The 57,671-nt window shown below is 38.8% G+C and carries 56 protein-coding genes and 1 tRNA gene (1 of these 57 cut by a window edge); 49 read left to right on the top strand and 8 right to left on the bottom strand.

The features are described from left to right. Positions 1-81 precede the first annotated feature (81 nt). The gene (locus I5435_RS18925; protein ID WP_025220510.1) at positions 82-495 is read right to left on the bottom strand and encodes an HIT family protein; all 414 of its coding nucleotides are present in this window, start codon (positions 493-495) and stop codon (positions 82-84) included. A gap of 104 nt (positions 496-599) precedes the next feature. Between I5435_RS18925 and I5435_RS18920 the strand changes: the two genes are divergently transcribed. Both I5435_RS18920 and I5435_RS18915 read left to right on the top strand, forming a co-directional pair. Continuing rightward, on the top strand, positions 600-1,349 hold the full coding sequence (locus I5435_RS18920) for an ABC transporter ATP-binding protein (RefSeq protein ID WP_229387674.1): 750 nt from the start codon (positions 600-602) through the stop codon (positions 1,347-1,349). After that, positions 1,333-2,517, top strand: a complete 1,185-nt coding sequence (locus tag I5435_RS18915; protein WP_024362288.1) for an ABC transporter permease — start codon at positions 1,333-1,335, stop codon at positions 2,515-2,517. The genes I5435_RS18920 and I5435_RS18915 overlap by 17 nt, the downstream gene beginning before the upstream one ends. A gap of 73 nt (positions 2,518-2,590) precedes the next feature. Here the strand turns inward: I5435_RS18915 and I5435_RS18910 are convergent, their stop codons facing one another. Together I5435_RS18910 and I5435_RS18905 are read right to left on the bottom strand one after the other, a co-directional pair. Next, complete coding sequence (locus I5435_RS18910) at positions 2,591-3,751, bottom strand: amidohydrolase (RefSeq protein ID WP_337982775.1); 1,161 nt, start codon at positions 3,749-3,751, stop codon at positions 2,591-2,593. A 22-nt stretch (positions 3,752-3,773) separates the two neighbouring features. After that, positions 3,774-4,292, bottom strand: coding sequence for an antibiotic biosynthesis monooxygenase family protein (locus I5435_RS18905; protein ID WP_108031271.1), 519 nt, complete (start codon positions 4,290-4,292; stop codon positions 3,774-3,776). A gap of 233 nt (positions 4,293-4,525) precedes the next feature. Between I5435_RS18905 and hemE the strand changes: the two genes are divergently transcribed. From hemE to hemY, 3 genes are all read left to right on the top strand, one after another. Beyond that, a complete protein-coding gene (gene hemE / locus I5435_RS18900) occupies positions 4,526-5,578 on the top strand; it encodes a uroporphyrinogen decarboxylase (RefSeq protein WP_337982774.1) in 1,053 nt (350 codons plus the stop codon). A 127-nt stretch (positions 5,579-5,705) separates the two neighbouring features. Further along, the gene (gene hemH, locus I5435_RS18895; RefSeq protein ID WP_024362284.1) at positions 5,706-6,626 is read left to right on the top strand and encodes a ferrochelatase; all 921 of its coding nucleotides are present in this window, start codon (positions 5,706-5,708) and stop codon (positions 6,624-6,626) included. A gap of 14 nt (positions 6,627-6,640) precedes the next feature. Next, on the top strand, positions 6,641-8,065 hold the full coding sequence (gene hemY / locus I5435_RS18890; RefSeq protein ID WP_258843138.1) for a protoporphyrinogen oxidase: 1,425 nt from the start codon (positions 6,641-6,643) through the stop codon (positions 8,063-8,065). Between the two features lie 308 nt (positions 8,066-8,373). Here the strand turns inward: hemY and I5435_RS18885 are convergent, their stop codons facing one another. Further along, positions 8,374-10,464, bottom strand: a complete 2,091-nt coding sequence (locus tag I5435_RS18885) for a collagen-like domain-containing protein (RefSeq protein ID WP_337982773.1) — start codon at positions 10,462-10,464, stop codon at positions 8,374-8,376. A 201-nt stretch (positions 10,465-10,665) separates the two neighbouring features. Continuing rightward, positions 10,666-11,751, bottom strand: a complete 1,086-nt coding sequence (locus tag I5435_RS18880) for a glycosyltransferase (RefSeq protein WP_024363865.1) — start codon at positions 11,749-11,751, stop codon at positions 10,666-10,668. Positions 11,752-11,934: 183 nt separating this feature from the next. Here I5435_RS18880 and I5435_RS18875 point away from each other — a divergent pair, with 183 nt between their 5' ends. The 6 genes from I5435_RS18875 (at position 11,935) to I5435_RS18850 (ending at position 18,463) form a co-directional block, all read left to right on the top strand. Beyond that, entirely contained in the window at positions 11,935-12,903 is a 969-nt protein-coding gene (locus I5435_RS18875; protein ID WP_337982772.1) for a YncE family protein, read from the top strand. Continuing rightward, positions 12,900-13,583, top strand: a complete 684-nt coding sequence (locus I5435_RS18870) for a response regulator transcription factor (protein WP_024363867.1) — start codon at positions 12,900-12,902, stop codon at positions 13,581-13,583. Before I5435_RS18875 ends, I5435_RS18870 begins: the two co-directional genes overlap by 4 nt. Further along, on the top strand, positions 13,580-14,968 hold the full coding sequence (locus I5435_RS18865) for a sensor histidine kinase (RefSeq protein WP_024363868.1): 1,389 nt from the start codon (positions 13,580-13,582) through the stop codon (positions 14,966-14,968). The genes I5435_RS18870 and I5435_RS18865 overlap by 4 nt, the downstream gene beginning before the upstream one ends. A gap of 3 nt (positions 14,969-14,971) precedes the next feature. Beyond that, positions 14,972-15,481, top strand: coding sequence for a FixH family protein (locus I5435_RS18860; RefSeq protein ID WP_337982771.1), 510 nt, complete (start codon positions 14,972-14,974; stop codon positions 15,479-15,481). 123 nt (positions 15,482-15,604) lie between these two features. Next, the gene (locus I5435_RS18855) at positions 15,605-16,174 is read left to right on the top strand and encodes a TetR/AcrR family transcriptional regulator (protein ID WP_024363870.1); all 570 of its coding nucleotides are present in this window, start codon (positions 15,605-15,607) and stop codon (positions 16,172-16,174) included. A gap of 102 nt (positions 16,175-16,276) precedes the next feature. Continuing rightward, complete coding sequence (locus I5435_RS18850) at positions 16,277-18,463, top strand: YhgE/Pip domain-containing protein (protein ID WP_025220502.1); 2,187 nt, start codon at positions 16,277-16,279, stop codon at positions 18,461-18,463. Between the two features lie 234 nt (positions 18,464-18,697). On the opposite strand, the gene yhfH is transcribed toward I5435_RS18850, so the two are convergent. After that, the gene (gene yhfH / locus I5435_RS18845; protein ID WP_069514604.1) at positions 18,698-18,823 is read right to left on the bottom strand and encodes a protein YhfH; all 126 of its coding nucleotides are present in this window, start codon (positions 18,821-18,823) and stop codon (positions 18,698-18,700) included. A 142-nt stretch (positions 18,824-18,965) separates the two neighbouring features. Here yhfH and I5435_RS18840 point away from each other — a divergent pair, with 142 nt between their 5' ends. The 30 genes from I5435_RS18840 (at position 18,966) to I5435_RS18695 (ending at position 48,751) form a co-directional block, all read left to right on the top strand. Then, positions 18,966-19,958: a lipoate--protein ligase gene (locus tag I5435_RS18840; protein ID WP_024363872.1), complete on the top strand. Its 993-nt coding sequence runs from the start codon at positions 18,966-18,968 to the stop codon at positions 19,956-19,958. A 220-nt stretch (positions 19,959-20,178) separates the two neighbouring features. Further along, complete coding sequence (locus I5435_RS18835) at positions 20,179-20,883, top strand: response regulator transcription factor (protein WP_024363873.1); 705 nt, start codon at positions 20,179-20,181, stop codon at positions 20,881-20,883. Continuing rightward, the gene (locus I5435_RS18830; RefSeq protein ID WP_024363874.1) at positions 20,883-21,866 is read left to right on the top strand and encodes a sensor histidine kinase; all 984 of its coding nucleotides are present in this window, start codon (positions 20,883-20,885) and stop codon (positions 21,864-21,866) included. The genes I5435_RS18835 and I5435_RS18830 overlap by 1 nt, the downstream gene beginning before the upstream one ends. Positions 21,867-21,877: 11 nt before the next feature. Further along, positions 21,878-22,309 (top strand): hypothetical protein, encoded by a 432-nt coding sequence (locus tag I5435_RS18825; RefSeq protein ID WP_108031050.1) that lies wholly within the window; start codon positions 21,878-21,880, stop codon positions 22,307-22,309. A 12-nt stretch (positions 22,310-22,321) separates the two neighbouring features. Beyond that, positions 22,322-23,098, top strand: coding sequence for an ABC transporter ATP-binding protein (locus I5435_RS18820; protein WP_024363876.1), 777 nt, complete (start codon positions 22,322-22,324; stop codon positions 23,096-23,098). Then, the gene (locus tag I5435_RS18815) at positions 23,070-25,010 is read left to right on the top strand and encodes an FtsX-like permease family protein (RefSeq protein WP_024363877.1); all 1,941 of its coding nucleotides are present in this window, start codon (positions 23,070-23,072) and stop codon (positions 25,008-25,010) included. Before I5435_RS18820 ends, I5435_RS18815 begins: the two co-directional genes overlap by 29 nt. Before the next feature lie 141 nt (positions 25,011-25,151). Next, positions 25,152-26,699 carry a fatty acid--CoA ligase family protein gene (locus tag I5435_RS18810; protein WP_337982770.1) on the top strand — a complete coding sequence of 516 codons (1,548 nt, stop codon included), beginning with the start codon at positions 25,152-25,154 and terminating at the stop codon, positions 26,697-26,699. A gap of 308 nt (positions 26,700-27,007) precedes the next feature. Then, complete coding sequence (locus I5435_RS18805) at positions 27,008-27,655, top strand: VTT domain-containing protein (protein ID WP_370510660.1); 648 nt, start codon at positions 27,008-27,010, stop codon at positions 27,653-27,655. 498 nt (positions 27,656-28,153) lie between these two features. Continuing rightward, the gene (locus I5435_RS18800; RefSeq protein ID WP_337982769.1) at positions 28,154-29,383 is read left to right on the top strand and encodes an EAL and HDOD domain-containing protein; all 1,230 of its coding nucleotides are present in this window, start codon (positions 28,154-28,156) and stop codon (positions 29,381-29,383) included. A 287-nt stretch (positions 29,384-29,670) separates the two neighbouring features. After that, a complete protein-coding gene (locus I5435_RS18795; RefSeq protein WP_025220496.1) occupies positions 29,671-30,519 on the top strand; it encodes a YitT family protein in 849 nt (282 codons plus the stop codon). 50 nt (positions 30,520-30,569) lie between these two features. Next, on the top strand, positions 30,570-30,896 hold the full coding sequence (gene cccB / locus I5435_RS18790) for a cytochrome c551 (RefSeq protein WP_024363882.1): 327 nt from the start codon (positions 30,570-30,572) through the stop codon (positions 30,894-30,896). 227 nt (positions 30,897-31,123) lie between these two features. Continuing rightward, positions 31,124-32,059: an HPr(Ser) kinase/phosphatase gene (gene hprK, locus I5435_RS18785; protein WP_024363883.1), complete on the top strand. Its 936-nt coding sequence runs from the start codon at positions 31,124-31,126 to the stop codon at positions 32,057-32,059. 37 nt (positions 32,060-32,096) lie between these two features. Further along, positions 32,097-32,918 (top strand): prolipoprotein diacylglyceryl transferase, encoded by an 822-nt coding sequence (lgt, locus tag I5435_RS18780; RefSeq protein WP_025220495.1) that lies wholly within the window; start codon positions 32,097-32,099, stop codon positions 32,916-32,918. A gap of 12 nt (positions 32,919-32,930) precedes the next feature. Further along, positions 32,931-33,572 carry a pyrophosphatase PpaX gene (ppaX, locus tag I5435_RS18775; RefSeq protein ID WP_231785054.1) on the top strand — a complete coding sequence of 214 codons (642 nt, stop codon included), beginning with the start codon at positions 32,931-32,933 and terminating at the stop codon, positions 33,570-33,572. Positions 33,573-33,576: 4 nt separating this feature from the next. Further along, positions 33,577-34,119: an acyltransferase gene (locus I5435_RS18770; protein WP_024363886.1), complete on the top strand. Its 543-nt coding sequence runs from the start codon at positions 33,577-33,579 to the stop codon at positions 34,117-34,119. A gap of 125 nt (positions 34,120-34,244) precedes the next feature. Beyond that, a protein-coding gene (locus I5435_RS18765) for an IS3 family transposase (RefSeq protein ID WP_337982768.1) occupies positions 34,245-35,395 on the top strand; the annotation gives its coding sequence in 2 pieces (ribosomal slippage) (positions 34,245-34,518 and positions 34,518-35,395; 1,152 coding nt in all). Between the two features lie 659 nt (positions 35,396-36,054). Next, positions 36,055-37,227 carry an ATP phosphoribosyltransferase regulatory subunit gene (locus I5435_RS18760; RefSeq protein WP_337982767.1) on the top strand — a complete coding sequence of 391 codons (1,173 nt, stop codon included), beginning with the start codon at positions 36,055-36,057 and terminating at the stop codon, positions 37,225-37,227. Further along, a complete protein-coding gene (gene hisG / locus I5435_RS18755; protein WP_024363888.1) occupies positions 37,220-37,843 on the top strand; it encodes an ATP phosphoribosyltransferase in 624 nt (207 codons plus the stop codon). The genes I5435_RS18760 and hisG overlap by 8 nt, the downstream gene beginning before the upstream one ends. A gap of 89 nt (positions 37,844-37,932) precedes the next feature. Continuing rightward, positions 37,933-39,207 carry a histidinol dehydrogenase gene (hisD, locus tag I5435_RS18750; RefSeq protein WP_024363889.1) on the top strand — a complete coding sequence of 425 codons (1,275 nt, stop codon included), beginning with the start codon at positions 37,933-37,935 and terminating at the stop codon, positions 39,205-39,207. A 4-nt stretch (positions 39,208-39,211) separates the two neighbouring features. Further along, positions 39,212-39,811, top strand: coding sequence for an imidazoleglycerol-phosphate dehydratase HisB (gene hisB / locus I5435_RS18745; RefSeq protein ID WP_024363890.1), 600 nt, complete (start codon positions 39,212-39,214; stop codon positions 39,809-39,811). After that, the gene (hisH, locus tag I5435_RS18740) at positions 39,808-40,440 is read left to right on the top strand and encodes an imidazole glycerol phosphate synthase subunit HisH (protein WP_025220493.1); all 633 of its coding nucleotides are present in this window, start codon (positions 39,808-39,810) and stop codon (positions 40,438-40,440) included. The genes hisB and hisH overlap by 4 nt, the downstream gene beginning before the upstream one ends. Beyond that, the gene (gene hisF, locus I5435_RS18735) at positions 40,434-41,195 is read left to right on the top strand and encodes an imidazole glycerol phosphate synthase subunit HisF (RefSeq protein WP_024363892.1); all 762 of its coding nucleotides are present in this window, start codon (positions 40,434-40,436) and stop codon (positions 41,193-41,195) included. Before hisH ends, hisF begins: the two co-directional genes overlap by 7 nt. Next, the gene (gene hisIE, locus I5435_RS18730; RefSeq protein WP_024363893.1) at positions 41,192-41,809 is read left to right on the top strand and encodes a bifunctional phosphoribosyl-AMP cyclohydrolase/phosphoribosyl-ATP diphosphatase HisIE; all 618 of its coding nucleotides are present in this window, start codon (positions 41,192-41,194) and stop codon (positions 41,807-41,809) included. Before hisF ends, hisIE begins: the two co-directional genes overlap by 4 nt. A 90-nt stretch (positions 41,810-41,899) precedes the next feature. Further along, on the top strand, positions 41,900-43,417 hold the full coding sequence (locus I5435_RS18725) for a tetratricopeptide repeat protein (protein WP_024363894.1): 1,518 nt from the start codon (positions 41,900-41,902) through the stop codon (positions 43,415-43,417). A gap of 105 nt (positions 43,418-43,522) precedes the next feature. Further along, on the top strand, positions 43,523-44,467 hold the full coding sequence (gene trxB / locus I5435_RS18720; protein WP_024363895.1) for a thioredoxin-disulfide reductase: 945 nt from the start codon (positions 43,523-43,525) through the stop codon (positions 44,465-44,467). A gap of 535 nt (positions 44,468-45,002) precedes the next feature. Continuing rightward, entirely contained in the window at positions 45,003-45,470 is a 468-nt protein-coding gene (locus I5435_RS18715) for an NUDIX hydrolase (RefSeq protein ID WP_024363896.1), read from the top strand. A gap of 9 nt (positions 45,471-45,479) precedes the next feature. Then, positions 45,480-46,367 carry an RNase adapter RapZ gene (gene rapZ / locus I5435_RS18710; protein ID WP_029747357.1) on the top strand — a complete coding sequence of 296 codons (888 nt, stop codon included), beginning with the start codon at positions 45,480-45,482 and terminating at the stop codon, positions 46,365-46,367. Between the two features lie 4 nt (positions 46,368-46,371). Then, the gene (locus tag I5435_RS18705) at positions 46,372-47,343 is read left to right on the top strand and encodes a gluconeogenesis factor YvcK family protein (RefSeq protein ID WP_024363898.1); all 972 of its coding nucleotides are present in this window, start codon (positions 46,372-46,374) and stop codon (positions 47,341-47,343) included. Between the two features lie 90 nt (positions 47,344-47,433). Next, positions 47,434-48,381 (top strand): DNA-binding protein WhiA, encoded by a 948-nt coding sequence (gene whiA / locus I5435_RS18700; RefSeq protein WP_024363899.1) that lies wholly within the window; start codon positions 47,434-47,436, stop codon positions 48,379-48,381. Positions 48,382-48,493: 112 nt separating this feature from the next. After that, positions 48,494-48,751 (top strand): HPr family phosphocarrier protein, encoded by a 258-nt coding sequence (locus I5435_RS18695; protein WP_024363900.1) that lies wholly within the window; start codon positions 48,494-48,496, stop codon positions 48,749-48,751. Between the two features lie 168 nt (positions 48,752-48,919). On the opposite strand, the gene clpP is transcribed toward I5435_RS18695, so the two are convergent. Next, positions 48,920-49,507 carry an ATP-dependent Clp endopeptidase proteolytic subunit ClpP gene (gene clpP / locus I5435_RS18690; protein WP_024363901.1) on the bottom strand — a complete coding sequence of 196 codons (588 nt, stop codon included), beginning with the start codon at positions 49,505-49,507 and terminating at the stop codon, positions 48,920-48,922. Between the two features lie 307 nt (positions 49,508-49,814). On the opposite strand from clpP, the gene I5435_RS18685 reads away from it, so the two are divergent. The 4 genes from I5435_RS18685 to I5435_RS18670 all read left to right on the top strand — a co-directional run bounded on the left by I5435_RS18685 (position 49,815) and on the right by I5435_RS18670 (position 52,706). Then, positions 49,815-49,889: transfer RNA gene (locus tag I5435_RS18685), tRNA-Arg, on the top strand. A gap of 504 nt (positions 49,890-50,393) precedes the next feature. Continuing rightward, on the top strand, positions 50,394-51,188 hold the full coding sequence (locus tag I5435_RS18680) for a basic amino acid ABC transporter substrate-binding protein (protein ID WP_024363902.1): 795 nt from the start codon (positions 50,394-50,396) through the stop codon (positions 51,186-51,188). Positions 51,189-51,282: 94 nt separating this feature from the next. Next, entirely contained in the window at positions 51,283-51,987 is a 705-nt protein-coding gene (locus I5435_RS18675; protein ID WP_024363903.1) for an amino acid ABC transporter permease, read from the top strand. Continuing rightward, the gene (locus I5435_RS18670) at positions 51,984-52,706 is read left to right on the top strand and encodes an amino acid ABC transporter ATP-binding protein (RefSeq protein ID WP_024363904.1); all 723 of its coding nucleotides are present in this window, start codon (positions 51,984-51,986) and stop codon (positions 52,704-52,706) included. Before I5435_RS18675 ends, I5435_RS18670 begins: the two co-directional genes overlap by 4 nt. Before the next feature lie 56 nt (positions 52,707-52,762). Here the strand turns inward: I5435_RS18670 and I5435_RS18665 are convergent, their stop codons facing one another. Next, positions 52,763-53,377 (bottom strand): spore coat protein, encoded by a 615-nt coding sequence (locus tag I5435_RS18665; protein ID WP_024363905.1) that lies wholly within the window; start codon positions 53,375-53,377, stop codon positions 52,763-52,765. A gap of 157 nt (positions 53,378-53,534) precedes the next feature. Between I5435_RS18665 and I5435_RS18660 the strand changes: the two genes are divergently transcribed. The 4 genes from I5435_RS18660 to I5435_RS18645 all read left to right on the top strand — a co-directional run. After that, positions 53,535-54,116 carry a LemA family protein gene (locus tag I5435_RS18660; RefSeq protein WP_229387655.1) on the top strand — a complete coding sequence of 194 codons (582 nt, stop codon included), beginning with the start codon at positions 53,535-53,537 and terminating at the stop codon, positions 54,114-54,116. Then, entirely contained in the window at positions 54,116-54,874 is a 759-nt protein-coding gene (locus tag I5435_RS18655; RefSeq protein WP_337982766.1) for a TPM domain-containing protein, read from the top strand. Before I5435_RS18660 ends, I5435_RS18655 begins: the two co-directional genes overlap by 1 nt. 241 nt (positions 54,875-55,115) lie before the next feature. After that, positions 55,116-57,392, top strand: coding sequence for a S9 family peptidase (locus I5435_RS18650; protein ID WP_229387651.1), 2,277 nt, complete (start codon positions 55,116-55,118; stop codon positions 57,390-57,392). Between the two features lie 145 nt (positions 57,393-57,537). Then, a protein-coding gene (locus I5435_RS18645; RefSeq protein WP_337982765.1) for a glutaredoxin family protein crosses the window boundary here: on the top strand, positions 57,538-57,671 show its 5' portion. It continues 94 nt past the right edge of the window; the window shows 134 of its 228 coding nt (coding positions 1-134); its start codon is at positions 57,538-57,540; its stop codon lies beyond the right edge, outside the window.

The following is a 57,671-nucleotide window of genomic DNA, read 5'->3' as shown; positions in this document are numbered from 1 at the left end:
TTTGACAATAGCGTTCCATGTCCAATTGTAACCAGCATTCATGTATGCAAATTGTTTGCGTGCCTGGCACCAAAGAATGCACTAAAGATTCGCTTTAATGTTGTCGGCTACTTCTGTCAATTGCTCTGGCGTATATTTTTGTGTTTGCCAAATTAAGCCTAAGCCTTCTTTTTCGTCATAACGCGGAATAAAATGTAAGTGGTAGTGGAAAACAGTTTGTCCAGCTGCTGCACCATTGTTATTAATAGTATTCATGCCAATTGGGTTAAATGCTGCTTTAATGGCATTGGCTAGCTTAGGTGCGACCGCATATAAATTACGCGCTACATCTTCAGGCATTTCAAATAGGTCTTGGCAGTGCTGTTTAGGTATTAATAAAGTATGACCTTTTGCAACAGGTGCAATGTCCGTGAATGCATAGACATGTTCATCTTCATATACTTTTGTGCTTGGAATTGTTCCATCAATGATTTTGCAAAATAGGCAATCGCTCATTCGTAAAATCCCCCTTATTTAATATGTAAGTTTATTCTATCATACTCATAACTGAATCATTTGCTAATTTTTGATAAAATAATAACTAGAAGAGGAGTGAGGGTATGTCGGTATTAGAAGTGCAACATGTGACAGGTGGTTATACGAAAAAGCCTGTGATTAGAGATTTGTCATTTACAATAGGTAAAGGAGAACTTGTCGGGCTAATAGGTTTAAATGGTGCAGGTAAAAGTACGACCATTAAACATATCATAGGTACAATGCTCCCAAAGGAAGGCGACATTCGTCTAAATGGCGTAACGTTAAAAGAAAACACGGACAAGTATCGAACAGCATTTTCATATATTCCTGAAACACCAGTTTTATATGATGAGTTAACATTGCGTGAACATTTGGCATTAACCGCGATGGCCTATGGTTTAGATGAGGCTACACTCGCGGCCCGTTCTGAACTATTGTTAAAAGAATTTCGAATGGAAAAGCGTTTAAACTGGTTTCCATCGCATTTCTCTAAAGGGATGCGACAAAAAGTAATGATTATGTGTGCGTTTTTAGTTAATCCAAGCCTCTATATTATAGATGAGCCGTTTGTTGGGCTCGACCCGCTTGGTATTCAATCATTGCTAAATCAAATGGATACAAAGAAAAAAGAGGGGGCATCGATTTTAATGTCCACGCACATTTTATCGACGGCCGAAAAACATTGTGACCGCATTATCTTATTGCATGAAGGAAGAGTGCGAGCGCAAGGAACGATGGCTGATTTACGTAAAGCATTTGCAATGCCTCATGCAACGTTAGATGACCTCTATATTGCTATGACGAAGGAGCGGGACCATGAAGAACATGCGTGATGTATGGTCCTCGCGCTTCATGCACTATATCAGTGAAGTACAAAAATATATGCAGTTTATTTTCACTGGACATATAGCGATTGTACTTGTATTTCTTGTTGGCGCTGGGGGCTATCAATATAGTGAATGGTTGAAAATCGTTGAAACAGATTTTCCGGCGGAAGGGCTCATTGCTTTAATAATCGGTATACTATTAGCATTTAGCCGCCCAACAACATTATTGCGCGAGCCTGACCAAGTATATTTATTGCCATTAGAATCAAAAATGTCACAGTATTTTAAAAAGGCGCTAGCGTGGACATTTTGGTCACAAGTTTGGATTGTGGCAATTGTTTATATCATTAGTATTCCGTTAATAAAAGCTGTCACAGAATTAACAACCTTTAATATTTGGTCAATATTTTTCATTGTCATCGCCTTGAAATTTGTAAGTGTGCAGGGAGAATTTAGTTATCGTTATAGTGAACGTGGTCACTACATATGGGTCGATCGATTAGTACGCGCTATCGTATGTGGTGTAACCGTCTATATGGGGCTTCAAATGCAGCTTCTTTTAGCACTCCTTGTGGCGGTCATCGGATATGTCTATGTATGGGTGTTTCGTAAAAAATGTGCGAATGAGCCTGTACCATATGAACATTTTGTAAAACTAGAACAAAATCGCATGATGAGTTTCTACCGTTTTGCAAATTATTTCACAGATGTACCCCATCTGCATGGAAGTATTCGACGGAGAGCGTGGCTTGACTGGTTTTACAATTTTATTCCCTACCAAAAGGGCAATGCTCAAAAGTATTTAGTGTTCCGTACGTTTATTCGTACAGACGATCATTTTTATTTATGGCTTCGCTTAACGGTTATCTCAGCCGTAATTGCAGCCTTTGTCAATATCCCAGTGGTAACATGGATTGTGGCGGGTGCACTTAGCTTTGCGACGACGGTTCAGCTAAAGCAAGCTTTAATAGCTAGCGGAGAATTCCGTATGGACATGCTGTATCCATTGCCAGAAAATGCACGTAAAGTTGCCGTTCAGCAACTAGTGCGCCTGACTATGATTGCCCAAGCTGTCATTGTTGGTCTTTGTGGCGTGACACAGCCGATGTTTTATGTGACACCAATCATTATCTTTGTAATAAGTGAATTGACTGCCAAGATGTCTAAGTCTTAAAAAAGGATGTTTGTTTGTGGCAATGTTAAAAAGCTCATTTTCCTATTTTTCGTAGGTAAAATGAGCTTTTTGTTTATTTTACATATTGATATTCGAGCGCAGCGTTTAACATAACTTTTGCTGCGACAAGCATACCTTTTTCATCAATATCAAATTTTGGATGATGATGTGGTGCATATTCAGTTGGAGCCGCTCCTGTGAAGAAAAATGTCCCTGGCTTTTCCTCTAAGTAGTAAGCGAAATCTTCACCGCCCATTGTAGCTGGTATTTCAACAACATCGCAAATATCTTGCGCGATATCTCGAACAAAATATGTTTCTTTTTCATGATTGACAATTGCTGGATAGCCTCGACGGTAATCAAGTTCTATCGTGCAATCTTGAGCAATTTCAGTGCCATGTACAACCCGTTTAAATTCACGTTCCATCGTTTCACGTACCTCTTTGTCAAAAGTACGGATTGTTCCATTTAAATAGGCTGTATCTGCAATAATGTTATCAGCATTCGAAGCAACGAATGAGCCAACTGTAAGAACTGCTGACTCAGTTGGCGCTACACGGCGTGCCACAAGTTGTTGCAAGTTCATAACAAGTTGGGAGCCAATCACAATAGCGTCTTTTGTTTGATGAGGGTGTGCGCCATGGCCACCTTTACCTTGAATTTTCAGTTCAAAACTATCAACTGCCGCCATTAATGGACCAACCCGGTAGCCAATCATACCTGTTGGATGATTGGATGATAGGTGTGTTCCAAATATAGCATCAACCCCGTTCAGTGCACCTGCTTGTACCATACCGATAGCACCACCTGGATCGGCTTCTTCAGCATGTTGATGAATCAGCACATATTCTCCTGCTAAGTCATCGCGCATTTCCCATAAAAGTTTTCCTATGATTAATAATGTAGCGGTATGCCCATCATGACCACAAGCATGCATAACACCAGCTACTGTCGATTTGTAAGGGACGTCCTTTTCATCTTGGATAGGAAGTGCATCAAAATCTGCACGTAAGGCAATTCTTTTACCAGGTTTGTTCCCTTTAATGCGCGCGATAAGTCCGTAGCCGCTAACATTTGGTTCAACAGGGACACCAAGCTTTTGATAATATTGAATAATATAATTGGCTGTTTCTTGTTCTTGGAAGCTTAGCTCTGGATGCATATGTAGATGGCGGCGAATCGCCACCATTTCTTCAAAATGAGCATCAATTTTTTCAAGTAATTGTTGATTCATAAATAAGTGCTCCTTTTAAAAATTAAGCCTCTTCTTCTTCTTGAGGGGCAACGCTATATGTTGAAACATAGGAAGCGGCAGAAAAAATATTTTGTTGTCGCACGCCAGTCGGCTCTTCACGTTGGGCATGAGCTGTTTTATAGGCTTGTGAGCTTTTCCATGCTTCAAATGAGTGTGGTCCATTCCATTGTGTCATGACAATATACGTGTCACCATTCAATGGACGTAGTAGTCGGAACGCCACAAAACCAGGCTCGTCCTCAATTGCCCGTGCGCGATTTAAAAAACGATGTTCAAATACAGGACGACCTTCATCAGTAACGGGAATATTGTTGAAGACAAAGAAGCCGCGTTCTTCTAATTCGTTTACAGAATCCAATACTTCGAATTTACGTGGGGTTGCAAAAACAGATTTTCCTTCCGTTTCATGTATAAGCACAGAATTTCCTTCTCCATGCAATAAAATCATATGCTCATCAGGGTACTTATTTTTCACCTGTTCCATAAATTCTCCTGTGCCAGAAGTTAAATAAATATACATTATTTTGCCCTCCTTATGAATAGCTAAAATTGCGTGATTAACTCCATTTAAGTGCAAGTCGAACGCTTTGTCAAAAAAGAAGGCGCGTAGAAAGAACAATTTTATGACATTTCATGAGGAAAACTATACAATAGCAGAGGAAGCGTTTACTATTGAAAACGGATATCAATAATAATGGAATAAACAAGTGATTTTTTAAGATTTGAATTTCATCGAGGGGAAGGAAATAATCAATGACAACACTTTTTAATGATACACTTCTACGTGCTGCACGAGGAGAAAGGACTGAACATACACCAGTCTGGTATATGCGACAGGCAGGTCGTTCTCAGCCAGAATATCGTGCAATTAAAGAAAAATATTCATTAGAGGAAATTACACATCAACCTGAGCTTTGTGCGTATGTAACACGTTTACCGGTAGAAAACTACAATGTGGACGCTGCAATTTTATATAAAGATATCGTAACGCCACTACCAGGTATCGGGATAGATGTAAAAATTAAAGCGGGTGTAGGCCCAGTTATTTCTAATCCAATTCGCTCAGTAGCAGATGTAGAAAAATTAGGTGAGTTCAATGCAAAGGAACATACACCTTTCGTATTAGAGACAATAAAATTACTAACAGAAGAACAGCTTAATGTACCATTAATTGGATTTGCAGGAGCGCCATTTACATTAGCGAGCTATATGATTGAAGGTGGACCTTCTAAAAACTATAATAAAACAAAATCATTTATGGTTTCAGAACCACAAGCATGGTTTGCGTTAATGGATAAATTAGCAGATATGATTATTGCGGACGTTTCTGCACAAGTAGAAGCAGGTGCTAAAGCGATTCAAGTATTTGACTCATGGGTAGGTGCTTTAAGTGTTGAAGATTATCATGTCTTTATTAAACCAGTTATGACACGTATTTTCGGCGAGTTAAAAAAAGAAAATGTACCACTTATTCAATTCGGTGTAGGTGCAAGCCATTTAGTAAAAGAGTGGAATGATTTACCAATCGACGTAGTAGGCTTAGATTGGCGCTTACCGATTAAAGAAGCGCGTGCAAAAGGTATAACAAAACCAGTACAAGGAAACTTAGATCCTTCATTATTACTTGCTGATTGGTCAGTAATTGAAAAACGTACAAAAGATATTATCGATCAAGGCTTAGAGGTGCCAGGTCATATCTTTAATTTAGGCCATGGAGTATTCCCAGAGGTTGATCCAGCCGTATTAAAACGTTTAACAACACTTATTCATGAATATAGTGCCCAACAAATTCAAGCACGTTCATAAATATCAATAGTGAAAAAGAGCACATTTTAAATCACACAATTACACTTTATTATGGTGTAGTTGGTGCTAGCGTATAGAAATCAGACAAAAAATATAGTTTAACTATTATTTAGAGGTGAAAAGGACTATGAAAAAAGTTAAAGGTTTATTAGTGATGGCATATGGTACACCCTATAAAGAAGAAGATATTGAACCGTACTACACACATATTCGTCATGGACGTAAACCGTCTGACGAGCATTTAGAAGATTTACGCAGTCGCTATGAGGCAATTGGTGGTTTATCACCACTGGCTGCTGCAACAGAAGCACAGGCTGAAGCTTTGTGTGCACGTTTAAATGAAGTGCAAGATGAAGTAGAATACAAGTTATTTATTGGTTTAAAGCATATTCATCCGTTTATTGAGGATGCAGTGGAGGAAATGGTCGCTGCGGGCATTAAAGAAGCCGTATCAATCGTCTTAGCACCACATTTTTCAACATTCTCTATTAAATCATACAATGGCCGCGCAGCGGAAACAGCAGGTGACCGCCTAACAATTACGTCTGTTGAGTCTTGGTATGATGAGCCTAAGTTTATTGAATATTGGAAGGGGAAAGTGAACGAAACATTTGATGCTATGTCTGCTGAAGAACGCGAGAAGGCTTGCTTAATCGTATCAGCGCATTCACTTCCAGTAAAAATTAAAGAACTAGGCGATCCTTACGAAGACCAATTAATTGAAACAGCTCGCCTAATTCAAGAAGCGACGGGTGTGAAAAATGTAGAAGTCGGCTGGCAATCAGCAGGACAAACACCAGAGCCATGGTTTGGTCCAGATGTGCAAGATTTAACACGTGATCTTTATGAGCAAAAGGGGTACCGTTCATTTGTTTACACACCAGTAGGATTTGTAACAGAACATTTAGAGGTACTTTATGATAACGATTATGAATGTAAAGTGGTTTGCGATGAGTTAGGTGCTAACTATTATCGTCCTGCAATGCCAAATACACATCCATTATTTATTGATGCGATGGTAGATGCCATTCATAAAAAATTAAGCTAAGCGAAAAGAAAGTGATGATGTTGGTGACTCAAAAAAGACGAAAGGTAGTTGTTGTTGGCGGTGGTATTACAGGCCTTACAGCTGCGTTCTATATGCAAAAACAAGCGCGTACAAAAGAATTGCCGGTAGATATCGTACTTGTCGAGTCGTCATTACGTCTTGGCGGAAAAATCCAAACGCTTAGAAAAGACGGCTTTATTATCGAGCGTGGACCAGAATCCTTTTTCGATCGTGAAAATCATGTACAAGCACTGGCAAAAGAGCTTAGTATTGAACATGAGATGATTACCGGAGATTCAGGACCGACTTATGTAGCTGTAGGAAGTAAATTGTACCCTATTCCGAGCAGTCTGATGTCAGGAGCAACGCCACATATCTCGTCATTCATTACATCTGGTTTGTTTTCACTTAGTGGGAAAATTCGTGCAGCGGGAGATTTTATTCTCCCGCGTTCTGCACGGGATGACGACCAGCCATTAGGGGAGTTTTTTCGAAGAAGATTTGGCGCAGAGGTTGTAGAAAACCTAGTGGAACCTTTACTTGCAGGAACATTTGCAGGGGATATTGAACAGCTAAGTATGCGCTCTATTTTTCCACAGCTTTACGAATTGGAGCAAAAATATCGTAGTTTACTTTTCGGGATGAAGAAATCAGGGACAAATTTTCTAAGTTACAATCAGATAACGAAGGATAAGGGAATTTTTCAAACCTTTGAAAATGGGCTTGAGACACTTATCGAAAAGTTAGAAGAATCTCTACTTCCAGGGACAGTCATGAAAGGTGCGAAAGTAGAACAAATTGATCATGGTAAAGATGGTGCTGTGCAAGTCGTACTAAATAATTTTTCACATATAACAGCAGATGCAATTATTATCGCAACGCCATTTAATGTGGCACAAAAAATGTTTAGTAAGCATCAGCTCTTGACTGAGTTAAATACGATGAAAGCCGCAACTATTGCTACAGTGACGATGGCATTTAAAAAAGAGCAACTTGGAGACTTAGATGCACTTTCGTTTTTTGTCTCTAGAAATAGTGATTTTTCAATAACATCTTGTACGTGGATTAATCGAAAATGGCCGAATACTACCCCTGAAGGCTATGTATTATTACGTAGTTATATTGGTCGTGTCGGTGATGAAACAATAGTTGCCTTATCTGATTCAGAGATTGAAAAGACAGTATTACAAGACTTAAAGAATACAATAGGGCTAGACGGTGAACCCGTGACAACCGTTGTCTCTCGTTGGAAAAACGCTATGCCACAATATACTGTTGGACATGAAGCGAAAATTGCTCGTGTAAAGGAAGAACTTTATCAACACTTTCCAACAGTAAAACTTGCAGGTAGCTCTTTTGAGGGGATTTCAATTCCAGAGTGTGTAGAGCAAGGCTGTAAAGTGGCAAATGAAGTTTTAAGTGATATGTTTAAACAGTAAAAGAGTAGTGCAAATTTACATTTGTACTACTTTTTTTGATAGGATTTTTTTAAGTATTTGTTTAAGTAATGATAGTAGCAATCATTGAAAGCACTTTTTTGTTCTTCACAGTGTTGGATTACTTAAATGTTGAAATAAAGAAAGGGCGCTTTAAAATTAGCATGGCAATTTTAAGGCGCCAAATAATTAGTGTTTATTGAAAAGAAACTGCAATGTTAATCAGGATGGGAGCACAATGGATTAGTAGATTTCCATCTTTCTTAAAAGTAATAGGAGTTGTTGAACATAGAATAGACTATGTCTAGCGATTAAGAAATTCTGTGGCATGACCAAACAATACCACCGGAGTTAGCGCCCCCTAAGGTCAATGCAATGCTTAAGCCATTTGCATCATAAAATAAATCAATCAAATCGCCTGCATTCAAATTGACTTCTCCTGCTAATGTTACAGTACCATTACCGAGAACTGCTCTAATAGTTAATAGGGTAACAGCTAAATTTAATACTGGGAATAAACCGTTTATTAAATTAGTTGTAGTATTTCTACGAATTGTAAATGAGGGGTTAACACCTGCACCAATGCCAAGACTGATGGCAGCTACTGTTGAGTAGTTGATAGTTGCTTCAAAGCAATATCTTCCAGTTGTTGGGACTGTGAATATACCAGTTGTTGGGTTAAATGCTGGTGTTGTGAAATAAGGTGAAGCTACACTCCAGTTAGTTAAAGTAGTAGAGTTACTAACCGCTAGAGTATTTAAAAATGCAGAGAAGCCTTCTGTAAAAGCTGGCCCAGTAGGTCCTGTTGGCCCTGTTGCACCAGTAGGTCCCATCGGTCCGATAGCACCTGTCGCGCCGGTTGCACCAGTAGGTCCTGTTGGTCCAATAGCGCCGGTAGCGCCAGTGATACCCGTCGCACCAGTAGGACCGGTAGCTCCACGGTCTCCTTCTTCACCAGTAGGTCCCGTCGGTCCACGAGCCCCAGTGATGCCCGTCGCGCCCGTAGGTCCTGTTGGTCCGATAGCGCCAGTGATGCCAGTGGCCCCAGTATGTCCGGTAGCGCCAGTGATGCCCGTCGCACCAGTAGGTCCGATTGGCCCAATATCGCCTGTAGCGCCAGTGATGCCCGTTGCGCCCGTAGGTCCGATTGGCCCGATGTCGCCTGTAGCACCAGTGATGCCCGTCACGCCCGTAGGTCCGATTGGCCCGATGTCGCCTGTAGCACCAGTGATGCCCGTCACGCCCGTAGGTCCGATTGGCCCAATATCGCCTGTAGCGCCCGTGATGCCCGTAGCGCCCGTAGGTCCGGTCGGCCCGATATCGCCTGTAGTGCCCGTGATGCCCGTCGCACCCGTAGGTCCGGTCGGCCCAATATCGCCTGTAGCACCAGTGATGCCCGTCGCACCAGTAGATCCGGTCGGCCCAATATCGCCCGTCGCGCCCGTGATGCCCGTCGCACCAGTAGATCCGGTCGGCCCAATATCGCCAGTCGCGCCAGTGATGCCCATCGCGCCCGTAGGTCCGATTGGCCCAATATCGCCAGTCGCGCCCGTGATGCCCGTCGCACCAGTAGGTCCGATTGGCCCAATATCGCCTGTAGCGCCCGTGATGCCCGTCGCGCCCGTAGGTCCTGTTGGTCCGATAGCGCCCGTGATGCCAGTGGCCCCAGTAGGTCCGGTAGCGCCCGTGATGCCCGTCGCACCAGTAGGTCCGATTGGCCCAATATCGCCAGTCGCGCCCGTGATGCCCGTCGCACCAGTAGATCCGGTCGGCCCAATATCGCCAGTCGCGCCAGTGATGCCCGTCGCACCAGTAGATCCGGTCGGCCCAATATCGCCAGTCGCGCCCGTGATGCCCATCGCGCCCGTAGGTCCGATTGGCCCAATATCGCCTGTAGCGCCCGTGATGCCCGTCGCACCCGTAGGTCCGATTGGCCCAATATCGCCAGTCGCGCCCGTAGGTCCTGTTGGTCCGATAGCGCCCGTGATGCCCGTCGCACCCGTAGGTCCGATTGGCCCAATATCGCCTGTAGCGCCCGTGATGCCCGTCGCACCCGTAGGTCCGATTGGCCCAATATCGCCTGTAGCGCCAGTGATGCCCGTCGCGCCCGTAGGTCCGGTCGGCCCGATATCGCCTGTAGCGCCCGTGATGCCCATCGCGCCCGTCGCGCCAGTTGGCCCAATATCGCCCGTAGCACCAGTGATGCCCGTAGCGCCAGTAGCCCCAGTAGCGCCAGTAGCCCCAGTAGCGCCCGTAGGTCCGGTTGGTCCAGTCGTCCCTGTTGTACCAGTAGGTTTAACAGGCCAAATAGAACAGTTTTGCTCTGGTCTATTAATGCAACGGCATGGATAACTATTACATCTCTTGCAAATGTTATTTAAAATAAAATCGTGGAAATTCATTTATTCACCTCCTCTCTCAAATATCCTATTCATAAAAATGATAGAGGAAGTGGACGGTTAACTACTTTGCTTATTCATATAAGCATTATAAATTGTGTACTAGCTAATCACTATGATCTTATAGGGGAAGCACCTTAGGAGAGAAAGAAGACTTTCTTATAAGAATTGCATTTCCTGATTTTCATAAAGTTTAATAGTAATCTAAGCGTTGTCATTCATCTTTTTTAACAATTGCTCAAAGTAAGTTTTGTTGTGTAAGATTTTTTCATCGTTCGGTAAGTAGCCTCGTGCCAATTCATTATGGGTATTGGCTAATTCGTATTGTTGTAAACGGTCATAGAGGACGCAAAGTTGTATATGAGGTAACCACGTGGTAAAAGTTGTATTTAGAAATGGAGCGTTTGGTTTTGTTTTTATTGTCAATGCTTGTTCATACCAAAAGATTGCCTCCTGATTTTTCCCTTGCTCCATAAAATGATGGCCAAGCCTACAGCATGCCTCTGGACGTGGGATGTCATATTCAAAGCTTCTTAAAATAGAACTTACATTATTTTCTTTATCATTTAAAGTCGAGTAACAATCTGCTAGTTTAAAACAGGATTGAATATTATCTTCTACCCAACCACGTTTTGATGTTAAAAAAAGTTCATAGTAAAAGATTGCATCCTCAATTTCATTATGATCTAGTAATTCATTGGCATAATAAAATGTGTCACGTGGAGTTAATGCTTCACCTGATTGAAGGAGTTTTCTATAAATGGTAATATTCCGCTGGTGGTCATGATGAAGTGGTAAGTGGCTAATAGCGACATCACTTTCGTAAAGATGTCCACTAACCTCTAAATATTCATGAACTGCACCAATCCATTGAAATTGCTTATCTCTTTTAACTAATCGATATCTTCTTAAAAGAGAGTTCACTTTTCCTTCAGCATCAAAGCTTAAATAATAATTCATCGAGACAGCATCAATTTCAGGGGCTAAAGATTCCTTTAAGGCTTTAAATTTCTCCTGATCTTCCGCCAATAACACATCATCAGCGTCTAACCAAAGAATATAGTCCTGTGTAGCTTGTTGGAATGAAAAATTTCGCGCTTGGGCAAAATGATGCACCCACTCAAATTCAAAAATACGATCAGTAAACTGTTTTACAATTTTCTTTGTATTGTCGCTGGAGCCAGTATCAACTATATTTATTTCATCCACTAAATCTTTTACTGATTCAAGACATCTGGCAATAACATCTTCTTCATTTTTCACAATCATACATAAACTAATGGTTACCATAATGTGATTCCTCCTTACGATAATCTTTGTAGTATATGTGTTAATAGGCATTTTTGCGATGCTTAAGTCTTTTGCTATTGATAGTAAAGACGCGCTGTTATCGGCTGGGAATGTGTCATAAATTTACCTTTCAAGTTTCACGCAGATTTCACAAATGTGAAGTATAGTTAGAGGGCAGAGGTGATGATTTTGAAAAAATGGGCATTCTTCATTTTTTCTTTTATACAAATTATTTGGTTAGCAGGGTGTACAGAGAAATCTTTTGAGCCAATTGAACGTAATCAGCATTTTATAGCGTCTCTCAATATTCAAGAACCATCGCTTGATTTTATTGATGATCAGGGTGGAGTTTTTGCATCTTGGACATTTGACAAAGCGTATACAGGCGCAATACTCCTCGATAAGGACCAAATTTTACTATATGGTCATCAATTAGATGAAATAGATGTTTTTGCACTTTCAACAGGTAAAAAGCTCTATTCAAAAAAAGTAGATATTGGCACGACCAATGTGTATTATGCGCCGAAGTTCAAACAATTTTTTGTTACGAATAGTAAGATGAATACAGTGACAAGCTTTGATGTGGAAGGAAATGAACTTGCTTCACAGCGGCTTGGCAATTATCCGATGTCGATGGCAACGTATAAAGATAAGCTTTATGTGGTGAACTATAAAGACACGAAACTATCAGTGTTATCCATTAAAGATTTAACGATAGAACAACAGTGGCCAATAGAAAAATCGTCACATGGTATTGTCATTATTGAAGAGACAAATGAGTTATGGATTGGTGGACACGGTGAAGGAAGCAAACCGAATAGTTCGGTGAAACGTTATGATCTTACAACAGGTGCTGTTCATGGTGAAATAGAAATGCCTTTAATGCCAGTAGGTTTAACAAAGACGAAAGATAATGTGTTAGTGGTCAGCCATGGTCATAATGAATTATATGTCGTTGATTTTAATGGTACAGTGAAATGGCATAAAGAGGTAGGGGCCAACCCATTTGTTGTAAATCAGTTTAAGAATAATATTGTTGTAGCTGGCTATGACGACCACACATTATATTTTATAAAAGACGGTCAGGTACAAAAAACAGTTGATGTTGGTAAAGGTGCATTTCAACTGTTAGTAAGGGAGGAAGAAAAGTGACAACAGTATTAATTGTTGATGATGAGCAAGATATGCGTAATTTAATCGAGATGATGCTCAATAATTCCAAGTTCGAGACCTTTACAGCTGCAAATGGAACGGAGGCGTACGATATTATTGTGCGGGAAAAAATCGACTTAGTTCTATTAGATGTAATGATGCCACATGAAGATGGTTTTACAGTTTGTCAAAGTATTCGTGCGATGTCGAATGTTCCTGTAATTTTCTTAACGGCACGAGATGCGAATGAGGATAAAGTAAAGGGGCTGACACTCGGTGGAGATGATTATATCGTAAAGCCGTTTACAAATGATGAACTAGTGGCACGAATGCATGCTGTATTAAGAAGAAGCGGTTCCAATATAACCGATTTGCAGCAAAAAATTGTTGTCTTTGGGTCCATTAAATTAGATGAGATTTCTCGGAAAGTTTCAGTTGAAGGGAAAGTAATCCCGTTAACTTTAAAGGAATTTGAATTATTACATTTATTTATGAAAAATCCAGGCAATGCCTATTCACGTGAACAATTGTTAGAGCGTATTTGGGATATAGATTATTTAGGGGGAACAAGAACGGTTGATACCCATATAAAAACATTACGCTTGAAGCTTGGAAAGGAAGCGGCAGGGTATATTCAAACCGTTTGGGGAGTAGGCTACCGCTTTGACCCTGGCGAATGAAAAAGATTTCCACACGTATTTGGCTACTAATATTTGCATTTTTGATTATTACAGTTGTTTTTATGTACGTACTGACTGATTTTTTATATGAACAGCTTTATGTGGAAGATACAGAAAGCATGATGATCGAGGTCGGTACAAAGTTACAAACAATGTATACGAGTGGCAAAGTGACAGATGAATTTATTGCTGATATTGAACATTATAATAATTATTCTAATTTAAATATTTTTGCTGTTAGAAATCCACGTGAGCTTAGTGCATGTGTTCCGTTTGATATTGATTATGAAACATTGATAGGTGCAGAAGAACGAGAACAATTGCTAGAAGGTAATTATGTGCAAAAGATTGGCTATGAGCCTCGGTTCGATCGACAACTTATTTCAGTTGTACTGCCTTTAGTAGATCAAAACAGGTTAGAGGGCATTATTTATATTTACTTCCCATTAGCAAAAATCAGTGAGTTAGCAAGTCAAGAAGTCATTTTCTTATTTTTGAGCGCATTTGTCTTTTTGATTGTGATGAGCTTCTTTGTATATAAAGGTATTCAACGTATTATGCGTCCATTAAATAACTTACAAATAGCGGTGGAGCAAATGTCGTATGGTCATTATGAAACACGAGTGCCGGTTAAATCTAGTGATGAAATAGGTAAACTATCCAGCACTTTTAACGGTATGGCGGAGGCTATACAACGTGAAGATGAAGTACAAAAAACATTTTTAGCAACTGTTTCTCATGAATTACGAACACCTATTAGCTATGTAAAAGGGTATAGTGAAGCAATGCAAAATGGTATTATTGCAGAAGAGCAAAAACAAGAGACTATTCAGTTGATCGTGCGAGAAGCAAATCGTATGGAACGTTTAACAAATGAGCTTCTTCAACTTGCTCGGATGGAAAACGAACAGAAGGATATTGCCCTTTATCCGATTCCACTTGCAGAAACATTACGAGAAGTACGAAAAATTTTAATGCATCAAGCTCAAAAAAAGAATATTACGTTGCATCTTAATGTAGATGATGAACTAATTGTCAAAGCGGATGAAGTGAAGCTTAAGCAAATATTTATTAACATTATCGAAAATGCTATTAATTACTCTTATGAACAGTCAAAAGTGGACATTGTGGCAGTTGAAAATAATGGAAATGCACTTATTACGATAAAGGATGATGGCATTGGTATACCGCTGGAAGATTTATCGCATGTGACAGAGCGTTTCTATCGTGTTAATAAAGCGCGTAGTCGTGCAGATGGTGGCAGTGGCTTAGGTCTATCTATAGTGGAACAATTATTAAAGCAGTTACATGGTAAAATTGAAATTGAAAGTGAATTAGATAAAGGTACAAAAGTAAAGATTACGATGCCGTTAATGGAGGAATAGAACATGAAGAAATGGATTTTGACATTGTTAGCTGTACCCGCATTATTAGTTGGGTGTGGGGAAAAGAAAGAACCAGCTACAACTTCCACATTAGAGGAGCCTCAAATGTTGGAAGTAGAAATTTTAACGTCAAAAGAAGTAGCAATAAATGCTCCGATAGAGCTAGCTGCTCACGTTACCCAAGGTAAAGAAAATATTGATGATGCAATCGTAGAATTCGAAGTGTGGGAATCAGGTAAACGCGATGAAGGTCAAATGTTAGAAGGTAAATTAGAGAAAGATGGCGTCTATAAAGCTCAGACAACATTCGATCATGACGGCGTATATTATATGTTTGCTCATACTACAGCTAATGGCATTCATAATATGCCGAAACAGCAAATTACTGCTGGTACACCTGATATGACAAAAGTAATTCAAGAAGATGAAAAAGCCAATATGAGCATGCCAAATCAGGATACAGATTCATCAGAGGACACAGAGCAACAAGAAAATGAAAAAAATCATCATTAAAAGCTTGCATTATTTTTAAAATAGGAATATTATAATGACCAGATGACCGAAATGGTTTTCTGGTCATTATTTAATTTCAGTGTACAAAAGGTGTACATAACTTAACAGGAAAGGATGTCACAAATGGATCGTAGGCAGGAAATTATTGAAGCAGCTGCAAAATCATTTACGTTGTTTGGCTACAAGGCAACGACGATGGAACAAGTGGCGAAAATTGCGAATGTCGGTAAAGGAACGATTTATACATTCTTTGCAAATAAAGAAATTTTATTTCAAGAGATTGCGATGTCACTTGTACGTGAGATGAAGGCGGAAGCGGATGCAGTGTTGGATGTATCAGCAAGCTTTATGGATAATGCGCATCATGCTTTGATGAAAATGCTACAGTTCCGTGAGAAGCATCTTTTATTTGCGAAGTTAATAGAAGAAGAAAAAGAATTACGTACGCCAGCGGTCAAACAAGTTCTAATTCGCATTGAGTCTGAAATATTATCTTATATGGCAACATTAATTCAACGACGAATTGATAAAGGTGAAATTCGAGATTGTGATGCGGAGTTAGTAAGCTACCTGTTATTAAAAGCGTATTTAGCGTTCGTAGTAGATTGGCATGAGCTACATGGCGACATGATTCCAGAAGAGAAGATACTAAATCTTTTTAAGGAGACAATCTTTCGAGGGCTCGTTCTTTAAGAAAAAATCTACAAATTTTACACATGATGAAGTTTGCGATTTTTTTGCAGTAAAATGACCAAATGACGTTTTCGGTCAATTAGTATAGGAGTGAGAAAAAATATGATTAAAGCTGAATGGCTGAAAATCCTTAAAACAAGAAAAATGCTTGTTTCAATAATCGCTGTTCTATTTATTCCGGTCATGTATGCAGGCATGTTTTTATGGGCGTTTTGGGATCCATATGCAGGCATGTCTAATTTACCGGTAGCGATTGTTAATGATGATAAGGGTGCAGAAATGGATGGAGTGAAGTTAGACTTAGGAGATACCTTAGTCGATAAACTCGTCGATAGTAAGCAATTTGACTTTATAGAAGTGTCAAAAGAAGAGGCGGAAAAAGGATTAAATGGTCGAGACTATTACATGATTTTAGAAATCCCAACAAATTTCTCAGAGCATGCTACGACTTTACTTGATGACAAACCTTCTAAATTAGTCATGAATTATATTCCGAATGAAGGCTTGAACTTCTTAGGAGCACAAATTGGCGAAACAGCAATGGATCGCATTCGTGCGGAAGTAAATACGCAAGTTTCTGCTACATATGCAGAGAAATTATTTGATTCTATTGCCACATTAGGAGATGGCTTTACAGAAGCAGCTGATGGTTCTGTTAAGTTAGACGAAGGCGCTAAAAAAGTAGCAAATGGAGCGAAAGATTTAAAAGGATATTTAGAACAGTTAGCTTCTAGCACAATTGAACTTTCTGATGGTACAGATAAAATTACCAAAGGTGCAGCGCAAGCAGCTAATGGTGCTAACGACTTATCAACTGGTCTTGTGAAATTAGAAAATGGTACAGTGCAGTTACAGCAAGGTGCACAGCAGGCAGCTGCAGGTGCAACAAGTCTTCAACAAGGTCTATCTCAATACACACAAGGTGTAGCGAAAGTAGAAGCAGGCCTTACAACAATAACTGAAAAACAACAGCAAATTATTGCTGGTGCAACATCTGTTGCTGAAAATGCTGGTAAGCTAAACAGTTCAGCAAATCAGTTATCTAATGGTTCTGCACAAGTAGAAGCGGGTATTGCGGCTCTAACAGCACAGTTAAAAAGTACAATTGATGCAATGCCAGCAGAGCAAGCCGCTGCTTTAAAGCAAACGTTAGCTGAGCTACAAGCTGGTAGTACCAATGTGCACAATGGTTTAAATGCATTAGCAGCAGGTACTGAAAAATTACAAGCTGGTGCTAACCAAGTTAGCGGTGGTGCATCACAAATTGCTGCAGGTCAAAAAGATGTTTTAGCTGGTGCAAATGCATTAGCAGCAAAAAGCAATGAACTAGTTCAAGGTGCACAAAGCCTTCAAGCTGGTAACGCCACTCTTGCTAGTAAACTAGGTGAATTACATGCAGGTGTAAACACAGCTGTTGCTGGTTCACAAACATTAGCTTCAGGATTAAATGACTTAGCGAGTGGTACAACAACATTGAATAAAGGTACTTCAACACTTGCTTCAAAATCTGGCGAGTTAGCAGAAGGCTCTGCAACACTTGCTGATGGGTCAACTGAACTTGCCGATGGTACAGCGACACTATCTAGCAAATTAGGGGAAGCTAGTGAAAAAGCAAACGAAGTACATGCAAATAATGACACATATGATATGGTCGGTAGTCCGGTTGAAGTAGAAAAAGAATCAATCAACCATGTTCCAAACTATGGTACAGGTTTCGCACCTTACTTTATTTCACTTGGATTATTTGTTGGAGCACTGCTAATTTCAATCGTATTCCCACTTGTAGAACCTGCAATTCGTCCGAAAAATGGCGCATCATGGTTTACAAGTAAAGTGACAGTCCTTGCATTCGTAGGTTTAGTGCAAACATTATTAACAGTAGCCATTGTAAAATGGGGCTTAGGTCTTGAAGTACAAAATTTAGGTTACTTTGTACTAACGGCGTTACTAACAAGTTATGTGTTCCTAGCTTTAATTCAAATGTTAGTTTCTATTTTCGGTGATCCAGGTCGTTTCATTGCCATTGTTGTACTGATTTTACAACTTACAACAAGCGCGGGTACATTCCCACTTGAACTGATTCCGTCACCATTGCAAGTATTCAATAAATTATTGCCAATGACATATACTGTTCAAGCATTTAAAGCAAGCATCTCAACAGGCGATATGACGTATTTATGGCAAAACTATGGTATGTTATTTGGCTACCTAATTGTGTTCTTAGTCATTACTTTTGGTTATTTCATGTTATTACACACAAAACGTTACTCAAAAGTAGCGGAAGATTAAAAACACTTTGCACCCATCATTTACTTGGTGGGTGTTTTTTAGTGCCTGTTTTTTAGTGCCAGTCACTCAAACAATTTCATTTTAAATGTAAAACAGCAGCTGATATGAGCGTATCAGCTGCTGTTTTGTGTAAGTGTAAGAGATTTAATTAATGGTTCATCATAAATGTATGATGAGTGGTGTCATTATTAGTTCGTGTGGGGCACGAAATGACGTTACAGCATAGGCAAATGCTTATAGGCAGTTACATTTTTCACAAGTGTTGCTGTAGCATTCGCTTTGTTCTTCGATCTTTTCACCGCATTCTGTGCATTGTTTTGCAGGTAAGTTCTTGAAAAATTCAACTACGTTTTCTAACATTGTGGACTCCTCCTTTAAGTTCATCTGTACTATTACTGTTTTATTATTTTCTAGTGTATTATAACAGATGCGTTTCGTCAACACAAAATGCCTAATTTACGTTAAAATAAAATATGGATATTTTGTGAAGGAGGAAACGACTATGATTTTCGTTGATAATAAAGGGATTCATGATCCACGCATTAACCTTGCCATTGAGGAGTATTTACTAAAGACAATGGATGTAGAGAAGGAACCGGTGCTGTTATTTTACATAAATCAGCCATCTATTATTATTGGTAAGAACCAAAATACGATTGAAGAGATTAATACAGATTATGTTGAAGATAATGGTATCATTGTTGTGCGCCGCCTTTCTGGTGGGGGTGCGGTGTATCATGACCTTGGAAACTTGAACTTTAGCTTTATTACGAAGGACGATGGCGATAGCTTTATGAATTATAAAAAATTCACACAGCCAGTTGTCGATGCGCTTGCAAAAATGGGCGTAAATGCGGAGTTATCGGGTCGTAATGATATTTTAGCTGAAGGGCGTAAAGTATCTGGTAACGCGCAGTTTTCTACTAAAGGTCGCATGTTTAGTCATGGGACATTACTGTTTGATACAGAAATAGATGCAGTTGTATCTGCATTGAAAGTAAAGAAAGATAAAATTGAATCAAAGGGTATTAAATCCATTCGTTCACGTGTAGCAAATATTTCTGAGTTTTTAAAGGATAAAATGACCGTTGAAGCATTCCGCTTAGAAATTTTAAAATCTATTTTCGGTGGAGAAGAAAACATTCGCTATCATGAGCTTTCAGAAGAAGACTGGGCAAATATTCATCAATTATCTGCTGAACGCTATCAAACTTGGGAATGGAACTACGGGAAATCCCCTCGCTTTAATATTCAAAAAACACATCGTTTCCCTTCAGGCGGGATTGACATTCGCTTAGAAGTGAATCATGGTGTGATTGAAGAAGCACATATATTTGGTGATTTCTTCGGTGTAGGCGATATTGCAGATGTTGAGCAACGCTTAGTTGGTACAAACTATGATCGTGCTGCGATTGCGATGTCATTAGCGGATATCAATATCCCAACATACTTTGGCGGCATTTCTACAGAAGAGTTTTTACAATTAATTTATTAACAGTAGACAAAAAATAGTTGGCTAATGCCTTTTCCTAAAAAAGATATTTTAGCCTAACTTGGCGTATAATGTAGGCGGCTATGCTGTGGAAAAATTAAAGTCTAAACATGATGGAACCGTTGAACTTGAAGTTACCAATATATTCACAATAAATAGGGCACGCGCAATTAGGGCGCGTAGCCTTTTTTTGGTACAATATATGATAGAAAGGAGTGTCATTATGGAGAAGCATCGAATATTTATTGTCGAGGATGATGTGAAAATTGCATCATTGCTTGCAGAAACACTGAGAAAATATCAATACGAAGTGGAAACGATTCAAGAATTTGAACACTTAATAGAAGAATTTACAGCCTTTAATCCACATATGGTATTGCTTGATATAAATTTACCTGCGTATGACGGCTATTACTGGTGTCGTCAGCTACGTCAACATACAACATGTCCTATCATTTTCATTTCAGCGCGCTCTGGCGAAATGGATCAAATTTTTGCGCTTGAAAATGGGGGTGACGATTTTATTACTAAGCCATTTAATTACGAAATCGTTCTCGCTAAAATCCGTAGTCACTTGCGTCGTACATATGGAGAATATGCCGCTAGACAAGAAGAACGGACGATTAAACAAGGACAGCTTGTACTGCATTTAGAGCGTATGGAGCTGCACAAAAATGATTTAGAAATTCCATTACAGAAAAAAGAATGTATTATTTTAGAATTGTTAATGGGCCATGCACCCAAAGTAGTAACACGTGAGCAACTGCTAGAGGAGCTATGGGACGATCAAGCATTTGTCGATGAAAATACGTTAAATGTGAACATGACACGTGTTCGCAAGAAGCTAGCCGATTATCATATTGCCTCAACAATTGAGACGGTTCGTGGAGCAGGCTATCGTTTTATATTAAGTGCGGGTGAGTTGTAATGGGCTGGAAATTATTTTTACGTGATTATGCAACATTTTTTATTTTTCAACTGATTTTAGTCGGTTTTATTATGGTGTTGTACTGGCTCGATGGCTTTCGTAACGTCGATACGGCTATTTATTCTGTAAGTATTAGCTTAGTATTACTATGCTCTTTTTTACTTATTCGTTATTTAATGCGCCAAAGTTATTTGGGTAAAATATTACATCTTCCAAAATCAATGGAAGATGTGTTACAAAAAAATGCCAAGACACCAGAAGCGGTGCAAGTAGAAAAATATATGCATGAACTGTACCGACTGTATCAGCATGAGCTTCATTCCTTGTATGCTAGCCAAAAGCGCCACGATCAATTTATGAATCAATGGGTACATCAAATGAAAACGCCTATTTCTGTCATTGAGATGCTATTGCAGGATGAACGCCCTCTTGATAAAAAGAATGTGCAAGAAGAAATAGATCGTTTACGTAGAGGATTGGATATGGTGCTTGTTAACGCGCGTCTAGAAAACTTTGAAGAGGATATGCAAGTCGAACAAATTCCGTTAAAAACAATTGTTACTGCAACTGTTAATGAAAATAAACGTTTATTTATTACGAATCGTGTTTTTCCAGAAATCCATATTGAGGACGATATTATCGTAGCAAGTGATTCAAAGTGGCTTCGATTTATCATCGGGCAATTTGTAACAAACGCAGTTAAATATACATTTGAAGAGAATAAAAAGATCGTGATGTCTGCTATTAAACAAGATGATCATATTCAGTTAGCGATTTGTGATGAAGGAATTGGTATTCCCGCTTCTGACCTTTCACGTGTGACCAAAGCCTTTTTTACGGGTGAAAATGGGCGTAAAACTGGAGAATCCACAGGTATGGGCTTGTATTTAGCAAAGGAAATCTGCGGAAAACTAGGGCATCAATTGGACATTACATCAGAAGTAGGCAAAGGGACGATTGTCACCGTGACATTTACAAATTAGGGGGAGCAGAAATGGGAGAAGTACGGATTGAAGACTGGGTATTAAATATTGAATTAGATAAAACGAAGGAGTTGTACGCGTCACACACAGAACTATGTGATTGTTTGTTTTGTGAAAATTTCCGTCAGGCAAGCTTATTCCTACAAGATGAAGTTGTGCATTTTTGTGATGCACTTGGGCTAAACTTACATAAACCAAGTCTCCTAAATGCTTTCCCAGTTGAAGGCGAGCAAGTGATGTATAGTGGGCACTATGCAGTTTATGGTGAAATAATTGAAGGTGAGTTAGATGCATGGGATGTCATAGTTGGAGAGCATTGCTTTAGTCTAGTGCAAGAAGAAGCGAAGAATGCTTCAGCCGAAATAGAACCACACTTTCAAATTGGCTTTGAGGTGGTATTCAATTGGCTTTTACCAAAATCTATGGAATTAATCGAGAAATAAGGTGAACAAAGTATGCCTATTTTAGAAATAAAGGATGTTACGAAAGTATATGAGGGCAAGGTGACGCATCGTGCACTCAATCAATTAAGCTTTGAGGTTGAACAAGGCGAGTTTTTAGCAGTAATGGGTCCATCAGGAAGCGGCAAGACGACGTTATTAAATATTATTTCTACGATTGATGAACCAACGAGTGGGGAAATCATTTTAGATGGCATGAACCCGCATAAGCTAAATGCTACTGAGCTTGCTTATTTTAGAAGAAGACAACTCGGCTTTGTATTTCAGGATTTTAATTTATTGCATATGCTTACGGTTGAAGAAAATATTGTATTGCCGTTAACGCTCGATCAGCAGCCGTTAGAAGTAATGGAGGAGCGTCTTGCAGGTATTGTAGAAAAGCTTGATTTAACGTCCTTTTTGCATAAACGTCCCAATGAAATTTCAGGTGGACAAGCACAGAGAACCGCCATTGGACGGGCGCTGATTCACAATCCGAGCCTTATTTTAGCTGATGAACCAACAGGGAATTTAGATTCGAATTCCTCGCGTGATGTCCTTGAACTATTAACAAAAATTAATAAAGAAAAACAAACGACAATCGTGATGGTGACACATGATCCAATCGCCGCAAGTTATTGTGATCGTGTGCTCTTTATTAAGGATGGGGAATTTTTCAATGAGATTTATCGTGATGATCGACGTCAAATGTTTTTCCAACGAATTTTAAATGTATTGAGCTTACTAGGAGGAGGGCAAGTAGGTGACCTTTCGACAATTCGCTTACCGTAATGTCGTACGGAACAGCCGTATTTACGGTGCCTTTTTTATGGCAAGCTTTTTTTCTGTGGCTGTATTTTTTATCTATTCAATGCTGATGTTTCATCCAGATATTGAACGAGGTATTTTAGGAGAAGTATCGTTAGTCGGCATGATTGGTGCAGAAATCGTACTTGTCCTCTTTACTTTGTTCTTTTTATATTATTCCATGAGTGCCTTTTTAGAGGCGAGATCCCATGAGTTCGCTATATTATTGCATCTTGGGATGGAAAAGCGCCAAATGAACAAACTTGTCTTTTTAGAAACGATGATTATTGGCTCTGGTTCGATTATTGTGGGCATTATTTTTGGCTTCTCATTTTCAAAGTTTTTCTTTATGATTGTTCGAGAAATTTTACATTTAGAGAATTTACCGCTCTATGTATCTTGGCAACCTTTTTTACTTACGATAGGCGTCTTCACAAGTGCTTTTGTGGTTATTTCGTTTATTAGCGTATATTTTACACGTGAGAGAAAATTGCGAGATTTAATCAAAGGGAATGATTATTTAACTAGTGTGGCTAGTTATTCAAAGATTCGCGCAACATATGGTGTTATTTTGATTTTAGCAACGTATGCATTGGCAGTGATTGTTTCCCATACGACGATGATAGGTTTAACTTTATTGATTCCTTTCTCGGCAACATTTGGAACGTATTATTTTTTTAGTGATTCAGTACCGTTCTTTTTAGAAATTGCTCGTGGGAAACGTAAATTTCATTGGCGACGTTATCGCTTATTATCTTTAGCCGAGCAGACACATATTATGATGGATAATGTGAAAATGTTCTTCGTTGTTACAATGGTTTCGACACTGGCGTTTTTATCAGTCGGTGTTTTAGCTACAATGTCTTCTTATACGACGCAATATGACCGATTAAATCCATTAGGGCTTATTTATAAAGGAGATATTAATAATCCGTTTGAGGCTGAGCATATCAATTCTTTGCGTATGCAGTTAGAAGACAAGGGTTTATCCTATCATTTATCCCGTTTTCTTGTTGTCAAGCAAACATCCTCCTTTACACACAATGAGGTGGAAGTATTCCGCGAATCTGATATGAATGTTTTGTTGTCTTCTTTTAACTATCCGTTAATTGATTTGGCGTCTGGTGAAGCAGTGTTTATACCATATTCCGAAGAGTCTTTGAAGAAACTTAAAAATATAGTAGTCCATACAATTTTAGAAGAAAACGAAATTCCAATTACCATTGATAGTGTATATCCTAAAATCGTATTCCCAGGTTCCATTGTTAGTGTAAACTCGATTGTGATCAGTGATGAAGACTTTGGGAAGCTTGTAAAGCCGATTACTAGTAAGGACGCTTTGCAACCCGTCTATCATTTATTTACATTCGATATTCCACAGTGGATGGAGACGAAGGAAATTGGCAAGGACATAGTGGATGATGCCTCAACGGAATATTTTTATAGTATAAAAAAGGGCAAGCATAGCCCATTTTATTTTGAAAATGCAGGATTAAATTATTCTTATATATTAGCTACCTACTCATTATTTACATTAGTTGGTGTTTTAGTGGCCACTGTATTTTTACTAGCTGCTGGTAGTTTTATTTACTTTAAATTGCATACCTCACTTGAACGAGAAAAGCGGAAATTTGATGTGTTAAAACGCATGGGCTTAACAGATATTGAGTTGAAAAAGCTAGTCAACCGTCATTTATTCCCACAATTTTTCTTACCGTGGGGCGTTGCTATGATGCACAGTGGCTTTGCTTTCTTTATGGTACAAGGCATTTTAAAGGACATTGCTAATATTTCAATTGTTAAAGAAGTGTTCTTTGCATTTGGCTTTTTTGTCCTAATACAGGTTATCTATTTTTACTTAATTCGTTGGCGTTACATCTCCCATATCCGTTCTTAAAAATACGTACAAAAGAGAAAAAAGTGAATTTTTTAAAGGTAATATTGACACGAAATAAAAAGTTTCATTGTTTTTTAGATATATTTCTTATATAATATTACTGAATAACGATTCATTTTATACGATAAGGGGATGGTGTAATTGAATTTAGTTTCATGTGTTCGTCAACAAGCAGCAGAGCTGCCGGAAAAAATTGCGTATCATTTTATGGGGAAAGATACTTCATATGGGGAATTTGAGCACACAGTTGGCCGCTTTGCACAGGGGTTACAAGATTTAGGGGTACAAAAAGGGGACCATGTGGCGTTTTTACTCGGCAACACGCCACATTATTTAATCGCTTTATATGCAACGATGCGTCTAGGAGCAACAGCAATTCCTGTGAATCCAATCTATACGCCAGATGAGATATCTTATATTTTACGAAATGGCGATGTTAAAGCGGTTATTGCACTTGATGCATTGCTTCCATTAGTAGAAGTAGGTGTACAGGCATTCCCAGAAGTAGTGACATTTGTCGTTTGTGAAACAACAGCAGATATAGCTGAAAAAATAGCGGCTTTATCGGAAGAGGCAAAAGCGAAAACACATTTATTTTCGCATATTGTTGCAAGTGCCACTAGATCGTTAGAACCGGTAGACATCGCACAAGATGATACGGCTATTATATTATACACTTCGGGAACAACAGGCAATCCAAAAGGTGCCATGCTGACACACGGAAATGTTTATTCAAATGCACGTGATGTCTCAACGTATTTAGGGTATCGAGCAAATGATCGGATTATTGCAACATTACCAGTTTTCCACGTGTTTGCATTAACAGTCGTAGTCAATGCACCATTGATTAGTGGAGCAACCGTTTTACTTACACCTCGCTTTAGCCCAAGTGAAATTTTCACATTGGCGAGAGAGCAACAGGCTACTGTCTTTGCGGGTGTGCCTACGATGTATAACTTTTTGTATTTATTACCAGAAGGCAAACCGGAAGATTTTTCAACAATTCGTTTAGCCATTTCAGGGGGCGCATCATTACCTGTTGCACTATTACATAATTTCGAGAAGAAATTTAATGTACGTGTATCAGAGGGCTATGGTTTATCAGAAGCTTCACCTGTAACATGTTTCAATCCATTAGACCGTGAGCGAAAAGCTGGCTCTATCGGTACATCGATTAATAACGTTGAAAATAGAGTGGTCGATGTTAATGGTATAGATGTTCCTGTCGGTGAAGTTGGTGAGTTAGTTGTTCGTGGTCCAAATGTCATGAAAGGCTATTATAAAATGCCTGAAGAAACGGCGATGGCCATTCGTGATGGTTGGCTTTACACAGGGGATCTTGCAAAAGTTGATGACGAAGGTTATTTCTATATCGTCGACCGCAAAAAGGATATGATTATTGTTGGCGGTTATAATGTTTATCCGAGAGAAGTAGAGGAAGTTCTATTTGCTCATGATAATATCGTAGAGGCGGCAGTTGTTGGCTACCCAGATCCTAATTTTGGTGAAGCAGTACATGCATATATCGTACTCAAGGAAGTAGCGGCTACGACAACAGATGATATTTTGGCCTATTGTGCAAAGCATATGGTGAAATATAAAGTGCCAAAAGTTGTGGAAATATTAGATGAGCTTCCCAAAAATACAACAGGTAAAATTTTGCGTCGTACGTTAAAAGAAAAAGTATAAACGAATTGATAAGTCAGGCCCACCACAAAAAAATTTGTGGTGGGCTTGTTGGTTTTGGAACAGCTACCTATTAAATTATCAGAATTGTTTGGGTGTCTGGCACTTACGGTGAAATAAGTTGAGTGCATTGAGCTGGAGTGATAAAATCAGTCATGTGTAATCCTTCTACATACTTTAAAAGGGCTTGTCATATAGTAGGGGAGTAGTAACTTGTATACTTTGTTGTATTGTTTTGGAACCCTTTTGTGCGCAACAACGTCCAAGCTATTAAGAAAAATTAAATTGAAAGAGAGCATACAAAACCAATGATAGGACTCATCCAAGAGTTAATAAGTTTTATAATGCATATTGATGTGCATTTGGAAGAAATCATTCGTGATTTTGGTAATTGGAGTTATCTTATTCTATTTGCCATTGTCTTTGTTGAAACAGGTGTCGTGATTTTCCCATTTTTACCGGGTGACTCATTACTTTTCGCAAGTGGTACATTAACAGCTGCAATGGGCGCCTTTGACTTATGGATACTAATTCCTGTATTTTTGGCAGCAGCAATTTTAGGGGATACAATGAATTACCATATCGGTCATAAAGTTGGGACATCGATTCCTCCGAAAAGTTTTTTAGGTCGGATTGTTAAAAAAGAACGTATGGAAGCAGCGGAGAAATTTTTTAACACGCATGGTGGCAAAACAATTGTAATTGCTCGTTTCATGCCTTTCATTCGTACGTTTATTCCGTTTGTTGCAGGGGCAAGTAAGATGCATTATAGCTACTTTTTACTGTACAACATCGTAGGCGCTGTTTTATGGGTATTCAGCTGTACACTCCTTGGATATTTCTTTGGTAATATTCCAATTATTAAAGATAACTTCTCAGTAGTGCTTATTTTAATCATAGTTATCTCAGTTATTCCGGCTGTTATTGGCGCTTTTAAATCTAAATTTGGTGGGAAATAAAAAGATGCCTCAGATAACATTTGCAGGCTGACACTAAAAGAAAATTATGTTAAGCATCATTTACACAGGCTAGCCCTACCACTATTTTTGGTGGTAGGGCTTTTTGTTATTTCCATGGTAGGAGGAAAATCTATGTTAACTTTAAAAAATCTCAACTATAGTGTCCGGCATCAATATGAAATATAAAATCTTAAAAATTTACTATCACAATGCAAAACTGTAGGATGCTATTGTCCAACCTGTTACTTTTGAAAAATCAGTATAACACCCTTTTTAGTAAATGTTGCGCAAGGTAAGCAAGTAAAAAGTAAAAGCAAATTTTTAATATAGATGAATAAAGTAGTAATGCTTTATCTTTTTTAGTAATAAAATGTAAATTATATAGGTAAATGCTAGTTTCTCAATAAGAAAAATTTATTATAGTGTTGAAAAAATAAGCGTAAGGTAATGAAAAGTGCTATAATAATTACTAGAAAATGGTGAATTGGAGGCAACGAAATGGAAGTATTCATCGGAAGACAGCCAATCTTTAATCTTCATGAACAGGTCGTTGCATATGAGTTGTTATATCGAAACAAAAATGTAAATTCATTTCCTGATGTCGATTCAGATGCTGCAACAGTGGATGTGTTAGTGAACTCATTTTTATCAATTGGTATTGAAGAGGTAACGAAAGGTAAGCCTTGTTTTGTTAATTTTACGGAAAACTTGCTTATGAGTTCAATCGATGAATTTTTAGATCCTTCGCAAGTAGTAATCGAGATTTTAGAAGATGTACCACTAACACCAAATCTAGTTAAGCGTGTCATTGAGCTGAAGTCGCATGGGTTTAAAATAGCGTTAGATGATTTTATTTTAAAAGGAAATGTACCAATATATGATACGCTTTTCCCGCATATTGATTTAATTAAAGTGGATTTCTTAATATCTTCTTTAGTTGAAAGAATGGAAATAGAAAATATGGTAAAGGAAAATTTCCCCCATATTAAATTGCTTGCGGAAAAAGTGGAAACACAAGAGCAATATAGAGTCGCCAAGCATTCAGGCTATGAGTTTTTTCAAGGTTACTTTTTTGAGCAACCTCAAATCATTAAAGCGATGGATATTCCCGCAAATGCCATCCAATATTTTCATATAATTTCGCTCTTAAAGGAAGAAGAACCGAACGTTCATCTGTTAGCAGAAAATATTGAACGGGACATATCGTTGACGTATAAATTATTACAAATGATTAATAATTCTAGTAAACGTTCAAAATCGAAAATACGCTCCATTAAGCAAGCCATTTTATTACTTGGCTTAGCAAATCTTCGCAAGTGGATTTATTTACTAGCTCTGCGTGAATTCGATGGTAGGGCAGATACAGATCTTTTTCAAGAGTTGATGCAAACATCTTTGTTCAGAGCAAAGGTTTGTGAAAAATTAGCCAAACGCAATTATAAGCAAAACTTTTCTGAATACTTTTTAGTTGGGATGTTTTCGTTAATTGATGCGATCTTACAAAGACCGATGAATGTTATTTTGCAACAATTACCTTTTTCAGAGGCGATTACAGAAACAATATTAGGTGGTCAAACAGAGATGACACCTTATCTTGAATTTAGTATTGCGCTTGGAAAATTAGATTGGCAACGATTAGAAGAATTAGCATCACAAATTAATATTGAAATGGCAAGTATTGATCTTTTATATAATGAAGCACTAGAATGGGCAGAAACATCATTATAATTAGGGAAAACGACAGTTATAGGAGTTGTAGCAAGAGGTGACTCCTAGCGAAAGGTATTCCGCACGCAAAAAAGAGGGATGTGTCCTTATGGTGCGGAAAGTGCACCTGTAGCGGACATCAATGGCTGAGAAAAAGTGTTAGATTGATTGGGATCAATCTAGCACTTTTTCTCATTTATTCCAACTACTTTCTCTTTATCAAGATGAAGTTCTCAACGTGAAAACTATTTGCTATAATCATGTCGTCATCTTTAGAAAAATCTGATAGTTGAAGTGGGCGTGAGGAAATGAATCAAACACAAGATGTAAGGGCAAGTATTGTGGAATATGTTTATGTGATTGTTGGTGCCGCAGTTGTGGCAATAGGTTTTAATGTCTTTTTACTACCAAATCAAGTAGCGTCAGGTGGAGTTAGTGGCATAAGTACCATTTTACATGGTTTATTTGGCTGGAATCCTGGCCTTGTACAATATGCATTTAATATCCCATTGTTTCTAGCAGGAGTAATAATACTTGGTAAAAAGTTTGGCGTCAAATCTTTTATTGGGACAATAACATTACCGTTGATTGTGTTATTGACAAATCACTGGGAGCCGTGGACAGATAATCCTTTACTTGGTGCGCTTTTTGGGGGAATTGTTGTAGGCTTAGGAATAGGACTTGTCTTTAAGGGGAATGCTTCTACTGGTGGCACTGATTTACTAGCCCAAATTATTACAAAGTATACCGGATTATCGCTTGGTACAAGTGTACTATTAATTGATGGAATTATCGCAATTAGTGCGGCAATTGTTTTTGACTTAGAAAAAGGGCTCTATGCGTTAATTGGACTGTACGTCACAACGAAAACGATTGATATTATCCAGTTAGGTTTTAGTCAATCAAAAATGGTTTATATTATTACGTTAAAACAAGATGAAGTGCGTGATGCGATATATGCTGAAATTGATCGTGGTGTGACAAAGTTACCTGCAATTGGCGGTTATACAGGAGAAGCACGACCCGTTTTAATGGTCGTTGTCTATCAAACAGAGTTCACAAAGCTGAAACAACTCATTAAAAACGTTGATCCATCAGCGTTTGTCATCGTTTCTGATGCTTATGAGGTGTTAGGTGAAGGTTTCAAACGTGCATAATTTTGGTATAATAGCTTGGAAAGATATTCATTTACTTAGGAGGGGTACTAATGAAAAAAGCAATGTTAACATTAGTGTTCGGTTCAGCGATTTTCTTAGCAGCATGTGGTGGTGGCGGAGATAAAGCAGCTACAGATAACAAAGATACTGCTGCTGAACCAGACGGTAAAGCAATCGCAATGAAATCATGTGTTTCTTGTCACGGTGGCGAGCTACAAGGTATGGGGAATACACCTGCACTAAACAATGTAGGTTCTCGTTTATCTGAGCAAGAAATTTTAGACGTAATTAACAATGGTCGTGGGGCTATGCCAGCTGGACTTATTAAAGGTGCAGATGCTGAAGCCGTTGCAAAATGGTTGGCTACACAAAAATAATACAATGAAAAAAAACTAGCGGTTCTGGAGACCGCTAGTTTTTCTATTTTTATCATGTGCATAAGCTTTCTGAGATAGTTTTACATTTGTTATGTACAACCTTTAACTAGAAGTAAGTATAATAGTGTTACTAATCATCATGCACACAAGTGTAAATTCATTTCTTTTATACATAGGCATGCTAAAATAAAACAATATTCAATTCGTTTGAATGGAGGCTGCAAATATTGGTCGTAGTATTGACAAGAGATGTAATGGAAAAATTTAAGCTAGAGTTATTAGGCGGCGAGGAAGGTATAGGAAGAACAATTACCACAAGTGATATATCTAGACCGGGGCTTGAAATGGCTGGTTATTTTACGCATTATCCTGCTAATCGAGTACAGCTACTAGGGAAAACAGAGCTTTCCTTTTTTGAAATGTTACCAGCGAATGTTAAACTTGAGCGTATGCGATTGCTATGTTCACAGGATACGCCTGCTATTATTATTTCGCGTGATTTAGAAGTACCAGATGAGCTTATTCAAGCTTCAAACGAAAAGCATGTACCTGTATTTAAAACTCACATGACAACAACGAAATTTTCGAGTAGGTTAACCAATTATTTAGAGGGACGTTTAGCACCTATGACAGCGGCACATGGTGTGTTAGTCGATGTATATGGCATCGGTGTGCTTATTATCGGAAAAAGCGGGGTTGGGAAAAGTGAAACAGCTCTTGAACTAGTAAAAAAAGGGCATCGATTAGTTGCAGATGATTGTGTGGAGATCCGTCAAGAGTCGGAGAACTTTTTAATAGGGAGTCCGCCACCGCTGTTAGAGCATTTATTGGAAATACGAGGTATTGGTATTATCGATATCATGACACTGTTTGGGGCAAGTGCTGTACGACCATATAAACGTATTACCTTAATTATTGAGCTAGAAATATGGGATCCAGACAAGGTTTATGATCGTTTAGGTTTAGAAGAAGAAAAAATGAAAATCATTGATACGGAACTAACAAAACTCACAATTCCAGTACGACCTGGACGAAATGTATCTGTAATCATCGAAGTAGCGGCGATGAATTACCGTTTGAAGAAAATGGGTGTCAATGCAGCGGAAGAGTTTTCAAGACGCTTAGATGAAGTCATTGCTTCATCAGATGAGTTAGATGATTAATGGAAAACGGATTGTAACATATTGAGAGGAGCATAAGATGGATTTATTACTATTAGACATTAACCCGGTCGCCTTTCATTTAGGGCCAATACCTGTACGATGGTACGGACTTTTAATTGTGTCGGGGATAATATTAGCATATTTTGTTGGACAACGAGAGGCGGTAAAACGCGGATTACCTGAGGATTTTCTAGCTGACTTATTATTATGGGCAGTGCCGATTTCCATCGTTTGTGCGCGCATCTATTATGTTTCTATGCGTTGGGATTATTATAGTGAAAATCCAGGCAATATTATTGAAATTTGGAATGGTGGTATTGCGATTCATGGTGCGTTATTAGGTGCATTTGCGACGGCTTACATATTTACGCGGATAAAAGGGGTAAGCTTTTTACGAGTAGCTGATATTGCAGCACCAAGTATTTTGATTGGTCAAATTATTGGTCGTTGGGGCAACTTTATGAATCAAGAAGCATTTGGCGGCCCAGTGTCACGTTCATTTTTAGAAAACCTGATGCTACCGGATTGGATTATTAATCAAATGTACATTGAAGAACTAGGCACATATGTCCATCCTACATTTTTATATGAGTCTGTTTGGAACTTCATCGGTTTATTAATATTACTGGCATTACGTAAAGTGAATCTAAATCGCGGTGAAATTTTCTTTAGCTATTTAATATGGTATTCAATTGGTCGCTTCTATATAGAAGGTTTACGTACGGATAGTCTTTATTTAGTAGGAGACTTGCGTTCGGCTCAGGTTGTTTCCATTATCGGCATTGTGATAGGTCTTGCGGCAATTATTTACCGCAGATTGAAGGTAAAGCCTGCTGTGAAATATTTGGACAATAAGTAAGGAGTGGAAAGTATGGCTGTAAAGGCATTGCTTTTTGATTTTGATGGTACACTATTAAATACAAATGACTTAATCATACAATCATTTATGCACGTGTTAGAAGAGAGATTTCCCGGGCAATATTCGCCAAAAGATTGCTTGAAATTCATGGGTCCGTCATTAAAACAGACATTTAGTGTTTTAACGCCAGGAGAAGAAGATGAAATGATAGCAAAATACCGCGCTTGGAATGAACCGCATCATGATGAGCTTGTCACAGAGTTTCCTGATGTTGTGTCAACTTTAGAGCAATTAAAGTCAATGGGGATTAAATTAGCCATCGTCTCAACAAAGCGCAATGCGATGATTGACCGAGGGTTGAAGATCCTAGGTGCTAGTCATCTATTTGAGGTGATCGTGGGAACTGATGATGTCCAACATGTGAAGCCTGATCCAGAGCCAGTTTTACTTGCTCTTACACGTCTTGGTGTCGCAAAGGAAGATGCCATTATGATTGGTGATAATTCACATGATATTGAAGCTGGACACAATGCGGGTGTAAGAGCTGCGGGTGTCGCATGGTCAATTAAAGGGGAGCAATATTTACAGCAGTTTAATCCAGAATATCTATTGCACCATATGAAAGATTTACTTGCTATTGTGAAAGAGGGGTAAAGGCATGGCGCGTAAAACGGAAAGATATCGTGTCGAAGGAGCAAATTCGCTATGGAATGTATATGATACGGTGTCCTTTTGGAAGGTGATGAAGTGCTTCATTGTCATTCAAATTGGACGCTTCACACCTTTTTTACGCGTGAAGAACTGGCTGTATCGCACTTTTTTAAAAATGAAGATTGGTGACCAAACGTCTTTCGCTTTAATGGTCATGCCAGATACGATGTTCCCAGAACGTATTCATGTCGGCAATAATACAGTGATTGGCTTTAATACGACAATTTTAGCGCATGAATATTTAATTGAAGAGTATCGTTTAGGAGATGTCCATATTGGCAATGAAGTAATGGTTGGTGCCAATTCAACCATTTTACCAGGAGTGACAATAGGGGACGGTGCTATTGTGTCTGCGGCAACACTCGTACATAAGGATGTACCAGCAGGTTGTCTAGCAGGTGGCAATCCGATGCAAATTATTTACACTGCGGAACAGATGGCGGAGCGTAAACGAAGTGAAGTTGTCCAATGGTGCACGCCGAAAAAGTAAAGAAGATGAAAAGTGTTAGATTGACTGCAGGAACTGACCCCATTAGGTATAGACAAATAAAAAAAGCATCTTCGATTGAAATTCGGGTATAGATACTTAAATTTCAATTTGGAGGTGTTTTTTCTATGGGAACAAGAGTGAGTTATCCCTATGAATTAAAAATGAAAGCGATTAAGATGCGATTAGCGGGTGTACCTGTCAAACAGATTCTATTGGAATTAAATATACGTCATAAAACACAGGTCGAAACATGGGTGCGTTGGTATAGAAATGGTGAAGTCAATCGTTTGAAACAACCTGTAGGCAAACAATATATATTTAATAAGGGTCCTGAACCGGACAATGAACAAACGAAATTAGCATTGGAAAACCGTTATTTAAAGCAACAAATTGAGGTGCTAAAAAAGTACGCAGAGTTGGAGAGGAAGTGGTTGGAGAAGTAGCTGTACAGTTAGTTGCGTCACTAAGAAGCATGATGTCTGTAAAGGACATTTGTAAACACTTTGGGATTGCACGATCTACCTACTATCGTTGGAAACAGGCATCAACCGATGCAAGGTCTCGTCAAGCAATAGAGAGACGTATCGGTGAACTCTGTCGAGCAAATAAATTTCGCTATGGCTACAGAAAAATTACAGCACTTTTACGTCAAGAAATGTGCGTCAATCATAAAGTGGTTCAACGTATCATGCAAAAATATGGTTGGCAATGTCGCGTGAAAGTGAAAAAACGGAAACGAACAGGACAACCTTATGCAATCGCAGCAAATTTATTAAATCGCGATTTTGAAGCCACCGCACCGTTACAGAAGCTCGTAACTGATATTACCTACTTGCCATTTGGTCAAAAACAGTTGTATCTTTCAAGTATTCAAGATTTATATAATGGTGAAATTATTGCCTATTCGATTGGAGACTGCCAAGATACTGATTTTGTGCTGGATACATTAGCTCAACTTCATCATTTGCCCGAAGGGTGTACGTTGCACAGTGACCAAGGGGCGGTATACACATCGTATGATTATCAACAGGCCGTAAAAGCAAAAGGCATTACCATGAGCATGTCCCGTAAAGGTACGCCCGCTGATAATGCCCCAATCGAATCGTTTCATTCTGTGTTAAAGTCTGAAACATTCTACTTAGACAATTTGAACAGTACTACGACGGCCATCGTAGAACAAACTGTCAAAGACTATATAAACTATTATAACAATAACCGAATTCAAACGAAACTAAACAACCAGTCGCCGGTTCAATATCGACAACGGGTTGGGTAATGCTTTTTTGTTTAGTGTCTTATATATCGGGGTCAGTCCCGCAAATCAATCTAACACTTTTTTGCTATGGCGTTATTGTACGCTACGGCGGTGCTTTCCGCTCAGCACAGTAAGCCACAACCCTCGCTAACGCGCAAAAATGCCAGCGTCTTACGTTGTGCGCGTTCTGTGCAGGAGTCACCGCCTTCGCTACCAACAACTAGTGAACACTTCTAATTTATTGCAAAAGCAAGAATAGCTAAGTTCTCCATATAGCGAAAATTTATGAACACCTTTCCTCTGTTCTTTAAATTTTTTAGCAATGTTCCAATCTCTTTTTTTGCTATGCCGTTATTGTACGCTTCAGCGGTCCTTTCTACTCAGTACACTAAGGCTGCAACCTTCAACTCATTTCGATTGCAATTATTATATTTTTAAAGCAAGAACAGCTAAATTTAAAGTAATGTCCGCATTTTGATGTCTCCTACATAAGTGAGGCAATAGTCTCAATAAACATTTCACTTTGTGTAAATAGGTGTATAATTAACAGAAGTATTGAAATTATTTGTGAATTTAATGTGTAAAACATTGACTGAACTGAAGGAATGAGTTAAAATACTTTCATATTCTAATTCTCTAATACTCTAGTGAATTAAAGTGAAACGTAAGGAAGTGTCCACATGTCGTCGATTAAAATGTTCGAAAAGCCACTTGGTATGCGTGATAAATTTCCGCAAATTTATGAAAAAGTAGAAGCTGTAAGACATACAGGTCGAAATTTTTTACGCTCAAGAGGCTATGAATTTATCAAAACGCCTACAGTAGAGTATTTCGATACGGTAGGGAAAGCATCTGCAATTTCCGATGCGCATTTATTTAAGCTTGTAGATAGTCAGGGCAACACGCTCGTTCTACGTCCTGATATGACAACACCGATTGCTCGAGTAGCCACTTCAAAATTATTGAAAGAAATGATACCGCTGCGCTTAGCTTACTTTGCAAGTGTATTCCGTGCACAGGAAACAGAAGGTGGACGTCCCGCAGAATTTGAGCAAATGGGTATTGAGTTAATTGGTGATCATTCCGTGTTTGCGGATGCAGAAGTAATTGTTACAGCAATGGAGTTATTAAAACAATTTGGATTAGAAAATTTCAAAGTCACAATAGGACATGCAGGTGTCTTGAATTATATTTTACAGGACTATACAGAAAGCATCGAACAAGAAGATGTCCTGCGTACACTGCTTGTACAACGTAATTATGTAGGCTTTGAGGAGGCAGTTGCATCATTTGATTTACCAAAAACAAAATCAGATGCATTGTTACAGTTTATTGAAGAGGCAATGACCTTAAAGGAAATTCGTGATATTGAAAAATATGTGCGTAAAAATGACGCATTAGAATATATGCAACAACTTGCAAAATTATTAGAAGTCGCTGATCTTGCACAGTATGTCGCGTTTGATTTTACTCTTTCAAGCCATATGAGCTATTACACAGGTATGTTATTTGAAGTATTTGCTTCAGGCAGTGGTTTCCCATTAGGAAATGGTGGACGTTACGATGGTTTGCTTGAAGTATTTGGATCAAAGGTCGGTGCTACAGGCTTTAGCATTCGTGTAGATAGATTATTAGAAACGATTACTGCACAAGCTTCGGACAAGGAAGAAGCCATTGTGGTGCTATTCGAAGAAGAAAATTTTGAAGAGGCTCTGGAAAAAATAGAGGCTTTAAGAGCAGCAGGTAAACAAGCGACTTTACAGTTGAGAAGTAGTTTAGTTGATGAAGCAGCCTTTTTAACGCATTTTACAAAGGTAGTTGTTGTTGGACAGGAGGAAATTCGCGGTGAATGAATTAACCATTGCTATGCCGAAAGGGCGCATTTTTGAAGAGGCATACCAAATGCTTATTGAAGCGGGCTTTAATTTACCAGAAGAGGTTGAAATGTCGCGTAAATTAATGATCGAAATCCCAGAAGAAAAAATTCGTTTTATTCTAGCGAAACCTATGGATGTGCCTGTTTATGTTGAGCACGGTGTAGCCGATATTGGAATTGCTGGAAAAGATGTTTTACTGGAGCAACAGCGCGTGGTACATGAGCTTCTTGATTTGAAAATAAGTACTTGCTATATTGCTTCAGCTGGCTTACCGAATACGACGATGAACGAACTTGCACCACGCATTGCGACGAAGTATCCGAACATTGCGATGAAGTATTATAAAGGGATTGGCGAACAAGTAGAAATTATTGAATTAAACGGGTCGATTGAGCTTGCGCCAATGATTGGTTTAGCGGACCGCATTGTGGATATCGTATCAACTGGACGTACGTTAAAAGAAAATGGCTTAGTTGAGTATGAGTATATTACAGAAGTTTCCTCACGCTTAATTGCCAATCCCGTAAGTTACCGCATGAAAGGTGACCGCATAATCGATTTGGTGAAACGTTTAAAGAAGTGTGTCGACTAATGAATGTTGTTTCATCGTAATAATTGCAAATACGCAAGTTGCGAAAAGGAACTGCACGAATAGCTAGAAATTTAAAGGAGACTTTTTCCATGAAAATCACAAAGTTAGCAAAAGGTATTTCCTTGAAACGACCACTTGAAGGTGGCAACGAAGAACAATTAAAAATTGTACGACAAGTATTGGCAGATGTGCGAGCACAAGGTGACAGCGCAATACGTACATATACAGAAAAATGGGATGGCTTTGCTCCAGACAATTTACGTGTTACAAAGGCAGAGATTAAAGAGGGAGTAGAGGCAATCGACGCGCAATTATTTGCAGATTTAACAGAAGCTGCCCACAATATTCGCGTTTATCATGAGCAACAAAAACGTTCTGGCTATCGTTTGGAATTAGCAGATGGCTCTTGGCTTGGGCAACGGATTACCGCACTCGATGCAGTAGGTCTTTACGTTCCTGGAGGAACAGCGGCCTATCCTTCTTCCGTGTTGATGAACGTTATTCCTGCTCAAGTAGCGGGTGTTGAGCGAATTGTTATCACATCACCTGCGGGGCGTGACGGGAAATTACCTGCTGGTGTACTTGCCGCCGCTCATATATTAGGTGTGGAAGAAGTATATAAAATTGGTGGGGCACAGGCAATTGCAGCACTTGCCTATGGAACGGAAACAATTCAAGCCGTCGATAAAATAACTGGTCCAGGTAATATTTACGTTGCACTTGCTAAACGCGAAGTATTTGGTGAGGTCGCGATTGATATGATTGCTGGACCAAGTGAAATTGCCGTAATCGCAGATGATACAGCTTTTGCAGATGAGGTAGCTGCAGACCTATTATCCCAGGCAGAACACGATAAGATGGCCTGTGCTATTTTAGTGACAACGTCTGAGCAACTTGCTCACAATGTGGCGCTGGAAGTAGAAAAACAATTAGCGACTTTACCACGTGAAGAAGTAGCGCGTGCCTCAATCGAAAATTTTGGCGCAATTTATATTGCTGAAACGATGTCAGATGCAGTGGAGGCAATTAATTCATTAGCCCCTGAGCATTTAGAAATCGTGACCAAAAATGCCGAAGCGGTGGCAGAGCAAGTGCGCCATGCAGGTGGTATTTTCATCGGTCGATATAGCTCCGAGCCTGTTGGAGATTATTTTGCTGGCACAAACCATGTGCTACCAACAAACAGCACAGCGCGTTTTGCAAGTGGCTTAAATGTGGATGACTTCGTAAAAAAATCGAGTATCGTTTATTATACTGAAAAAACTTGGGCAACGAACGCCCCGAAAATTGCACGCTTAGCTCGGATGGAAGGCTTAGAGGGCCATGCTCGTGCTGTAGAATCTCGTGGATGGGAAAAGGAGTAATACGATGACAGAACAGAAACGCTACGCAAAGGTAGAACGCAAAACAAATGAAACACAAATTTCAGTTGCTATTGAGTTAGATGGCGAGGGCAAGGCGGATATCCAAACAGGTGTTGGCTTTATGGATCACATGCTGGATTTATTTATTAAACATGGTCTATTTAATGGCACAATTCAAGCGAATGGTGATACGCATATTGACGACCACCATACAACGGAAGACCTTGGCATTGTATTAGGACAAGCCATTCGTCAAGCGCTCGGCGATAAGAAAGGTATTAAACGTTATGGTAATGCCTTTGTACCAATGGATGATGCACTGGCACAAGTTGTTGTCGATTGTTCAAATCGTCCACATTTAGAGTATCGTGTGCCTGAACTAAAAGAGAAAGTAGGAACTTTTGATACGGAGTTAGTGCATGAGTTTTTATGGAAATTTGCGCTTGAAGCAAGAATGAATGTCCACGTTATCGTACCGTACGGTCATAATACACACCACATTATCGAAGCTATTTTTAAAGCATTAGCTCGTGCCATTGATGCGGCAGTTGAAATTGATCCTCGCGTTAAGGGTGTACCTTCCACAAAGGGGCTGTTAACGTGAAAATAGGTGTTATTGACTATGGGATGGGTAATTTATTTAGTGTTGAACAAGCACTAAAACGACTTGGCTGTGAAGTCATTGTAACAGCACAAGAACAGGAACTAGATGAAGCTGATGCCCTGTTACTGCCAGGTGTGGGCGCTTTTCCCGATGCTATGAAACGTTTAGCTGAAACAAAATTAGATTGCTATTTACAAAAGGTACAAGCAGAAAATCGACCATTGCTCGGTATTTGTTTAGGCATGCAGTTATTATTTGAGGAAAGCGTAGAGGTGACACCAACGAAGGGACTAGGTTTCTTCAAAGGCAGCATTCAACGTTTTAGCGGCATTCAAGGGGAGCAGTCTTATCGAGTACCTCATATGGGGTGGAATGAATTAATTGTGATGAATCGACCAGCATGGCTCAAAGGCGAGACACCTGCCGAGCACGTTTATTTTGTCCATTCTTTTTATGCGACGAATATTGAACCGACAGAACTAGTGGCCTATGCTGACTACCATGGCATTGAAGTCCCGGGGATTGTTGCCAAAGGCTCGATCACAGGTATGCAATTCCATCCTGAAAAATCAGGTGAGTTAGGCGTGTACTTATTAGAACAATGGTTAAAAGGGGTGGCGGCGTGCTAACGAAACGTATTATTCCATGTCTTGATGTGAAGGAAGGACGAGTTGTTAAAGGTGTACAGTTCGTATCATTACGTGATGCAGGAGATCCGGTAGAGCTTGCAAAGTTTTATGATGAACAAGGTGCAGATGAGCTTGTTTTCCTAGATATCTCAGCATCGCATGAAGGCCGTGACACAATGGTCGATGTAGTGCGCCAAACTGCGGCGACACTAGCCATTCCATTTACTGTTGGTGGCGGTATTCGCTCGTTAGAGGATATGAAGCGTATTTTACGCGCAGGTGCTGACAAAGTATCTGTTAATACTTCTGCCTTAGAACGCCCAGCGCTGATTAAAGAAGGTTCTGACTATTTCGGAGCACAATGTATTGTTGTTGCAATTGATGCGCGCTATAGTGAAGAAGACGGCACGTGGATGGTCTATACACACGGTGGTCGCAACAAAACATCTTGGCAAGTAATAGAGTGGGCAAAAGAAGCTGTCCGCTTAGGTGCTGGCGAGATTTTATTAACAAGTATGAATCAAGACGGTGAAAAATCTGGCTTTGATTTAGCTTTAACGAAGGCTGTACGACAGGCCGTGACAGTCCCAGTCATTGCAAGTGGTGGTGCAGGGAATGCCGAACATTTTTACGAAGTATTAGCGGACGATGTAGATGCAGATGCAGCACTTGCAGCATCCATTTTCCATTACAAAGAAACGAGTGTAGCGCAAGTAAAACAATACTTACGTGAAAAAGGAGTGGCAGTAAGATGATAGAGAACATTAAATTTGACGATAAAGGTCTTGTTACAGCAGTTGTGCAAGATGCCAATACAAAAGAAGTATTAACTGTAGCTTATATGAATAAAGAATCATTAGAAAAAACATTAGAATCAGGCGAAACTTGGTTTTACTCACGTTCTCGTGAAGCGCTTTGGCATAAAGGAGCGACGAGTGGTAACGTACAAAAAGTAGTGTCCATTAAAGCCGACTGTGATGGCGATGCATTAGTTGTAGAAGTACTTCCTGCTGGTCCCGCATGCCACAATGGCACAACATCTTGCTTTACGACAGTACTGCAAGAAAAAGCAAAAGTTGGTTCGGTTAGTATTATCCCTGAGCTAGTCAAAGTCATTGAAAAGCGTGAGCAAGATATGCCTGAGGGTGCATATACTACATATTTATTCGATAAAGGCATCGATAAAATTTGTAAAAAAGTTGGGGAAGAAGCAACAGAGGTAGTTATCGGTGCAAAAAATCGTGATGCAGAAGAAGTAAAATGGGAAGCGGCTGATTTAATTTACCACTTACTAGTTTTACTGCAAGAACAAAAAGTAAATGTTTTTGACGTATTACATGTGTTGGAAAAACGTCACGAGGAGAAATAACAGCATATCGCTTATTGTATGGTATAATATGAGTTACTGTAAAAAGGAACGTATAATGCGTTCCTTATTTCTTGTTTCGGAGGAAATATTTTGGAAAAGAAACGTCAAAAAGAGAAGCAAACGAATGTCGTATCGTTCATTCCAACAGGCGACTATTATTATAAAAAATCAATTCAAGCGATGAATAGTGGTCAAATGGATAAAGCCTATAAATACTTACAACGTGCTGTAGATTTAAGTCCAGATGATCCTATGATTTTATTGCAATTAGCGATTGTAGAGTTAGAAGGTCAAGGTTTTGAGGAAGCCTATGATCTGCTTCGTCGTGCCTATCAATTAGACCCAAATGAGCCAGAAATTATTTTTTATATGGCTGAGGTATCAGGATGTGTCGGCATTATTCAAGATGCCAAACGCTTTGCAGAGCAATACTTAGAAATGGAACCTGAGGGTGCATATGCGGATGAAGCGGCAGAAATATTAGACTTTGTTGCTTTTGAGCACAATGAATATGAAGAGCTGGAAGGCAGTGGCGAGGATTTATATCGGCAGGAGCAAGCACGTCGTTGCATGGAAAAGGGTGACTTTCCAGAAGCAATCAATATTTTAGAACAATTAGTAGAAGATAGACCGGAATTTTGGTCAGCATACAATAATTTAGCTTTAGCTTATTTTTATGTAGGTGAAGCGGAACAGGCTAAAGCGATTTTGAACACGGTTTTGCGTGAGAATAAAGGGAATCTCCATGCATTGTGTAATCTAACGGTTATTGCCTACTATGAGAAAAATGATGAGGAATTAAATGCTCTTTTAGAAGTATTGGTGAAAATTCAACCTTATGCTTGGGATCATCGTTACAAATTGGGCGCAACGCTTGCACTGATTGGTCAATATGAAACTGCATTTAAATGGCTACGAAGCATGCAGAAGCGTGGTTATTTAGGAGATCCAGGGTTTTACTTTTGGTTATCTCATGCGGCCTACTTTTCTGGTTACGATGATATTGCCAAAAATGCTTGGGAGCAGTTGCTTGAGTTAGATCCAGATAAAGAAGGTTTTGAACCTTGGCGTCAGCAGGAAAATACATATGAGCTTGACGCATTAGAGCATGATCGTGACTTCATTGTAGCAAAGCTTGAAAGTGAGTATATAAGTGATCGTTTATTTGGCTTATTTTTATTACGAGGAACAGCGCATAAGCAGGAAATCATTGCGCATCCTAAATGGATTGATGTAGAGCAATTTGGTGCTTTTGAAAAGCTTTTTTTAGCTTATGCACTCGGCCATCAGTTTGATGAGAAAAACAAAGTAGAGGCAAGTTTTTTAAGAGCTGTACGTGTACCCGAGATTTTGTTGGAGCACTATGGAAAATTGACGACAATCGTCGCACCAATGTTCCAAATGTGGTTCGTGCTTTGTGAACAAGCACTTAGTCAAAATTATCGCTTTACAAATCCGGCTGCTATTGCAGGTGCAAATGACTTTTTATTCCGCTCATCTCGCATGTTGAAGGTGACGAAAAAAGAAATCGCAGAGCAATATGGCATATCTGTAGCAACATTATCGAAATATATAGATGAAATATTAATGTACTTACCAACGAGTTAAATTGAAGTTGTGAGCAACTTAGTTGAATAACTTCATGCTTTCACATACGATGAACATACTGAACGTTATTATAAAAAAGTATTACAAGTTTAGGAGGAAGTAAGTATGTCAGAAGAAAAAATTTATGATGTTGTAATTATTGGTGCAGGTCCTGCCGGAATGACTGCGGCTGTTTATACATCACGTGCAAATCTTTCAACATTAATGATTGAACGTGGTATCCCTGGTGGACAAATGGCGAATACGGAAGAAGTAGAAAACTATCCAGGATTTGATACTATTTTAGGGCCTGAGCTATCTACTAAAATGTTCGAGCATGCGAAAAAATTTGGTGCTGAATATGCTTACGGTGATGTCTCAGAAATCATTGATGGTGAAGAATATAAAACGATAAAATCAGGTGCTAAGGAATATAAAACACGCTCAATTATACTTTCTACTGGTGCAGAGTATAAAAAAATGGGTGTACCTGGTGAAAAAGAGCTTGGTGGACGTGGTGTCAGCTATTGTGCTGTATGTGATGGTGCATTCTTTAAACAAAAAAATCTCGTTGTCGTAGGTGGCGGAGATTCTGCTGTTGAAGAAGGTGTGTATTTAACGCGTTTTGCTGATAAAGTAACAATTGTTCACCGTCGTGATAAATTACGTGCACAAAAAATTCTACAAGATCGTGCATTTGCAAACGACAAAATTGATTTCATTTGGAATGCAACAGTGAAAGAAATTAACGAAGCTGATGGTAAAGTAGGCAGCGTTACATTGCAATCAACTGTCGATGGCACAGAATCTGAATTTGCGGCTGATGGCGTATTTATTTACATTGGGATGTTGCCATTAACAAAACCTTTTGAATCACTAGGCATTTTAAATGAAGCTGGTTATATTGTTACTAACGACAATATGGAAACAAATGTACCAGGTATTTTTGCTGCTGGGGATGTGCGTGAAAAAACGCTTCGTCAAATCGTTACTGCGACTGGCGATGGCAGTATTGCGGCGCAAGCAGCACAACATTATGTTGAAGAATTACTAGAAAAAATTAACGCATAATAAGCGTTATACCGAGTGATGGTCTCAAAAATCTTAGAAGTGCATTGCAATTGGCCGTTATTACCGGAAAAAAATACAAATTTTTAATACGGTTTTAATATTGCTGTAACTTGAATGACATATAAAAGGTGTAATATAAAGACTGTAATTAGCAATCCCCCTTTTATTTTTTTAGTAGGTTGTTTCCGCCTAAATTAGGTGGGAGCAACCTATTTTTAGTGCCAGTCACTCAAACAATTCTGAATTTTTAAAGCGTTGCAAGTAGCTTATTTTACGTAATAGTAAGCCTAATGCTAATTATTTTGGATATGTCATGTCTTACAGTAGAAAACTGTATACTATATGTAGAGGGAATAGTGTAAAATAATGGTTATTGAAAGATGCGTTGACCTTTTCTGCATGCATTTGAAACCTTTGGGATAAGTTGATTTAATCATTTTTTTGCGCAAGATTCCATAGTTGTGAAATGAGGACAAACTCTGATAGGTCTTGCTATAATAAAAAATAGAATGCAAAAGAGATTAGAGGTGTGCCTATGCAAAGAATTGCAAACTTAATCGCCGTAAAAGACGGCCAAGTATTATTACTTCAAAAGCCGAGACGTGGCTGGTATGTAGCACCAGGCGGGAAAATGGAGAGCGGTGAGTCTATTTATGAGGCTGCTTTACGTGAGTTTCAGGAAGAAACAAATGTAATCCCATTGAAAGCGCATTTAAAAGGTGTCTATACGATGGTTATTAAAGAAGATAACGTTAAGGTAGATGAATGGATGTTGTATACTTTTGTAGCGAAGGATATAGAAGGTGTACCATTCGAAGAAACAAGAGAAGGTAAGCTTGCATGGCACCCAATTGAGGATTTGAAACATTTGCCCATGGCTGAAGGTGACCGAACAAATTTACAATTTGCTGTATCACAATCAGGCATTCAGTACGGTACATTCGAATACACGAAGGATTTTGAATTACTTCATGAAAAAATACAAATATCAATAGAACAATAAAGGAGCTGCATGACAGTGGTGGTTGAAAGTCAACAACATGAATTGGTCATTATTACAGGAATGTCTGGAGCTGGAAAAACGGTAGCTATTCAAAGCTTTGAGGATTTAGGGTATTACTGTATTGATAATTTACCACCAGCGTTACTCACAACTTTTTTAACTTTACTTAGAGATTCAGGTAAAAATATTACACGTATTGCCGCGGTCATGGATATGCGTGGCGGTGACTTTTTCGATTCGCTCATTGGTGCGCTTGACCATATATTAAAAGAAGGCGATATTGTTGCGCGGATTTTATTTTTAGATGCTGATGATCAGACGCTTGTAAGACGATATAAGGAAACAAGACGTGCACACCCATTAGCTGTAACCGGTTTACCTTTAGATGGTATTAAACAAGAACGTATACTTCTATCTGAAGTGAAGGGCCGCGCTAAATTTGTTTATAATACCTCCAACATGAAACCAAAAGAGTTACGCGAGAAAATTGTCAATGAATTTGCAAGCGATGCAGATCATACTTTTTCAATTAATATTATGTCCTTTGGATTTAAACATGGTATGCCAATAGATGCAGATTTAGTATTTGATGTGCGCTTTTTAAAAAATCCATATTATGTGGAGGAATTGCGCCATAAAACAGGTTTGCAAACAGAAGTTTCTTCTTATGTATTAGCGTTAGAGGATACACAAATCCTAATTCAAAAACTAACGGATTTGTTTGAATTTATGGTACCGCTTTATAAACAAGAGGGGAAATCACAACTTGTCATTGCTTTTGGTTGTACAGGAGGACAGCATCGTTCGGTGACGTTGGCAGAATATTTTGGTGCTTGCTTAGCCAAAAATGAAAATGCTGTGATATCGCACCGTGACATCAATCGAAGAAAGGATTGAGTGAATGGGGAAAAAGCATACAAGGCTAGTTGTAATAGGTGGTGGTACTGGCCTTTCCACGTTACTGCGTGGTTTAAAGCATCACCCGTTTGATATCACTGCAATCGTAACAGTTGCGGATGATGGTGGTTCCTCAGGACGTCTACGTGATGACTATGATATTCCCCCACCAGGGGATGTCCGCAATGTCATCGCTGCATTATCAGACGTGGAGCCACTTGTTGAGCAAATGTTTCAATATCGTTTTTCTGTATCAGATGATTTGAACGGTCATTCTTTAGGTAATTTAATGTTAACGGCTTTAACAGATATAACTGGGGATTTTAGCCATGCTATTAGTGAGATGGGAAAAGTGCTAAAAGTACATGGGCGAGTGATTCCAGCTGCTAATAAAAAGATTACTTTACATGCCGAGTTAGAAGATGGCGTAATAATTGAAGGTGAGTCTAAAATCCCGACAGCATCAAAACGCATTAACCGCGTTTTTTTAGTGCCTGAAAATGTGCAACCGCTACCAGAAGCAATACGGGCAATTAATCGGGCAGACTATATTTTAATAGGACCTGGAAGCTTATATACGAGTATTATTCCGAATTTGCTTGTGAAAGCAATTGGGGAGGCTGTTGTAAAAGCAAGGGGTCGCAAAATTTATGTATGTAATTTAATGACTCAAAAAGGTGAGACAATTTCCTATACAGCAGGTGACCATGTGCAAGCGATACACAAGCATGTTGGTAATTCTTTTATCGATTCTATTTTAGTCAATGATGAGCAACTGCCACATCCTGTAAAAGAACTATATAAAGAAGAATGTGCAGAGCCTGTAACATTTGATGTAGGAAAGCTTGAAAGTATGGGATTAGAAGTTATTAAACGAGATATTGCAACCATTCGACCTGATGGGACAGTTCGCCATAATGCGGCAAATGTTGCAAAATGGCTTGTGGATTATGCAAAAATCTTACCCAAAAAGTAAGGAAGCCTACAATAGAGTCCTAAAGAATGCTTGTTGTATATGGTAAGATGAACATATACATAGAAATAAAGGTCGAAAGGGGGGCGTGCTATGTCATTTGCTTCAGAAACAAAAAAAGAGCTTACACAGGTAGAAGCGGACGACTACTGTATGAAAGCGGAAGTATCCGCGTTAATTCGTATGAATGGTTCGTTATCTTTTGCTAACAAACAACTTAGCTTAGACGTGCAAACCGAAAATGCTGCAATCGCACGAAGGCTTTATACGATAATGAAGAAGTTGTATCCATATAATGTGGAGCTACTTGTACGTAAGAAAATGCGATTGAAAAAAAATAATGTGTATATATGTCGTGTACGTGAAGGTGCACGGGAATTGCTCATTAATTTAGCTATTATTTCAGATGATTTTCAATTTAATCATACGATTTCTAAAGAGCTGATTAAAAAGAGTGGTCATAAAAGAGCCTACTTACGTGGAGCGTTTTTAGCAGGTGGCTCGGTAAATAATCCAGAAACGTCTGCCTATCATTTAGAAATTTATTCTTTGTATAAAGAGCATGGTGAGGCATTAATGGATTTAATGAACGAATTTGAATTGAATGCAAAAACCATTGAACGCAAGAAGGGCTTTGTGACATACTTAAAGGAAGCGGAAAAGATTTCCGACTTTTTAAATATTGTCGGAGCCCATCAAGCCATGATGAAATTTGAAGATGTTCGTATATTACGCGATATGCGCAATAGTGTGAATCGTATTGTGAACTGTGAGACAGCAAACTTGAATAAAACAATAGGTGCTGCACTGCGTCAGGTAGAAAATATTCGATTTATCGAAAATTCCATTGGCTTAGATCAGTTGCCTGAAAAACTGCGCGAAATTGCACGCCTACGTGTGGAATATCAAGATGTGACGTTAAAAGAACTTGGTGAAATGGTATCAAGTGGAACGGTTAGTAAATCAGGAGTCAATCATCGATTGCGTAAAATAGACGAAATAGCAGATGCATTAAGAAGAGGTGAAAAGATAGGCGGTTAAGTTTTCATGCGTATTCGATATGAAAGCAAGCACAATCGCTTATTGTTCTTCTGCTGTTAAGTGAGGTAATATAATACTAATAGATGAACGGTAGTGAAGGGGAGTATTGCGAATGACTGAAAAAACAGTCCAGGTAAAATTAAAATTAGGACTTCAAGCTAGACAAGCAGCGTTGTTTGTACAGGAAGCAAATCGTTTCAGCGCTGATATTTTTCTTGAGAAAGACGATAAAAAAGTAAATGCCAAATCCATTATGGGTGTAATGAGCTTAGCCATTGCAAAAGGCACGAAGGTTGTTTTAAGCAGTGAAGGTAGCGATGCAGAGCAAGCGGTTTCATCCTTAGCTGCGCTTATTGAAAAGGAAGACTAATCAAAAACCTCTAAGTCACAAGAGCTTAGAGGTTTTTGATATTGCCGTTGGGCGGACACATATGAAAGTTGCGACTCGCGCTAGTGAGCGGATGTTTTATGTCTTACGTGAGAGCCTAGCACCCATTAAAAAAACCGCTAAGCCATTTGAGCTTAGCGGTTTTTCTAATTAGCGTTCGTTACGTACAAAAATATGGTCGATTAAGCCGTATTCTTTCGCACGTTCAGCTGTCATGAAGTTATCACGGTCTGTATCTCTTGAGATGACTTCTAATGGCTGACCTGTACGTTCAGATAAAATACCATTTAATTTTTCACGAAGGAATAAAATGCGTTTTGCCGCAATTTCAATTTCAGTCGCTTGACCTTGTGCACCACCAAGTGGTTGGTGAATCATTACTTCTGCATTTGGTAATGCATAACGTTTACCAGGTTCACCAGCAGCAAGTAGGAAAGCACCCATAGATGCAGCCATACCAATACAAATTGTTTGTACTTTTGGCTTGATGAATTGCATTGTATCGTAGATGGCCATACCAGCTGTAATCGAACCACCTGGTGAGTTAATGTAAAGAGAAATATCTTTATCTGGATCTTCTGCTTCTAAGAATAGAAGCTGTGCAACGATTGAGTTTGCAACGTTGTCATCAATCGCACTACCTAATAGGATAATACGGTCTTTTAGTAGTCGTGAATAAATGTCATAAGCACGTTCACCACGACTTGTTTGTTCAATAACTGTAGGAATTAAATTCATGTTAAATCCTCCTTAAAAAACTAAATTCGAATACTTTTACTGAAATCATCCATTATATTTCAGTTGTAACCTTATCATACACATTATAGTCAGGGAAGGTCAAATATTAACGCTGATATTAAGAAATAAAATATATAACAAAAATAAAAATTTATAGTTGAAAAATGGGCAAGACGTTTGTATAATGGAAAGGTCGTAAGTTAAAGTACAGTACACTATTTTGCAGGTATGCTTCTGAAATGAGGATTATCTACATGATGCTTTACCGTAAAGCCTTAGAGTGAGTACTTTTTTTTTATGTTCAATTGCCCTCGTGGTGTAATGGATAACACGTAAGATTCCGGTTCTTGCACTGGGGGTTCGATTCCCTCCGAGGGCGCCATTTTACTGATTATTTGATATACTTTTATAGCTCGTTCTCCTATAAGTAGTTTAGCAGCCTGCTTAGGGGAGAAAGAGAGGAATAGGGGGAATATTGTCCCGTAGGCATTATTCCCAGATTTATTCCTTTCTAAACCTTCAAAAAGCAACAACTCCAAAAATTTTTTTAGTGAACATACCGAACGTGAGGCTAGCACGCTAGCCCAAAAGAAGAATCCTATCTGAGGGGATTCTTTTTTTGTGCTCAAAAATATCTAAAATCTGTATAAAAACGATCTTAAAATTGCATAAGTATACATTTTGTGACAAGTATCTTGTTTTTATTACATAATTTTTCTTCATTATGCTTAGTAAAATTCATTTTTATGAAAAAATAATCACTTTTATACGAAATCGTATTGTATATCAACTCTATTGACACTATAATTGACCTAATAGTCTAACATTTCCGAATTGAGAAAAATGAAGTGGTCGGAAAATGATTAAATGTTTAGGGGGAAAAACTATGAAAAAACGTTTTTGGACGTTATTGATGATCGTGGCGGCATTTACGCTTGTGCTAGCGGGCTGCGGTGCTAAAGAAGACACATCTACTGGTGATGCACCGGCTGATGGTGGCGCGAAGGACAAGGTGTATAAGGTAGGAACAGAGGCTACATTTGCACCGTTCGAGTCAATTGACGATAAAGGCAATATTGTAGGATTAGATGTCGATATTTTGCAAGCGATTGCTGATGAAATGGGCTTTAAAGTAGAATGGGAAAACATTGGCTGGGAGCCAGTATTCCAAACAATTAAAAATGGTGAAACACATATCGGTGCATCTGGTATTACGATCAATGAAGAACGTAAAGCATCATTTGATTTTACAGAACCATATTATGAATCTCAATTATTAATCGTTGTAAAAGAAGATTCTGATATTAAGTCATTAGCTGATTTAAAAGATAAAAAGATTTCAGTACAAATTAATGCAACGGGTCATATGGCAGCAAAAAAATTACAAGGCGATGCAAGTACAAACATCATGGCATTTGAAAACCAACCAGTTGCTATTCAAGAAATGTTAAACGGTAACGTAGATGCAACAATTGGCGACAATGCAGTTATTTACGAATATATCAAGGCAAATCCAAATGCAAAACTTAAAGTAATTGAAGATGATGCATTTGAAAAAGAATACTATGGCTTTATGGTGAAAAAAGGCAATACGGAGTTATTAAAACTATTAAATGAAGGTCTACAAAAAATTAAAGACAATGGTAAATTAGCAGAAATTACTGGTCAGGACTTTAAGTAATAAACGATGCCGTTAGCCGAATCATGCTAGCGGCTCATTTGATTTATTAGGGGATTTAATAGTAGAGAATTTGAATGGGAAAGTAGGGGTTCTGATGGACATCTTTGATTTACAATGGGACATAGTTTGGAACTACCGTGATATGTTTATACGTGGTATAGGTATAACAATCATTTTAACACTCAGCGGTTATTTTGGTGGTATTATTTTAGGCTTACTATTAGGTTTAGGAAAACTATCGCAAAATAAGTTAATTTACTGGCCATCTAAACTATATGTGGATTTATTCCGTGGAACACCAATGCTTGTGCAAATTTTACTAATTCATTTAGCGGTTATTCCAACAATTTTTGGTCATTCATTAGGTTATATGGTTTCTGGTATTACAGCACTTGTATTAAACTGTGCTGCTTATAATGCAGAAATTTTTCGTGCGGGTATTCAGAGCATTGATAAAGGGCAAATGGAAGCAGCACGTTCACTTGGCTTAACACACAATCAAGCGATGAAAAAAGTAATTTTACCACAAGCCTTTAGACGTATGATTCCACCACTTGGTAACGAATTTATTGCGTTACTAAAAGATTCTTCTCTAGTAACGGTTATTGCAGCACCAGATATTTTATATGCAAGTAAAGTAGTAGCGGGTGCGAGTTTCCGTTTCTGGGAACCGTATATTGTCGCTGCCCTACTATACTTGGTTTTAACATATGTTGTAACAAAGGTAGTCGCCTTTATAGAGAAGCGATTTAGCAATAGTTATGTCCCTCGTAAAGCAGAAGGGAGAGAAGCAAGATGATTAAAATTGAAAACCTACACAAATACTTTGGGAAGCTCGAAGTATTGAAGGGCATTGATTACGAAATACAAGAGAAGCAAGTCGTTTGTGTCATTGGTCCTTCAGGGTCAGGGAAAAGTACTTTTTTACGTTGCATCAATATGCTGGAAGAAGTAACGGACGGTGCCATTTATATAGAAGATATCAAGATAAATGCACCAAAAACAAATATTAATGCCATTCGAGCAGAAGTCGGGATGGTATTCCAACAGTTTAATTTGTTCCCTCATATGAATGTCATTGATAATGTCACGATGGCGCCGATGCAAATTCGCAAAATGAGCCGTGCGGATGCAGAGCAACTAGGTCATGAGCTTTTGAAAAAGGTCGGTCTTGATAGCAAAGCTTATAGCTATCCTGAGCAGCTTTCAGGTGGACAACAACAACGAGTAGCGATTGCTAGAGCGTTAGCGATGAAACCAAAGGCTATATTATTTGATGAACCAACTTCTGCACTTGACCCAGAAATGGTGAAAGAAGTATTAGATGTTATGAAAAATCTAGCTTCTGAAGGGATGACAATGATTGTAGTCACACATGAAATGGGCTTTGCACGAGAAGTGGGCGACCGTGTTGTGTTCATGGATGGTGGTTTTATTGTAGAGGAAGGTACGCCAGAAGAGATTTTTGGTAATCCACAAAATGAGCGAACAAAGGCTTTTTTAGGGAAAGTTCTTTAATTTTTAATAATAGGAAAAACCATTCATCGCATTTTGCAATGAATGGTTTTTTGTTATTAATGGAGGGGATTTGTAGTAGTGCCGTACGAATCAAGCAATGCACGCATATCTTGTTGTGAGTATTGCGGCACTTGATAATAGCCATGCTTATTTTGGTAAATAGAAAGTTCGTATGCCATTTCGATACAGTTGGGAATACTATCAGCAACAACACGACGCACAACTGGATTTGTTGTTTCTGTCGCTGCTGCCGTTAAACATTTAGCAGACCCTTTATGTGCACCAAGCAAGAAGCCAGAAATGATTTCATCATTAATCTCACTCACATTTTGCATTGGCTTTTTCGGCTGTGAAGGCGTAATGCCATATTGGAAGTTGTTTCCTGTTTGCATTTCATAACGACCTGTTGGCACAGATGGATCATGTCCTGTTTTAAATGACTCCACAATCGTATTGTACATACCGAGTGTGAAATTATATTGATTGTCCAAAATGCTAAGTAATTCTGGATCTTTTACTTGCGGACGTAAAAGCATGGATTGATTCAGACATGCAATAATTTCGCCAATTGCTTCATGCATGTCCATTACTTCATGTCCACCGTGGTTTAGGCTTTGTTGTTGGTTAGATGATGTTACATCATTTGATTCATTATAAAAAGATTGTGACAAAAAAAACGCCTCCTGAATGTATAGTTTGTTGCAGTAATTAGTATGTCTTGTTCGCCATATTTCATACGACATAAAACTGTTTGCATATATTTAGCATAGCGATGTTTTTTTGCAACACATTAGAGGTATAAGAAAAGAAAGTAAGGAGGCTGTAAAATTGAAAAAAATTTTTGGACCTGTCGCAATCATTATCATTATTTTAGGTGTATTCGCTTTATTATTTATTCCAAAATATAATAGCCTTGTGACGGCAGAGGAAAATGTGGATTCGAAATGGGCTCAAGTCGAAAATCAGCTACAACGCCGCTACGATCTAATTCCGAATTTAGTGGAATCGGTCAAAGGATATGCAAAACATGAGCAAGAAGTCATTGCCAGCATAACAGAGGCACGTGCACAGTTAGGTAATGCACAAACACCAGAGCAACAAGCGATCGCCAATGATGCGTTAAATGGTGCGCTTGGTCGATTGCTTGTAGTGGTAGAAAATTATCCGAATTTAAAAGCAGATGCGAATTTCCGCCAATTAATGGATGAGCTTGCAGGCACGGAAAATCGTTTAGCAGTAGCACGAGAAGATTACAATAATGAAGTGCAAGGCTTTAATAAAATAGTAAAACGCTTTCCAGGTAATGTAGTAGCAGGTATGTTTGGCTTCGAGCAAAAGGAATACTTTAAGGCAGCAGCTGGGGCTGAAAAAGCACCGGCAGTAGATTTTAGTGATTCAGGTAAACAATAATGAAGCGTTTGACCGTAATACTTGCTTGTTTCATGTTTTTTGTAACAGTCAACAATGCATATGCCCAGTTCCCAACACCGATGAAAAATACGTACATTCATGATTTCGCCAACGTATTATCAACGTCTGTAAAGGAAGAACTCAATTCTTATTCAGAGCAGTTAGATAAAGGCACTGGTGCTGAAATTATGATTGTAACGGTGGATAGTATTCATGGGCAAGAAGCTAAAATGTATGCTACCCAATTGATTCGTACTTGGGGCATTGGTGATGCGCAGAAAAACAACGGCGTTTTGCTACTGGCTACATTTGGCCAAGGGCAAGGAAAAAATGATGTGGTGATCGCGGTTGGCCAAGGGCTTGAGGGAGCGTTACCAGATGGGAAATTAGGACGGATATTGGATTCTGCTTTTTATCCTTCTGCAAGTAATGGTGAAATTGACCAAGCATTTCAAGCGACGTATACAGCATTGTATCAAACTGTAGCGCAAGAATATCATTGGGAAGGTCAAATGCCAACTCAACCAGTAGAGGATGAATCGATGCCCACTTGGATGTTTGTACTACTCGTAATCCTCTTACTCGTCGTCATTATCTTCTCCAATGGAGGAGGCGGACCACGTTCAAGAGGACGGGGAAGAGGAGGTTATCCAAGTGGTTTTGGTGGAGGTTTTGGCAGAGGCGGCTCCGGTAGCGGAGGATTTGGAGGCTTTGGCGGAGGCTCATCTGCTGGTGGCGGCGCTAGCCGAAAATGGTGACCCGAAAATGGTGACAGGCACCCAAACAATTTTGTCGCTGGAACCGCAGTGGATTGACACGTTTTCGTAATAAAATAATTTACTAGCTAAAAGACTCTTCTTCATACGAAGAGTCTTTTTATTTTGGATAAAGAGGATAATTAAATAAGTTTTATCATTTATTGACAAAAAAACTAGATTTGTTATAATTTCTTTGTATCGACTAACGATATAACGCACACTGATATAAGGAGGAATCATTTTGAAAAAAAGATTTTTGTCAGCATCTTTAGCGGTCATTTTAACAGCTTCTGTTGTCTATCCTGTTTCCATTCAGGAAGTACGAGCTGCAAATGAAACGAGCAATGTAATTGTTGCACAAGAGGAGCGCCTAACAGCAAAAGAATTTCTTGAATTAGCTGTGACTTCTTTAACTTTCCAACATGGGTCACAAGCAATGCGTCAAGAAATCATGGATAAGTGGGTTAAAGAGGGAGAATTACAAAATTTAAGTACTGCCATTAAACGTGATGAAGTTGCTCGAATTTTAGTAAGAGCTCTTGATAAAGAGGAAAAAGAAGCATCATTAGCAGACTATTTAGAAAAAGCGAATAAGCTAGGCTTATTTAAAGGTATTTCTGAAAATAGTGAAACCATCTCAAAACAAGATGCTACTAAAATATTTACAACGTTTAAGTCTATAAAAAACGGAACGAATAACGAAGGGGTAAAAGAAATTTCTGTAGAGGATTTTATGAAAAATCCAGGAAACTTCGGTTACCAATTGTCACCAGATGGTAATTACATTACATTTGCTTCAGCATGGGAATCTCGTTCAAATGTATTTGTGAAGAAAATGAATGACGATAGTGAACCTGTTCGTGTATCAAGTTCAAAAGATCGTGATATTTCAGGATTCTTCTGGAAAGACGATACATTGCTTTATGCAAAAGATAAAGGCGGCGATGAGAACTTCCATATCTATTCGTCTTCATTTAATGGTAGTGAAGAAAAAGATTTAACACCTTACCCTGGGGTAACTGTAGGCGTATTAAGTAATTTACAAGGTGTTAAAGATGAAATATTAATTATGATGAACAAAGAAGATGCGAAAGTTTTCGATGTGTACAAGCTTAATGTCAAAACAGGCGAAACAAAACATGTTGCAAAAAATCCTGGGAACGTATCGAATTGGGTAGCGGACCGTGATGGCAATATTCGTATCGCTGTCGTTTCTGATGGTGTAGAAGGTACAATTTTATACCGAGAAACAGAAAAAGATGAATTCAAACCATTTATTGAAATGGCTGCAGGAGATGAAGTAAATCCGCTTGCCTTCTCTAAAGATAATAAATATATTTACGCTACTTCTAATAAAGGTCGAGATAAAGTACAAGCTGTGAAATATGATCTTGAAGGTAAAGAAGAAGTAATTATGTCGAACGATGAAGTAGACGTTGCAGGCGTATTATATAATAGCGAAAAAGATAAAATTTTATACGGTGCATATATGACTGATAAAGTACATTATCAATTCTTTGATGAAGATTTTGAGAAACTATTCCGCAAAATTCAAAACAAACTAGGTGTTGAAGAAAGCGAAATAGGCATCAATGACTACAATAAAGAAATGACTAAGTTTATCGTCAGCGTGTCAAGTGACACTGTATACGGCAAATATTATTATTATGACTCAACAACAGATGAAATAACAGAACTAGCAACATTAAGTCCTTGGTTAAAGTCAGAAGAACTTGCTGAAATGCATCCAATTTCGTATAAGAGCCGAGATGGACTGACAATTAACGGTTATTTAACATTACCGAAAAACAAAGAAGCAAAAGACTTACCGCTTATCGTGAATCCACACGGCGGTCCATGGGCACGTGATATGTGGGGCTTTAACCCAGAAGTACAGCTTCTTGCAAACCGAGGATATGCTGTGCTACAAGTGAATTTCCGTTCTTCAACTGGATACGGAAAAGAATTTTTACAAGCTGGTAATAAGCAATGGGGTCTAAAAATTCAAGATGATATTACAGATGGCGTGCAATGGGCAATCGATCAAGGCATCGCGGACCCTGACCGCATCGGTATTTATGGTGCATCATTCGGTGGCTATGCTACATTAGCTGGTATTACAAAGACACCTGATTTATATGCTGCGGCAGTTGACTATGTTGGTGTATCAAATATCTTCACATTGCTTGATACAATCCCACCATATTGGGAAACAATGCGTAACATGTTCTATGAGCGTGTAGGGCATCCAGAGACTGACAAAGAGCTATTAACAGAAGCTTCTCCTGTCTTCCATGTTGATAAAATTAAAACACCATTATTTGTTGCGCAAGGTGCAAACGATCCACGAGTTAATCAAGCAGAATCTGATCAAATCGTAGAAGCATTACGTGCGAGAGGTGTGGAAGTAGAGTACATGCTGAAAGAAAATGAAGGGCATGGCTTCCAAAACGAAGAAAACCGCATTGAATTCTATAATGCAATGGTTAAATTCTTCGACAGCCATTTAAAAAAATAACAAACGATGAGACTGTGCAAAAGTTACCTTGCACAGTCTTTTTTCATTTAAAATAAAGAAAGATAATTACGCCAAGGCACGTAAATCGAAATTGTGTGCAAATTGTTTGCGTGCCTGGCACCATAAAGTAAAAGGGGTTGGTAAAATGGACGTGAAATTTTTTAGTCGTTCCCAGTGCGAGCTTTGTGTGGAAGGATTACGCACATTAATACTTGTTCAAGAAGAGTTAGGTTTTACCATTGATATGATTGATATTGAAACCGATGAAGCGATACATGA

Source organism: Lysinibacillus sp. C5.1 (genome assembly GCF_016350185.1).
Taxonomy (GTDB): domain Bacteria; phylum Bacillota; class Bacilli; order Bacillales_A; family Planococcaceae; genus Lysinibacillus; species Lysinibacillus sphaericus.
Note: the sequence above shows the minus strand (reverse complement) of the source record. Positions and strands in the feature narration are given on the sequence as shown.

What these genes read in the sequence shown, in the direction of transcription:
- I5435_RS18905 (WP_108031271.1), bottom strand. Translation starts at nt 4,292, where the DNA reads ATGTATATTTATTTAACTTCTGGCACAGGAGAATTTATGGAACAGGTG.
- I5435_RS18850 (WP_025220502.1), top strand. Translation starts at nt 16,277, where the DNA reads ATGATTAAAGCTGAATGGCTGAAAATCCTTAAAACAAGAAAAATGCTT.
- I5435_RS18800 (WP_337982769.1), top strand. Translation starts at nt 28,154, where the DNA reads ATGGAAGTATTCATCGGAAGACAGCCAATCTTTAATCTTCATGAACAG.
- I5435_RS18830 (WP_024363874.1), top strand. Translation starts at nt 20,883, where the DNA reads ATGGGCTGGAAATTATTTTTACGTGATTATGCAACATTTTTTATTTTT.
- I5435_RS18910 (WP_337982775.1), bottom strand. Translation starts at nt 3,751, where the DNA reads ATGAATCAACAATTACTTGAAAAAATTGATGCTCATTTTGAAGAAATG.
- I5435_RS18840 (WP_024363872.1), top strand. Translation starts at nt 18,966, where the DNA reads ATGATTTTCGTTGATAATAAAGGGATTCATGATCCACGCATTAACCTT.
- hisIE (WP_024363893.1), top strand. Translation starts at nt 41,192, where the DNA reads ATGATAGAGAACATTAAATTTGACGATAAAGGTCTTGTTACAGCAGTT.
- hisD (WP_024363889.1), top strand. Translation starts at nt 37,933, where the DNA reads ATGAAAATCACAAAGTTAGCAAAAGGTATTTCCTTGAAACGACCACTT.
- I5435_RS18770 (WP_024363886.1), top strand. Translation starts at nt 33,577, where the DNA reads ATGGCGCGTAAAACGGAAAGATATCGTGTCGAAGGAGCAAATTCGCTA.
- I5435_RS18885 (WP_337982773.1), bottom strand. Translation starts at nt 10,464, where the DNA reads ATGAATTTCCACGATTTTATTTTAAATAACATTTGCAAGAGATGTAAT.
- I5435_RS18860 (WP_337982771.1), top strand. Translation starts at nt 14,972, where the DNA reads ATGAAGAAATGGATTTTGACATTGTTAGCTGTACCCGCATTATTAGTT.
- I5435_RS18760 (WP_337982767.1), top strand. Translation starts at nt 36,055, where the DNA reads ATGTCGTCGATTAAAATGTTCGAAAAGCCACTTGGTATGCGTGATAAA.
- I5435_RS18865 (WP_024363868.1), top strand. Translation starts at nt 13,580, where the DNA reads ATGAAAAAGATTTCCACACGTATTTGGCTACTAATATTTGCATTTTTG.
- I5435_RS18680 (WP_024363902.1), top strand. Translation starts at nt 50,394, where the DNA reads ATGAAAAAACGTTTTTGGACGTTATTGATGATCGTGGCGGCATTTACG.
- I5435_RS18675 (WP_024363903.1), top strand. Translation starts at nt 51,283, where the DNA reads ATGGACATCTTTGATTTACAATGGGACATAGTTTGGAACTACCGTGAT.
- I5435_RS18855 (WP_024363870.1), top strand. Translation starts at nt 15,605, where the DNA reads ATGGATCGTAGGCAGGAAATTATTGAAGCAGCTGCAAAATCATTTACG.
- hisB (WP_024363890.1), top strand. Translation starts at nt 39,212, where the DNA reads ATGACAGAACAGAAACGCTACGCAAAGGTAGAACGCAAAACAAATGAA.
- lgt (WP_025220495.1), top strand. Translation starts at nt 32,097, where the DNA reads ATGGATTTATTACTATTAGACATTAACCCGGTCGCCTTTCATTTAGGG.
- hemE (WP_337982774.1), top strand. Translation starts at nt 4,526, where the DNA reads ATGACAACACTTTTTAATGATACACTTCTACGTGCTGCACGAGGAGAA.
- I5435_RS18705 (WP_024363898.1), top strand. Translation starts at nt 46,372, where the DNA reads ATGGGGAAAAAGCATACAAGGCTAGTTGTAATAGGTGGTGGTACTGGC.
- hemH (WP_024362284.1), top strand. Translation starts at nt 5,706, where the DNA reads ATGAAAAAAGTTAAAGGTTTATTAGTGATGGCATATGGTACACCCTAT.
- I5435_RS18695 (WP_024363900.1), top strand. Translation starts at nt 48,494, where the DNA reads ATGACTGAAAAAACAGTCCAGGTAAAATTAAAATTAGGACTTCAAGCT.
- yhfH (WP_069514604.1), bottom strand. Translation starts at nt 18,823, where the DNA reads ATGTTAGAAAACGTAGTTGAATTTTTCAAGAACTTACCTGCAAAACAA.
- ppaX (WP_231785054.1), top strand. Translation starts at nt 32,931, where the DNA reads ATGGCTGTAAAGGCATTGCTTTTTGATTTTGATGGTACACTATTAAAT.
- I5435_RS18715 (WP_024363896.1), top strand. Translation starts at nt 45,003, where the DNA reads ATGCAAAGAATTGCAAACTTAATCGCCGTAAAAGACGGCCAAGTATTA.
- I5435_RS18835 (WP_024363873.1), top strand. Translation starts at nt 20,179, where the DNA reads ATGGAGAAGCATCGAATATTTATTGTCGAGGATGATGTGAAAATTGCA.
- rapZ (WP_029747357.1), top strand. Translation starts at nt 45,480, where the DNA reads ATGACAGTGGTGGTTGAAAGTCAACAACATGAATTGGTCATTATTACA.
- I5435_RS18670 (WP_024363904.1), top strand. Translation starts at nt 51,984, where the DNA reads ATGATTAAAATTGAAAACCTACACAAATACTTTGGGAAGCTCGAAGTA.
- trxB (WP_024363895.1), top strand. Translation starts at nt 43,523, where the DNA reads ATGTCAGAAGAAAAAATTTATGATGTTGTAATTATTGGTGCAGGTCCT.
- I5435_RS18925 (WP_025220510.1), bottom strand. Translation starts at nt 495, where the DNA reads ATGAGCGATTGCCTATTTTGCAAAATCATTGATGGAACAATTCCAAGC.
- cccB (WP_024363882.1), top strand. Translation starts at nt 30,570, where the DNA reads ATGAAAAAAGCAATGTTAACATTAGTGTTCGGTTCAGCGATTTTCTTA.
- I5435_RS18820 (WP_024363876.1), top strand. Translation starts at nt 22,322, where the DNA reads ATGCCTATTTTAGAAATAAAGGATGTTACGAAAGTATATGAGGGCAAG.
- I5435_RS18655 (WP_337982766.1), top strand. Translation starts at nt 54,116, where the DNA reads ATGAAGCGTTTGACCGTAATACTTGCTTGTTTCATGTTTTTTGTAACA.
- I5435_RS18825 (WP_108031050.1), top strand. Translation starts at nt 21,878, where the DNA reads ATGGGAGAAGTACGGATTGAAGACTGGGTATTAAATATTGAATTAGAT.
- I5435_RS18915 (WP_024362288.1), top strand. Translation starts at nt 1,333, where the DNA reads ATGAAGAACATGCGTGATGTATGGTCCTCGCGCTTCATGCACTATATC.
- I5435_RS18795 (WP_025220496.1), top strand. Translation starts at nt 29,671, where the DNA reads ATGAATCAAACACAAGATGTAAGGGCAAGTATTGTGGAATATGTTTAT.
- clpP (WP_024363901.1), bottom strand. Translation starts at nt 49,507, where the DNA reads ATGAATTTAATTCCTACAGTTATTGAACAAACAAGTCGTGGTGAACGT.
- whiA (WP_024363899.1), top strand. Translation starts at nt 47,434, where the DNA reads ATGTCATTTGCTTCAGAAACAAAAAAAGAGCTTACACAGGTAGAAGCG.
- I5435_RS18880 (WP_024363865.1), bottom strand. Translation starts at nt 11,751, where the DNA reads ATGGTAACCATTAGTTTATGTATGATTGTGAAAAATGAAGAAGATGTT.
- hemY (WP_258843138.1), top strand. Translation starts at nt 6,641, where the DNA reads ATGATGTTGGTGACTCAAAAAAGACGAAAGGTAGTTGTTGTTGGCGGT.
- I5435_RS18920 (WP_229387674.1), top strand. Translation starts at nt 600, where the DNA reads ATGTCGGTATTAGAAGTGCAACATGTGACAGGTGGTTATACGAAAAAG.
- I5435_RS18875 (WP_337982772.1), top strand. Translation starts at nt 11,935, where the DNA reads ATGATTTTGAAAAAATGGGCATTCTTCATTTTTTCTTTTATACAAATT.